Origin of the sequence: Algoriphagus taiwanensis, assembly GCF_036245645.1 — a bacterium.
GTDB lineage: Bacteria > Bacteroidota > Bacteroidia > Cytophagales > Cyclobacteriaceae > Algoriphagus > Algoriphagus taiwanensis.
Window position 1 is genome coordinate 1 of the sequence record NZ_BTPE01000012.1, and the last position, 56,094, is coordinate 56,094.

Below are 56,094 nucleotides of genomic sequence, written 5' to 3' on the forward strand. Positions count from 1 at the left end.
TTTCCCCACTTGATTGAGTCAAGAAACCCACAGGCCCAGCACCGCTTTTTTTGAAGTTTTCATGAAACAAAAAAACCTTATTGAAACTGGTTTCAATAAGGCCCTTGTAAATAATTTATTATCAGATGATTAGATGGTGTTTCACCAACTATTTTTGACCATTAGATCGATTTGAAAATTATATTCAAAAAAAGAGCTGACACTAAAGTCAGCTCTTTTGCTTTATAGCTTAGACTAAAGCCGATTCGTTGGCATATTCCTCCACAGGAATACAGCTACAAACCAGATTTCGGTCCCCATATGCAGAATCAATCCGACGGACAGTAGGCCAGAATTTATTCTCCTTCACATAGCTCAATGGGAATACTGCTTTTTCTCTTGAATAAGGAAGGTTCCAGTCACCTGCCAATACCATAGTGGCGGTATGAGGAGCATTTTTCAGTACGTTATTTTCTTTGTCTGCTTCTCCTCTTTCGATTTCTCGGATTTCCTCCCGGATAGATACCAATGCATCACAGAATTTGTCCAACTCAGCTTTGGTCTCAGATTCAGTTGGCTCGATCATCATCGTACCTGCCACAGGAAATGAAACCGTTGGAGCATGGAATCCATAATCCATCAATCGCTTGGCAATATCCTCTACTTCTACACCAAATTCCTTGAAGCTTCTGCAGTCGATAATCATTTCGTGCGCAGCACGTCCTTTAGTTCCGGTATAAAGGATTGGATAATGTCCGTCCAATCTTTCCTTGATGTAGTTAGCATTCAAAATTGCCATCTTGGTCGCGTTAGTCAACCCATCTCCCCCCATCATAGCGATGTAGGCATAAGAGATTGGCAAAATACTCGCACTTCCATAAGGAGCTGCTGAAATGGACGACACAGCTTGGGTTCCTCCTGTTTTTACCAATGGGTTTCCAGGTAGGAAAGGTGCCAAATGAGCTGCAACGCAGATCGGCCCCATACCCGGTCCACCTCCACCGTGAGGAATACAAAATGTCTTATGGAGATTCAGGTGACATACGTCTGCTCCGATTCTTCCCGGAGAGGTCAAACCCACCTGAGCATTCATATTGGCTCCGTCCATGTACACTTGACCTCCAAATTCATGAATCGTAGCACAGATTTCCTGAATGGCTTCCTCAAATACCCCGTGAGTGGAAGGGTAAGTTACCATCAAGGCTGAAAGGTCGTTTGCATGAGCAGCTGCCTTTTCCTTTAAGTCAGCTAAGTCGATATTTCCTTTCTCATCGCACTTCACCAAAACCACTTTCATGCCAGCCATCACAGCAGATGCAGGGTTAGTACCGTGAGCAGAAGTAGGAATCAAAGCTACATTTCTGTGGCCTTCCCCTCTGCTGATATGATAAGCACGGATCACCATCAGACCAGCATACTCACCCTGCGCTCCGGAATTAGGCTGCAAGGAGGTATCTGCAAAACCAGTGATCTCTGTCAACCAAGTTCTAAGATTGGTGAATAGCTCCTGATACCCTAATGTCTGATCCATTGGAGCAAATGGGTGAATCTGACCAAATTCAGGCCAGGTTACCGGAATCATTTCCGCAGTTGCATTCAACTTCATGGTACATGATCCCAAGGAAATCATGGAATGAACCAAGGAAAGATCTTTTGCCTCCAGTCTCTTGATGTATCTGAGCATTTCATGCTCGGAATGGAAGCTGTTAAATACTGGGTGAGTCAGATAATCCGACTTTCTACTCAGAGCTTCAGGAAGCTCCAAACTCAGGTTGCTGACCAATTCATCCAGATTTAGCGTATGCTTTCCTTCTTCGGTTGCAAAAATATTGACAATGGTCTTGACATCTTCCAAGGTCTTGGTTTCGTCAAAAGAAATGAAAACGGAATCGGATTCATATCTGAAGTTCATTTTCTCTCCCAATGCCAAACCTCTCACTCTTTCGAGGGCTACCTCATTCATCTTTACTTCGATGGTATCAAAGAAAGGCTGCTCACCTACTTGAAGTCCAACCTGCTTAAGAGCCTGAGCGGTAATTTTCGCCAAACCGTGAGTTCGTAAAGCAATATCCTTCAATCCTTTTGGCCCATGATAGACTGCGTAGAAGGAAGACATTACTGCCAATAGCACCTGTGCTGTGCAGATATTGGAAGTGGCTTTTTCTCTTTTGATATGCTGCTCTCTGGTCTGTAGAGCCATTCTATAGGCTTTGTTACCAGCCTTATCGATAGATACGCCGATGATTCTGCCTGGAATTTGTCTTTTGAATTCTTCCTTGGTAGCGAAAAATCCTGCGTGAGGACCTCCATAGCCCATGGGCACTCCAAAGCGCTGTGCAGATCCTACTACGACATCGGCTCCCATTTCACCCGGAGGGGTCAAAAGAGTCAAAGCCAAAAGGTCGGAAGCAAATGCTGTCAGGACTTTATTCTCTTTCGCAGCAGCTACAATTGCTGAGTAATCTCTTACTGCGCCATCCGCATCCGGATATTGGAAAAGAATTCCGTATAATTCAGGATCGGTGACATCCAATTGATCAATTGATCCAAAAACCAGCTCAATTCCGATCGGTTCTGCTCTTGTTTCAAGAAGTGCCTTAGTCTGAGGAAAAATCTTTTCGTCTACAAAAAATCGGTTAGCCGTCTTTTTCTCTCTTGGCTTCACTGCATGAAGCATGGTCATAGCCTCAGCCGCAGCTGTGCCTTCATCCAACAGAGAGGCATTGGCCAGTTCCATTCCTGTCAGTTCACTTACTACCGTCTGAAAATTGATCAGAGCTTCCAGTCTTCCCTGAGCGATTTCTGCCTGATAGGGAGTATAAGCGGTATACCATCCCGGATTTTCCAACACATTCCTCAAGATCACTCCCGGAACGAAGGTGTCATAATAACCCAGTCCGATAAAGGATTTGAACACTTTGTTTTTGGAGGCCAGCTTTTTGAAATCCCTCAGGAAGTCTGATTCTAGCTTGGCTTTAGGAAGGTCCAAAGGACGCTCCAACTGGATGGATTCAGGGACAGTCTGATTGATTAATTCCTCAAGGGATGAGGCCCCGATTTTTTCCAACATCTCTGCGATCTCTGCCTCGGTCGGGCCATTGTGTCTGCTCTCAAATTTGACAGCATTGGTAAGATTAATCTTCATAAAGAACGGTAGGATTTTTTCTATTTGGGTCTGGAAACTTCCTGATTTTATGGGTGCAAAGGTACCATTTCTTGAAAGAAAATGAATTTGGCTTTTGCTAAATATTTACATGGAAACCAGAGGAATTGATAAACGGTTTATTTGCCACTTAAAAAAATCAATAGCTTAGCAGCCTAAACTGAATTTTATGAAGAAAAAATGGTTTTTAAGTGCCAATCTGGCGCTTGCGATGGCCTTTTCGGCTTTTGGACAAAATCCCGTTCAGGTGAAATATGCCAATACAATCACCGAAGCAGACTTGAAAGAATACCTCACCTACCTTGCCTCTGATGAAATGAGAGGCCGGGATACAGGCTCCGAAGAAGGTAAAATCGCCGCTAACTATCTGGCTGATTTTTATAAAAACCTCGGATTAACAGGTCCTGCCGATGGTAGCTACTTTCAGTCAGTCCCATTGGTCAGCAATGCTTTCACCAAAGTGACCCTACAAATAGGTAAAAATAAATTGGTGGAAAATGAGGACTTCGTGTTCACCGGAGATGGAAATATGGCCAAAGCGGCGAAAGGAGAATTGGTATTCCTCGGCCTGGTGACTGACGAAAATCTCGCTAAAGTAGATGTCAAAGGAAAATTGGTAGGCCTCTGGGCTGTTGGAGTCAGAAGTAATGACTTGGTCAACAAAGTAATGGACGCGGGTGCAGCAGGCATCGTGATCGTGACCATGGAAGGACAAGCCAACTTTGACCGTATTGCCAACCGATACAAGACCTTGGCTGGCAGAGGCCGAATCGGTTTCGACCAGAAAATCAAGCAAAGACCGGTTTTTATGGTAAGCTCCGACAAGATGGCTGAGCTTTTTGCCACTCCAGTAGAAACCCTAAAAGAAGCTGCCAAATCCAATCCGGAATCTATCGCTTCACAAAAAGCAACCTATCAAGTCGTCAAAACCAAAACCCCGGTAGATGCAGTCAATGTGATGGGCTTCCTCGAAGGAACCGATAAAAAAGAGGAGGTTTTGGTAATATCTTCACACTACGACCACGTGGGTGTAAGCTCCACAGGAGAAGTTTTCAACGGTGCCGATGATGACGGTTCAGGGACCGTTTCCGTAATGGAAATTGCAGAGGCATTTGCTACTGCTGCCAAAGAGGGTAATAGACCTAGAAGAAGTATTTTGTTCCTTAATGTGACTGGTGAAGAAAAAGGCCTTTTGGGATCTCAGTACTATTCAGAAAATCCAATTTTCCCCATTGCCAACACGGTAAACAATATCAATATTGACATGGTTGGTCGGATTGATTACGAATACCAAAATGCAGAAAACAAGGACTATGTCTATGTGATTGGTTCGGAAATGCTTTCTTCTCACCTGAAGAAAATCAACGAATACAACAACATCACTTACACCAATCTGATCTTGGACTACCGCTATGATGCGGAGGACGATCCTAACCGATTCTACTATCGCTCAGACCACTACAACTTTGCGAAGTTTGATATCCCGGTCATCTTTTTCTTCAACGGGGTACACGATGACTACCATCAGGTGACGGACACTGTGGATAAGATCGAATTTCCTTTGATGACCAAAAGAGCCCAATTGATATTCCACACCGCTTGGGATTTGGCAAACAGAGAGCAGCGAACTCCGGTAGATGGAACAAATACTAGAACAGACAGATAAATCTGCAATTAGAAAAGGCCTTGAATTCCTAAATTCAAGGCCTTTTTTTATTTCCCCCTATTCTTCTGATTCTTAGTCTTAAGCTGATTTCGGTTAGGCTTTTTGCCATGTTTCTTTGCCTTTACTTTTTCACCTTTTCCGATATTCTTCTTCGGCTGAGCCTTTTTCTCATGGAAAGCTCCTTTGTAATCCGGATTGTCCCGCTGCTTGAGCTTATCCAGTTCACGCTCGTAGGCTTGCTTTTCCTCAAATGGAGTTGGAGGCACCTCCACCTTTTCAGGAATAGGGAACTCTTCCACTTTCATTCGGATGAGCTCCTCGATTTTTTCAAAGTGATAGGTCTCAGCAGGGTTGACAAAAGTGATCGCTTTCCCCTCATTTTCTGCACGGCCTGTTCGTCCTATTCGATGCACATAATCCTCATAGATCAATGGCACATCAAAATTGATCACATGAGATACTAAAGTCACATCCAATCCACGGGAAGCGACGTCTGTCGCAACCAAGATCCTAACATCTCCCGCCTTAAAATCCTCCATGGAATTGATTCGGGTGTTTTGCCCCTTATTGGCATGGATGACCCGGATTTCTCCGAAATTTTTCCGCTCAAGAAAAGAATACACGGCTTCCGCATTTTTACGGCTTCGTGTGAAAATCATCGCACGGCTGATTTCTTCATTTTCCAGCAGGTGAGCCAGCAGATTGATTTTGGTCTTAATGTTGGGCACAGTATACTTTACCTGAGCAATCGTCTCAGCTGTAGTTGCAGAAGGGGCAACCTCTACTCTTTCTGGAAACTCCAGAAATTCAGCTGCCAAATGCTCAATCCGTCCTGAGAAAGTTGCCGAAAACAAAAGATTTTGACGCTTGCTTGGAATCACTTCCAGAATTGCCCGAATCTGAGGCATAAACCCCATATCCATCATCTTGTCCGCCTCATCCAGCACCATGGTTTTCAACTCTTTGGGATGAATGATTCCTTTCCGGTAGATATCCATAAAACGACCCGGAGTAGAAATCAGAATGTCAGCACCCGCTTCGATCTGCTCAATCTGAGTTTTGGGACCGATTCCCCCATACAGGCTGACAATCCTCAAATCAGTATTTTTCCCCAATTGCCTAGCCACTTCCTCGATCTGCATGACCAGCTCACGGGTGGGCGCCAAGATCAAAGCTCTGGGATGCATACCTTGGGCATATTTCACCTTCATAAGTACCGGAAGGATATAGGCCGCGGTCTTTCCTGTACCGGTTTGAGCAATACCCAGCACATCGTGCCCGGCCAGTGCCAATGGAATTGCCTTTAGCTGAATCGGGGTGGGCTGGGTATATCCTTCCTCCGCTACTGCTTCAAGAAGTTGCTTATTCAGCTTAAATCCATCAAAGCCGGGAGTTTCATCGCTCATGGGTGTAGGGTTAGGTGATCAATAAAAATCCTAATCCGGGTATGAAGGGAAAAAGACTTTTGCATTTTGCCTCAAATATAGGCAAATAGGAAGGGATTACCCTCGATGCTCGGATATCTTAGCTAGTTTGAGCTTAGGGTTTAATTCGGCGGTTGAAGCAAAAGGCCATTTTTTTTGCATCCAGATCAGGACATTTGTTAAAAATGAACGTTTGGTGAACGATTTTGGACAAGTCCGACAAAAAGCTTTGAACCCAAAGGATATCGGGAATTAGATTTAACTTTTTTTAGAAATAAGACTCGAGCCGCTTGCGCCAAACAAAGTATCTACTTACTTTTGCACACCCAATGAGAAAAACCTCAAGGGGACAGATTACACGGTGATTGTAGCTCAGCTGGTTAGAGCGCTGGTTTGTGGCACCAGAGGTCGCCGGTTCGAACCCGGTCTTTCACCCAAACCCCTCAAATCGAGGGGTTTTGCTGTATATAGTGGAGTTGTTTTGGCACAAGATTTGACAACTCCAGAAGAAACTAAACCAATTTGAGATGTTTACTTTGTTCAAATCCTCTCCCAAATTCCCGGAAGTAAAGCCGGTGAACATCAAGCAGGTTCAAAATTATCTGCTCAAATTCGAGGAGTCTATCCGCAACTTTGAAGAGATCCAAAAAGAGAAGATTCACTCGCTACATTGATTAAAAAGAAGGTTATGGAAACATAACCTTTATTTTTTTGTCTTTAGTTTTTCTTATCCGATCAAACTTCTATTTTTAGCTTCTTACAATAATTCGCTATGAGTTATATCCATTTTGACAAGACCCAATTAGTCAACCTAAATTATTCTCTTGAAAGAGAGATCATTCGGACCAATCGCTCGGGAACCTATACCAGCACAACCATCATCGGCTGCAATACCCGAAAATATCATGGACTTTTGGTGGTCCCTCAACCACAAATTGACACCCAAAACCATGTTTTTTTATCTACGGTTCATGAGACAGTAATTCAGCATGGGGCTAGTTTTAATCTGGGAATCAGCAAATTCCCCGGCAATTATTCGCCGAGAGGGCATAAATACTTAGAAGATTTCGATTCCGAACCCATACCTAAACTCACCTATCGAGTGGGCGGAGTCGTTTTGCAAAAAGAGCTCATTTTGGATACCAACCGGGATCGTGTCATGATCCGATACACCTTGCTGGAAGCCCATTCACCTACTAAGATTAGAATTCAGCCATTTCTGGCTTTCAGAGGCTATCACTCCTTGATGAAGGCCAATGATGAAATTAACAAAACAGCAGAAAAAGTCCCTAACGGGCTGAAATTTCAGCTTTACCCTCAATACGACCCGCTTTTTCTCCAGCTTTCCAAAAAGAACACCTTCAGTTCTTCTCCGGACTGGTATTACAACATTGAATACATTCAGGAAAGGGAGCGAGGTTATGATTATCAAGAAGACCTTTTTGTTCCGGGATACTTTGAATTTGACATTACCAAAGGTGAGTCTGTCATTTTTTCAGCAGGGCTTACAGAAGCCGATCCCAAAACCCGCCAAAACGCCTTCGAAAAGGAAATCGCCAGACGAATTCCCCGAAACAACTTTGAAAACTGCTTAAAGAATGCCGCAGGGCAGTTTATCCGAAGAAGAAACGGAGAGGTGAGAATCATTGCCGGATATCCATGGTTTGGATGGTGGGGAAGGGACACCTTCATTGCCGCCCCGGGCCTGACCCTTACCATGGGAGACAAAGAGACCTTTCTGGAAATCATGGACACGATGTCCAAAGACCTGAAAGGACCGCTCTTCCCCAATATTGGAAGCGGAGACTATACCAATATGACATCCATGGATGCTCCTCTTTGGTTTTTCTGGTCATTGCAGCAATACATCTTCTTCACTGGAGACAAAAAGACAGTCAAATCCCGCTATCTGGACAAGCTTAGAGGGATCATCGAAGGATACAAAGCCGGAACCGAATTCAACATCCACATGCTGGAAAACGGCCTGATTTGGGGCGGCCAAGACGGGATCGCTCTGACTTGGATGGACGCGATCACTCCGGATGGGCCGGTCACCCCGAGAAAGGGCTGCCCAGTGGAGATTCAGGCGCTTTGGTACAATGCGCTCTGCTTCTATCATGAGCTATCTGGAGACAAAGATTATTTGACCCTGGCGGGAAAAGTGAAAGAATCCTTTGATCGGGAATTCTGGTCCTGGGATTACGGATACTTGGCTGACGTAGTAGATGGAGAAGAAAAGGACTGGTCTATCCGCCCCAACATGGTGTTTGCCACTTCACTTCCTTATACTATGCTAAGCGAAGAGAAAAACGATCAGATTCTGGAAATAGCCAAATCCAAACTTCTTACCCCTCGGGGTCTGCGCTCTCTTTCGCCTGACGATCCGGGATACAAAGGCTATTACTTTGGCAATCAGATCAGCCGTGACAACGCCTATCACAACGGAACCGTATGGGCTTGGCCACTCGGTCATTTTGTGGAAGGGTATATGAAGCTACATGGCAAGGCCTCCAAGCATTTCATTCAGAAAATAATCAAAAGCTTCGACGGGGTGATGACCCAGTACGGAGTAGGTACAGTGGCTGAGATTTACGATGGAGATGCACCCCATCGGCCAAAGGGATCTATTTCCCAAGCCTGGAGTATTGCGGAACTGCTTCGAATGATGGATTTAGTCAATAAAACGTAAGGGTACTATGAGAGTATTGATGTTCGGGTGGGAATTTCCCCCTCACATTTCTGGAGGATTAGGCACTGCCTGCTATGGCTTGGTCAAGGGTATGAACCACCATAATCAGGAAGTGATTTTTGTAGTGCCAAAATTATGGGGAGATGAGGAAAATCTGGCTGATTTCGTCAATGGAAGTGATATTTCCATCAATTACCGAGAGAAGAAATTCAAAAAAATCTGGAAAAACCTCACCTATCTGGAGGTAAGTAGCTTTTTGGTTCCCTATCTGGGGCCAGAGGAATATCAGAAATTCACTGACTATGCCATTCATGACAAAGTGGATGTGGACGAAAGTATTTTTACCAACAAGTATGAGTTCAGCGGAAAGTACGGAAAAAACCTAATGGAGGAAGTTTCTCGCTACGCCTTGGTTGGTGCTCAGATAGCAAGAGACCGAAGTGATTTCGATATTATTCACGCACACGATTGGCTGGCATTTCCGGCGGGAATCGCTGCCAAAGAAATCAGCGGAAAGCCACTTGTGGTCCATGTGCATGCTACTGAGTTTGATAGATCCGGTGAGTCGGTAAATAAACCGGTCTATGAAATAGAACGAGCCGGAATGCACGCCGCGGACCACGTACTGGCAGTAAGTGCATTGACCCGAAATATTGTCATCAAAAAATACGGAGTGCCTGCCCACAAAGTCTCCGTCCTTCACAATGCGGTTTTGGATGCCAGCATTATCAAATCGGCCTATCAGAAAAAAGTCCCTGAAAAAATTGTGACTTTCTTGGGTAGAATCACCTTCCAAAAAGGTCCTGAATATTTTGTGGAAGCTGCGAAAAAGGTAATTGACCGAGATCCCAATGTGCGCTTTGTGATGGCAGGTTCTGGAGATTTGCTCAATCGGATGATTCAGCGTGTGGCCGAACTTCGAATAGCCAACAAGTTCCATTTTACAGGCTTCCTGAAAGGGGACGACGTGGACCATATGTATGCCATTTCGGATGTTTATGTGATGCCTTCGGTATCCGAACCATTCGGTATCGCACCCTTAGAGGCCGTACGTCACAATACCCCGGTTATCATTTCCAAGCAGTCCGGAGTGGCCGAGGTCTTGAGAAATGCAATCAAAATCGACTTCTGGGATGTGGATGCGATGGCTGATGCGATTTTTGCCTTGCTTCATTATGAAGGAATCTCCAAGATGTTCAAAGAATTAGGCAGTGAAGAGCTCAAAAAGCTGAAATGGGAACACGTCGCCGCCAAATTGATTACTGTTTACGAAAAAACTATAGCCCAACAATCATGAGAACCGTCTGCTTTTATTTCCAGGTGCATCAGCCCTTCCGACTAAAGCCCTATCGCTTTTTTGATATAGGTGAGGATCATTACTACTGGGACGATTATCTGAACAAAAACGTAATCCGAAAGGCAGCACAGAGATGCTATTTGCCTATGAATGCCCTTTTGATGGATTTGATCCATCAGTATAATGGTAAATTCAAAGTGGCTTTTTCCATATCAGGAACATTCCTGGACCAAATGGAAGCTTATGCTCCGGATGTATTGGAAAGCTTCCAAAAACTGGTGGCCACCGGGCATGTAGAGCTACTGAATGAAACCTACACGCATGCATTGGCTGCCCTGAAAAGCAAAGACGAATTCACTGCTCTGGTAAAAAAGCATCAGGACAGAATAAAAGAACTATTCAACGGCTACACCCCGAAAGTATTCAGAAACACCGAGCTGATTTATTCAGATGAAATCGGTAAAATGGTTTACGAATTGGGCTACGAGGCTATTTTGACTGAAGGAGCAAAGCATATTTTGGGATGGAAAAGCCCAAATTACCTATACTCCAATGCATTGGAGCCCAATTTGAAAGTTTTGCTAAAGAACTTTCGCCTATCGGATGACATTGCCTTCCGCTTCAGCAACAAGACCTGGGCAGATTATCCTCTCACTACAGAGAAATTTGTCACTTGGCTCAATGCAATTCCAAAAGAAGAGCAAGTAGTCAATCTATTCATGGACTACGAGACATTTGGAGAGCATCAATGGGCAGATACGGGGATCTTTGAGTTTATGAGGCACTTGCCGGAGGCAATTTTCAGACATTCTGATTTCTCCTTCTCCACCCCATCGGAAGTGGTTCGCCAGTTGCCTGGAATAGGCAAAATATATGTACCCACTCCTATTTCATGGGCAGATGAAGAAAGAGATTTGACGGCTTGGCTAGGCAATGACCTGCAGGATGAAGCTTTCGACCGATTGTATGAAATCGAAAAAAAGGTCAAAGCCATCGATGACCCTGAATTGCAGCGGGACTGGGGCTACCTTCAGACTTCGGATCACTTCTACTACATGTGCACCAAGTTCTTTTCTGATGGATCTGTGCATCAGTACTTTAGCCCTTATGACACTCCATACGACGCATTTATTAACTACATGAATGTATTGAGTGATTTTGACTTGAGAGTAAAGGAAAGTAGTCAAGCCAAGAAGTAATGGCTAAAAAGGACAAAAAAGACTGTTCTCCATAGAGGTGAACAGTCTTTTTTTTTTCCCAATAATCAATATGGATTTATCAAATCGGAATAAAGTCTCCTTTTTTAGTAACTCTCTTTTTCCGAAGGAAAATCTCTGCTCTTCACATCTGAGATGTATTGCTGAAAGGCTTCCATCATGACTCCCTGGAGGTCTGCATACTGACGGAGAAATCTGGGCTTAAATTCCTGTGTGATTCCCAGCATGTCATGCATGACCAAGACTTGTCCATCCACATCAGGCCCAGCACCGATTCCAATCACAGGGATGGATAGAGATTCCGACACTTTTTTAGCCAATTTGGCGGGTATTTTCTCCAAAACTAGAGCAAAACAGCCACATTCTTCCAGGATTTTGGCGTCTTCGAGGAGCTTTTTGGCTTCGGCCTCTTCTTTAGCACGTACGGTATAGGTTCCGAATTTGTAGATGGATTGAGGAGTTAGCCCTAAGTGCCCCATCACCGGAACACCTGCACTCAGAATTCTCAAAACTGACTCTTTGATTTCTGAACCACCTTCCACTTTGACAGCATGAGCTCCGGATTCCTTCATGATCCGGATAGCAGACCTTAAGGCTTCTGAGCTATTCCCCTGATAGTTACCAAACGGAATATCCACCACGATAAAGGATCGCTTTACAGCACGAACTACAGCCGAAGCATGGTAAATCATCTGATCCAAAGTAATGGGCAAGGTAGTCTCATGGCCTGCCATGACATTGGAAGCGGAATCCCCAACCAAAATGATATCCATCCCGGCCGCATCGACGATTTTGGCCATGCTGAAATCATAGGCAGTAAGCATGGAGATTTTCTCTCCCCTTTGCTTCATTTCCTGAAGGGTATGAGTGGTGATTCGCTTGACAGAAGCTGAAGAATGAACAGACATGAATTAGTGAAGATGAACGGAATACTGATTTTCAGAAAAATCCACCTGAATGTGCTCGTTGAGTGTGGTGGCAAGCTCATACCCGGTATAATCAGGCCTCACGGGAAATAAACCATGGCTTCGGTTGACCAGCACGGCGATCTCCATCTTTTGGATCTCAAAATCCAAAAACGGCTTCATGGCATAAACCAAGGTCTTTCCCGTATTGAGCACATCATCGACCAGGATGATGGTCTTGCCTGATAATTCTATCTCAGGAGATATCTCAATTTCAGATTCGGCTACATGACTTTTATCCAACAAAACCTCAATGACTTCAATGGAAAGCGGAGAGATTTTCCCCAACTCCTCAGTCAGCAGGCGGGCCAATACCATCCCCATCCCAGAAATTCCTGCAAAGACCAAACCCGAAGAATGAATATTTCTTTCGAAGATCTGATAGGCCATTCGGGTGAGTTTTTGGCCGATTTGTTTATGATTGAGTACGATGCTCATGTGTTTTTCAAAATTGAAAAATAGACCAATTCTTTTTGGATTCAAAGAAGATCATCGATGAGTATCTTCTTCCTGGAGAATATTGAGGTAATTCTTGTACCGATACGGATGAATGTAGCCCTCCTCCAACTTTTGGCGAATGATACAACCCGGCTCATTCACATGCCGACAGTTGTTGTATTTGCATTGACCGAGGTATTCCCGCATTTCGGGAAAATAGTGCGAAAGCTCATGCTCTTCGATATCCAGAATCCCAAACTCTTTGATCCCAGGAGTATCAATCAAATCCCCTCCGCCCTCTAAGGCAAATAGCTCTGCAAAAGTCGTGGTATGGACTCCCTTGGCGCTGTAATCCGACACTTCCTTGGTCTCCTGCATGGCCTCGGGGACCAAAACATTGAGCAAGGTAGACTTCCCTACACCTGAGTGACCAGCGATCAGGGTGGATTTATCTCGGAGGAAGGGAGAAAATTTCTCCATCAGATCCTTATCCTTCAAAGCAGAAACTTCCAAAACAGGGTAGCCCAAAGGCTCATAAATCTCATGGATATCCTGAAGCCACTCCTCCTCATCTTCGCCCTCCAGTTGATCCATCTTATTGACTACAAGCAAAGCAGGGATCCTGAAACTCTCCGTACTGACCAAAAACCTGTCAATAAAGCCAAATGACGTTCGTGGGTTTTTCATAGTAATGACCAACAGAGCCTGGTCTATATTGCTGGCAATAATATGGCTGTGATGCTGCTTCCGGGTGGACTTTCGTATCACATAGTTTTCTCTCGGAAGGATTTCCCTGATCACCACAGAGTCCTGACCTGGTTCTTTTTCTATCTCTACCTTGTCTCCTACAGCGATAGGGTTGGTCAGCTTGAGATCTTTCTGTTTGAACTTCCCCTTTAGCCGGGCAGAAACAGGCCCGTTTTCCGTTTGCACGATATACCAGCTACCGGTAGACTTGATGACTCTGCCTTGGATCATAGTTCGGTCATTTCTTGAATTTTGGATACAATTTTTTTGGCAGCCCCTTGGTTGGATGTCACCCATGAATTCGCTGCTTCTTGTGCTTTTTTGTGAAAATCCGGTTCTTGAAGCTGAGCAAAAATCCACTTCAAATCCTCCGAACTATTTACCGAAAATCCACAACCCTGTTTTTCACTTTCCTCAGCTTCGGGAAACTTGGAGGCTTTGTTCACTATTCCGAATATCACCGGTACCCCAAAGCCCAAGGGCTCCAGAATATTATGCAAGCCTTTCCCAAAAGCCCCGCCTACGTAAGCCACCCAGGCAAATTGATAGAGAGAGGAAAGCATGCCAATATTGTCAATGAAGAGGACTTCATTGGTCATATGGGGATTCCATTGGGAATATTTGGATGAGTTTAGGATCAATTGCCCTGCCCATTGATCCATAGGTTCGGGACTGATGTCATGCGGTGCCACAATCCACCGGTAATCAGGCCATTCATTCATCAATGGAATCAACAAATTCATATCCTCTTCCCAAGCTGAGCCTACCACAACGACAGGCTTCACCCCGATCCACGCCGCCAATTCGGGAAAGGATTTGGGTTGGCTGGCATGAGAAGCTACCCGGTCAAACCGAGTATCGCCTGTCCTGCTGGCCTGCCGAATTCCATATTTCTCCAATAAGCTTACACTTTCTTCATTTTGGGTGAAAATCCAGCGCATTCCCTCTAGATTTTTCCTAAAAAAACTTCCAAATATGCCAAAATAGGATTGGTCCAAACGGAAATTTGCTGAAGCAAGGAAGTAGGGAATTCCTCTTTTCTTCAAAGCCTCCAAGTGAAAAAACCACAAATCGTATTTGATGAAAATAGCCAGTTTAGGATTAAGAATTCTCACAAATTCCTCCGCCCATTTTTTTCTATCTAAAGGTAAATAGGTAAGGAAATCCACACCAGGCTGACTTTTCTTGATACTGGGATCATACCCAGATGGACTAAAGAAGCTGACCACCACCGGTTGCAAAGGCCTTCTTCCCTTGATTTCTGAGATAATGGGCTTTGCCATTTCATATTCTCCCAAAGAAGCCGCATGCACCCAAATCACCGGATTGGGATTGGATTTTTTGAATTTTTTCAAATTTGAAAAAAGAGCATCCCTTCCCTGCAAAAAGTGCTTAAGTTTGGGCAAAAAAACTGCCGCCAAAGGGAGTAGGCCCGAAAAAAGCCAAATTACCGCTCCATAAATGGTCTTCATTTGGTAAAAGTAGATATTCCAAAAGATTAACCGGATTTTGGATCAAAGAAAAAGTAGCAGTAGAGAGACAAATAAATAGGATTCTTTTGGTGCAATTGCCTTTGAAATTCCCTATTTTCAATGCCTCCTTTGAAATAAACTCTCCAACCTAGCCAAAAGAGTAAAATGATTAGCGTACTGTTTGTTTGTCTTGGAAATATCTGCAGATCGCCTCTGGCAGAGGCAATTTTTGAGCATAAGATCAAGGTATTGGGTCTGAGCAGCCATTTTAAGTCAGACAGTGCGGGCACTTCGGACTACCATATTGGGGAATTGCCCGACGACCGGACCATCCGATGTGCACAAAATAATGGGCTGAAAATTTCCCACAGAGGCAGACAAGTCAACCGGACCGACTTTAGAGAATATGACTACATCCTTGCCATGGATGAAAGTAATCTCAACTCGCTCAATCAAATGAAAAAGCGGTTCAACTTCCCCAACAAGGAGATCTATTTGATGCGGGATTTTGTGGAAGGACACGAGGGGCTACCTGTACCTGATCCTTATTATGGAGGAGAGAAGGAATTTGAAGATATCTTCCAGATTCTGGACCAGTCCATTGATGGCTTTCTGGAAAAAGTAAAAGAGACCCATCAACTCTATGCTTGATCAGTACCAAATCTATGAACAAGTACTTTTTCAAGTTTTAGGGCCTTTGGCCCAGCTCAAGTCCGCCCAACTTATCGCTGCAGGAAATCACAATCAGGGCATTCAACTCAAAACCTCCGAAGGGGTATTTTTTCTCAAGCTAAATTTCGACCACGAAAGAGATGTCCTGTCCAAAGAAGCAGAAGGTCTTAGACTGCTGAGAAAATCTACCTTTTTGAAAATACCTCAGATTTATGGTTTTGGACGGGTAGAGGATTACAACTTCCTCCTGTCGGAATACATTCAGGGCTCTAGGCATCAGGTCGACTATTGGGAAGATTTGGGATTGGGACTGGCTCATCTCCATCTGAACAATAAAAAACAATTCGGACTGGAATCTGACAATTACATTGCCTCCCTTCCGCAAAAAAACCAATTCCATGATAATTGGGTAGACTTTTACATCGAGCAAAGGCTGGAACCCATGCTTGGCAAGGCTTATTTTGACCGATTGATTCCCTTGGATTTTCTCAAAAAATTCCAAGCTATTTACCCCAAGTTGGATATGCTTTTCCCAAAGGAAAAAGCCTCTCTGCTTCATGGAGACCTTTGGTCCGGCAATGTGATTTGCGGAAATGATGGAAAACCCTGCCTGATCGACCCTGCTATTTATTACGGACACCGGGAGATGGATTTGGCTTTTAGCAGGCTTTTTGGCGGATTTGACTCCCGCTTTTACGAAGCTTATGAGTCTGTTTTACCTTTGGAGCCCGATTTTGAAAGCAGAATGAGCCTTTACAACCTCTACCCTCTTTTGGTTCATCTCAATCTTTTTGGGACGGCTTATTTGCCAGGAATTGAAAAAATCATCAATCGATTCGGATCATGAGCTTTCAGATTAGGTCTTTTAAAGAAGAGGATTCATCAGCAATCCTAGAAATCATCAATGATTCGATCCTGAATACTTCTTTCAATTACGACTACTTTCCCAAGACTTTGGAGGACATCCGGGATATGTTTTTAGAAAAAATACGCGATGGAATACCTGTATTGGTTTGCGAATCAGAAAAGCAGGTCTGTGGATACGCTACTTTTGGAAAGTTCCGAGCCAAACCCGGCTACAGCAAAACCATCGAACACTCCATCTATTTCAAAGCAGGAACTCAAGGCAGAGGAATGGGTACTGCCTTGCTCAGGCAACTGATCGAGCTGGCCAGAAAGCAAGGCTACCACGTCATGATTGCAGGGATGGATTCCGAAAATCACGGTAGCTATCGCTTTCATGAAAGACTCGGATTTCGGGAGGTCGGAAGATTTCCGGAAGTCGCCTTTAAGTTTGGGAAATGGTTGAATCTGGTTTTTATGCAACTCGACCTAAATCCCGAACCCAATCCCCGCTGATCAAATCAAGCTGATTCTTGCTCCGGTCCGTACTGCCTCATAGATCGCATCGACGATGACCAAGTCTCGGAGCCCCTCCCCTCCATCTACCGGCACCACTGGGGATTTCCCATCCAAAATGATCGCCGCCATCTCGTCCATCTGGGTAGTCTGATGAGTGATATGCTCGGCCTCAATCGGTCCCTGATTGGTTTTGGCTTGGATAGGACCATAACCGGTCGATGGCTGCATTTCTGCAAAACCTTTGGTGCCGTTGAGGAAAAACTTATCCAGATTATTCATGGAATAGGTAGAAAGACAGGAGGCTACAGCACCGGAGGGAAAACCCATCTGAAAAGTAATCGTCTCATCCACTCCTTGCTTAAACTTAACCGGGTCCGTCTTGACTTCCTGAGCAGTCACCCAAATGGGTTCCTCTCCCAGCATATATCTGGCTCCATTGATGGAATAAATTCCAATATCCATCATAGCACCTCCTCCTGCCAAGGCCTTATTCAGCCTCCACTGCTTAGGATCACCGATCATGAATCCGCTCAGTCCCTGAAAAAAGAGAGTTTTTCCAAAATCACCGGCTCGCTGTCTGCGAATCACCTCCAGCGTCTTAGCTTCAAAGTGCATCCGGTATCCCACCAGCAAATGAACTCCTGCATCCTGACAAGCTTGGATCATTTCCCTTCCCTCTTCAGCATTGAGAGCCATGGGTTTTTCACAAATCACGTGCTTGCCTGCACGAGCCACGCCAATGGAATGCGGTTTATGAAGAGAATTGGTTGTGATCACATAGACCGCATCGATATCCGGGTTGTCCTTGATCTGATGGTAATTTTCGTAGTTGTAGCAGTTTTTGGCTGGAATGCCGTATTTCTGTTGCCAAGCTTCGATTTTGGAAGGGGTGCCACTGATGACGCCTACGAGCTTAGCCCTTTTGCAATCCTTCATCGCTTCGGCCACGCGAGTCCCGTAGCTGCCCAATCCCATAATAGCCACTCTCAGGACTTTTTCTTCCTGCTTTTTAGGGGATGAGGAAAAGGATGAAGCAAAAGGCAAGGATACAGCTAAAGTGGATAAGCTGGCTTTTTCGATAAATTCTCTTCTGGTGGTCATGAGGGCAGTGTTTGATAGATGCTGAATTTAGGAAACTTAGCTCAGATAGTCGATTTTCTTCTGACGGCCTGAAAGGTATTTCTTGTAGACTGCTCCAGCAAAACTTCATAGCCATCCAACAAAGCAGGGATTTCTTCCGGTTTTTGATGCAATACCGTCAGCAATTCAAGTCCCTCATTGTAGCGGATTTCGAAAGTACTTTTCAGGGCCGCCAAGAGCTGTTCCAATTTAAATACCTGCGCATCAATTACCACTGATACACTGATCGCAGAGAGTTGAAGCATATTGACCCTGAGCTTTAGTTTTTTGAGTTGCTCGTAAATCTGATGAATATGTCCTTCCTCAATAAAAGTGTAATCCGTGACTTTGAAACTGATCAACACCTGATTCTTTTTGAGCACCAAGGTAGGAATCGATTGGGATGGAGCATCTTGGTGGATTTTTGTTCCCGGGGCATCAGGCTCCAGAAAAGATTTGACAAACAGGGGGATCCCTGCATTAGCCAAGGGCTTGATCGTCTTGGGATGAATCACAGAGGCTCCAAAGTAGGTCATTTCAGCTGCCTCAGGATAGGCTAATTCCTCGAATTTTTGGGTATTTGGAAAAAGCTTGGGATCTGCATTGAGCACTCCCGGGACATCCTTCCAAATGGTCACAGATGAAGCATCCAAACTCGTAGCCAAAATGGCAGCTGTAAAATCCGAGCCTTCTCTTCCCAAAGTAGTCGGTCTACCTTTTGGATCAGAACCGATAAATCCTTGGGTCAAAATGGGAAACTGCTTCAAAACCGGAATCCATTGAGCTCGGGTTTGAATTCTGGTCTTTTCCCAGTTGATTTTGGCAAAGCGAAAGTCAGAATCAGTATGAATCACCTCGCGCGCATCCTTCCAAACCACCACTTGCCCCTGAAGACAGAGATATTCTGCCACAATTCGGGAAGAAATCAACTCTCCATATCCTACAATCCGATCATAGAACTCGTCATAGTTTTGCTGGGTAAGCGGTCTTTCGAGATCTTTTTCAAGCTTAATGAAAAGGTTTTCCAAAAGAGTAAAAACCGGATGCTCTTCGGGGAAAGTTTCTTGACAGATTTTTAGATGAAAGCCCTTCAAAATTGAACAATTTTGAGAAAAGTCTTCATTCCCCATTTTTTTCCAGATAATCTCTTCCAAAGAATTAGTGGTCTTTCCCATAGCTGATACTACAATCACGAGCTGATTCCGCAATCGATTACGCAAAATTTTTGATAAGTTTTCAATTGCAGAACTATCTTTGACCGAAGCACCACCAAATTTGTAAATGAAGTTTTTTGCCATGAAGAATATTATCTAATTTTCGAAAATGCAAACCCAAATATTGTACTTTTCCAAGAATGAAAATTTTACCATATCAGCCGGATCAAAGCAATCTGGCCTACTCCGTAGGAATCACCCTAGACCGATTCATCAAGCTCAAGCAAAGTGACTTTCCTTTTGCCTCCGGTGAGCTTTCACAACTCCTTCGGGATATTGCGCTTGCAGCCAAGATTGTCAACAGGGAGACCAATCGTGCAGGCTTGGCTAATATCGGAGGAGCTTTTGGACAAACCAACGTTCAGGGTGAAGAGCAGCAGAAGCTTGATGTCATTGCTAACATCCGGTTTATGCGGGCCCTTAGTAAAGGTGGCGAAGTTTGTGCCATAGTTTCCGAAGAAGAGGATGCTGTGATTGATTTGAAGAATAATTCAGGAAAATATGTGGTTGCCATTGACCCCTTGGACGGCAGCTCCAATATCGATGTGAATATCAGCATAGGGACCATATTTTCTATCTACCGAAGGAAAACCCCTGTCGGAAGTCCTATCACTGAGGCGGATATCATGCAGCCCGGAAATCAGCAGGTGGCAGCAGGCTATGTCCTCTATGGCAGCTCAACCATGCTGGTGTACACGACCGGCTGTGGCATCAATGGGTTTACCTATGAAAATAGCCTCGGGGAATTTTTTCTTTCTCACCCGGACATGCAAGCTCCAGAGGATGGGAAAATCTATTCCATCAATGAAGGTCTGGAGTTGGAATGGGACCCGGCAATCAAAACCTACATCAGACAGTGCAAAGCCGAAAAGCTCCAGTCACGATACATTGGAAGTTTGGTAGCCGACTTTCACAGAAATTTACTCAAGGGAGGCATCTACCTCTATCCTTCCACCCAAAAGAACCCCAGTGGAAAACTCAGACTACTCTACGAAGCCAATGCATTGGCACTCCTTATCGAGCAGGCCGGCGGCGCTGCTACTGACGGATATAGAAGAATTCTGGATATTCAACCTGAAAGTCTTCATCAACGAACCCCACTCATCATCGGGTCCAAGTCAATGGTAGAACAAGTCCAAAACCTCATCCAAGCATCTTCCAAGGAAAAAGAGATTCTTGTCCGTTGAGCAAAATTTAATTCTCTTTCCCGATCCAAAATCTTAATTTGCAAGCATAAAACTTTCGAAAATATGCTCAATAAAAAATCTTATTTACCTATTAGCATCTTATCGGGCCTTCTTTTCATCGGTTTTGCTTGCGCCCCAAAGCAGGCTGCCGAAGAGCCGATCGATGAAACCTATGCCACTCAGACTGACAAACTCCTGATCAAGGTGGACACGCTCTATACTGAGCTGGAAAATCCTTGGGGAATGACATGGCTACCCGACGGGAAAATGCTGATTACTGAGAGAAAAGGAGAAATTCTGGTTTTTCAGGATGATGCTTTTACCGGACAAAAAATCCAAGGTCTACCCCCAGTTCATGAGGTCAATCAGGCTGGTCTCCTGGATATTGCCATTCATCCAAAGTATGAGGAAAACGGCTGGATTTATATCGCCTACGCCAAGCATTTTGAGGACAGCACAGGGGCGACCACGATCATGAGGTTCAAGTTGGATGGAAATAACGCCATCAATCAGGAAGAACTAATCGTAGCCGGTCCATCTTGGAAAGGCGGTCGTCACTTTGGTAGCCGAATCGTATTTGATAATGACGGATATCTCTATTTCTCCAACGGAGACAAAGGAAACATCCCGATGAATGCGCAAAACCTTAACAATGCGCACGGGAAAATCCACCGAATCAAAGATGACGGTACTATTCCAACAGATAATCCATTCACTGATTCTTTGGGGAATATCAGTTCAATTTGGACCTATGGAAACCGAAATCCACAAGGCATGGTCTATGACAAAGTCAACAACAGAATCTGGGAAGTAGAACATGGCCCCATGGGTGGAGATGAACTCAATCTCATCGAAAAAGGTAAAAACTACGGTTGGCCAGTAATCACCTACGGTCAAAACTATGATGGCACGCCAATTACCGACATCACGGAGAAGGAGGGAATGGAACAGCCGATACATTATTGGGTTCCATCTATTGCAACTTGCGGCATGACCCTCGTGACCTCTGATAAGTATCCAGCCTGGAAAGGAAATATTCTGGTAGCTGCACTGGCTAAGCAGCATATTGCCCGAGTAGAAATGAATGGTACCACCTATGTAGGTGAGGAGAAACTACTTCAGGATATAGGACGAGTTCGTCAAGTGTCTGAAAGTCCTGATGGATATATCTATGCCATCACAGAGGCTACTGGTCTTTTGATCAAACTGCTTCCAATCAGGTAATTCTAATTCAAGTCAAGCAAGGCCTTTTGGAGATTTCAAAAGGCCTTTTTTTTACTTTTTCACATAAAATCCCCTTCTGTTCAAACTGCTTTTACTTTCCCTTCGTTTATCCTTTGGAAGCAAAGACAAAGCGTATGAATAGGATGAAAACGTATTTGATGGGAATTTTGACTTTTGTTCTTTTTTCAACAGCCACTGCATGCGGGCCTGCAGAATCTGAAACTCAACCCGCTCCTCTTCCAAATTTTGATTTTTCTACCCAAACAGAGAAAATGACCGTGAAGGTAGACACCTTGTATTCCGGATTTCAAAATCCATGGGGAATGACTTGGCTGGCAGATGGTAGAATGCTCGTCACAGAGCGAAAAGGGGAAATTCTGATTTTCAAGGACGATAAGTTTACCGGAGAAAAAGTCACAGGATTACCGGCCATCTATGCCTCAGGCCAAGCAGGACTTTTGGATATCACCACGCATCCCGATCATGCCCAAAATGGCTGGATTTACATTGCCTATGCTAAGCCTGTAGGAAATGGAGGAGCGACCACCATTGCAAGATTCAAACTCAATGGAAACGCTATTACCGACCTAGAAGAGCTAATCGTCACCACTCCCGGTTGGAATGGAGGCACACACTACGGCAGTCGGATTGTTTTTGACAGGGAAAATTACCTCTATTTCAGCAACGGTGAGCGAGGAAGCCAAAACAATGCTCAGGACCTAAAAAACTCACATGGAAAAATTCATAGAATTCACGATGATGGCCGAATTCCAGCAGATAACCCATTTTTAAACACGCCGGGAGCTATCCCATCCATTTGGACCTACGGCAACAGAAACCCTCAGGGCTTGTATTTTGATTTGGAAAACAACCGACTTTGGGAAGTGGAACATGGTCCTCGGGGAGGAGATGAATTGAATCTTCTGGAAAAAGGGAAAAATTATGGCTGGCCGGTGATTACTTATGGGATCAATTACAACGGAACTCCGATTACGGATATCACCGAAAAAGAAGGGATGGAGCAGCCAGTCAAATATTGGACTCCTTCCATAGCCACCTGCGGAATGACTAGGGTAACTTCTGATAAATATCCAGCGTGGAAAGGGAATTTTTTGGTAGCTGCCTTGGCAGGAACCCATATCGCCCGAGTAGAAATGAACGGAACGAGAGCTACCGGAGAAGAAAAACTTTTCCCGGGAATAGGCCGGGTGAGACAAGTAGCCCAAAGTCCGGATGGATATATCTATGCAGTCATGGAAGGACCAGGGTTACTGGTAAAACTTTTACCGGCTGCATAAGGAAAAAGGAGGGAATTACCCTCCTTTTTTTTTCAATTTAAGCTGCTCAATATCCAATAAGTCCTTTGGTCTTGCAGCTCTTCTTTTGCTTTCCAATAAATCTTCAAAAGACAAAACCCTCCATTTTCTCAAGATTTTATCTCCTATAGTAACTAGCTCAGAAGTAGCATAGGCTTCGTCAAATGTTTTTCCAATTTCAAACCGAGTGATTAATTCAAGGTCTAAATCATCTGGAGAAAATTTTACCGAAATGTTTTTAGTTCTCTCTTTTATTTCATCAGGAAACTCATCGATCTCAAACCCCATTTCCCGAAAAGACAATGCTAATTTGTCAAGATTATTTTCATCAGCTTTTATCCAAAAATCGACATCTGCAGAATGTCTTTGGTAACCATGGAAATTAACCGCACCACCTCCAATGAGGATCATTTTTACATCATATTTATTAGCTAGCTCAATAAACTGGGCGATGGTCTCTTTCCAAATCTGACTCATTTTTTTCTCTCCAAAATAAAATTGCCTTTAGTTCGCTCTTCAAAAGTTAGTTTGGAAGGAAAAAGCCGATTCACCCTTCGGCTTAGTTCCAAAAAAGCCATCAATCGCTCTTCCGGCTTTAAAGCTAAAAATTCTTCTTCTCGAATTTTATTACTCTCATCCTTAGTAAGATAGCGGATTTCCATAGTATAAAATACGTCAAATTCTCACACAAAGTCCACATCCACACTAAATGGGTACTTCATCAGGAATTGTAATGCTTCTTCGATTTGTAAATCCCCAAAAAGAACCCGATAGAGATTTTCGGTAATAGGAGCTCTAAGACCTGCCGTTTTTATGAATGCATTGATGATTCGGATGGTATTGATTCCTTCCGCTATTTCTTCCATGGAGTTAAGAATCTGAGAAAGCGGTTCCCCTTTTGCCAATCGATAGCCGACTGTAAAGTTTCGGGAATGAACCGAATTGCAGGTAGTGACCAAATCTCCTACACCTGCCAAACCAATAACCGACTGGACGCTTCCTCCCAAGGCTTTGCTGAGATGTACCATTTCCACCATACCTCGTGAAATAAGCAATCCTTTGGCATTTTCACCTAGACCTAGACCGGCAAGGGCTCCTGCAGCTATCGCGATGATATTTTTTAAAACTCCACTTAACTCCACCCCGATGATATCTGAATTCCCATACACTTGAAATCGCTCAGAGCGCAAGAGTCTTTGTCCTTCCAGAATCACCTCATTGTAATGACTGGCAATCACGGTGGCGGCAGGCTGCTCAAGAATCAGCTCAGTCGAAATATTAGGTCCTGCCAGACAACCTACTCTCACAGCAACTGTCTCTTGGAGAATTACCTCACTCATGGTCAAAATTTGCTCTCGCTTGAGCTTCTCCAGATTTTCCAGGGTTTGTCCCTCTTCCAGGTTCAAAGCCAAACCTTTCGTACCGTGAATAATCAGATGATAAGGATACAGGAAAGGGGCGAACCTTCGAATCACCTCAAAATAGGCCCCTGAAGGCACCATAAAAAAAAGAATATTGCATCTGCTGCAAATTTCCTCCGGATCAAAAGTGGCCAGAATTTCCGGATGCACCTTTCTTCCTGAGGTAGAATGAGTCTCATTAATCTCTCGCACCACTTCTTCTTTGCGGGCGTAGACCAAGACAGGATTTTTCTCCGCCAGCATATTGGCAATGGCAGTGCCGAAACTACCCATTCCGATCACACCGATCATTTTGGTATCAGAAGAGCTTTTCGAGGGCATATCCGTGAAGTCTGTTGTGATAGAAATATAGCAAGCTCATGTCTTGGGTGACGATGTCTCCATCCTTATTGGTCAATAGGGGTCTTTTGGCATGATACATTCCCACATTGTCCAAACCATGGGTAATAATCTCATCCATTGGTCTGTACATATGGGGAGCAACCCCGATTTTCCCCTTTTCCTTCAATTCCATGATATTACCCAAAACCAGCTGACAGGATTTTTTGAATTCGGCATATGGAATCACGATATCTTCCTCAGGCAATCGAATCAGATCAAACAGGTCCAATTTGCTGTTTTGAGCTTTGATCATTTCAAAGGCTACAAAAGCCACCAAATGGGAGCTAAAAACCCGATTGATTTTGTGAAATTCCTCCACAATGCGTTTGCCAAGCATGTGGGTATATTCCTCTTCCCGCTGATGATCTACAGTTACCTTTCCATCAGAAATGAAATAGTCTTGGGTGTTGATGATACGACCTCTTTTGTCCAAGCTGTTTCCTTCCTCATCCACATAATTGCCCAGAACATCCATGGCTTTCCCAATAGAAACTGAGATGTCGGAACCTTTGGTGAAAAACTTCACCAGAAACTTGGATATTTTGTAGGAGGTAGAAAACTCATCGTTTTCCTTGTAATAGCGCTCCTGTCCGGTGATACTCAAGTAATCACTGATCAAACTTGGCGCCTCCAGCACAAAATGGTAATTGATCGTCACCGGGACAATGAAGATCTTTCCTGAGACATCGGTATGGCCATTTTGATAATTGGTCCGCTGAGCTTCCAAAGCTGTGCTGAGTAGACCCAGCTTGAGTTTGGACTCGATCATTCCACTTCTTGAGCGCGTGCCTCCTGGGAAAAAAAGACTATGACACCCAAATTGAATGGCTTCTTTGGAATAGGTCTTCAGCGTCTCCAGATAAAGCAGATTTTTCTTCCTCCGGTCCACCTTGTAGGCCCCAAGGGCATTCATGAAATAGGCAAAAATGGAAATATTAAACAGATTGAGCCCGGCCCCATAAATGAAGGGGGGCATACCCAGAACTGAAATAATCCATCCGATCAGAATAGAGTCCAAATTGGAAAAGTGGGTAGGCACCATCACGATGGTTCCTTTGGTGGCCAAATCCCGAATTTGGTCTGTCTGTCCGGTAATCTGAATTTTATCCTGCAGAGTGTATTGGTTGCTGAAAATGGACCGAAATCCCTTCACCCGTGCTGCATTGAGCAGTCTGGAGAAGCCAAAAGTGACTACACTCCGAGTAAATTTGTAATGGGAAGCTTTAAAATTGGAGGCTATTTCATTGGAATATCTTGAGGTAATCTTATGAAGTACCCCTTTGTAAGCATCCAGTTTGGCAATTTTCGATTTCTTCGATTCGGAGTTGATTTGAAGTAGCGAGTGCTTTACTTCATTCCAAAAGGAATACTCATCATCCGGATCCACTACCCATGGATTTTGCTTGATACGGAGTTTTTCCCGGTAAAGTGTCGTCTCCAATTCTTCCTTTAAAATCTCCGGATTTTTCCCCGTTAATTCCAATACTCTTGACTCTGCTCGCTCGGCTACTCGCTGAACAAATTCCTTCCGCTCTCGGGCAAGCTTGACCACAGGCCATTCCGCCTGCTTGGGCAGAATAGGATCGTAGCGATGTTTGATATAGTTCTCCTCCAAGGGAAATGCTGGTTTAAAAGGAAAGCGCTCAAAGATAAAGAAAAGGCTTTACCCAAACGAACCGTTGGGGTAAAGCTGATATCAGCTTTTGGAGCGGACAAAAATACAGACAACTGCAGAGGTCAAAATCCCCATAAATGCTGCGAAAATAGAGGACTGGAAGATGTAGTTTTTTAAAGAGAAATAAGCCTTGGCCCCCTCCTCATCCATATGTCCCTGCTGGACGGACAGGTCAATGATGTTTGGGAAATATTCCGGAGAGATATAAGTATGAGTAATGTATTGACTGAGTGGGGTAAGAACCACCACCACGACAGTCACAACGATCCCTGAAATCAACCCCTGGACATAAGTCATTTTCCCCTGGTAGTCATTTTTCTTTTTGTCTATGAGTGCCAAAACATAAATCAGAATGGCTATAGGAGCATATAACAAGGTGTACGTAGCATGCTTTTCCAAATGGACATCGTGCCAGCCCAGGCTTTTTTCCAAAATCATCCAGATCAAACCGGATAAAATGAACAATAAGCCCCATTTGATTTCAATTCGAATCTTATTCATAGTGCAGGTGGGTTTGGGTGGATAAAACTCTTCACTTACAAATTACAAAAAATGCCTGAACGATTTGCTCTTCTGTTTGTTTGAATTGGAGATACCAATTAAACCCTTGTAGGAGCCGGAATCCGTGTTATTTTTACGGCACCTTTCCCCAATGAAACCAGACCTCAAACAAATCCAAGTCCCCATCGAAACCGAAATGGCTCAGTTCGAGCACAAGTTTCGGGACTTTATGAAAAGCAAGGTCAAGCTGCTTGATCATATCACAAACTACATCGTGAAGAGAAAAGGCAAGCAGATGAGACCCATGTTTGTTTTTCTGACGGCGGGGGTGTGTGGGGAGATCAACGAATCCACCCATCGGGGTGCCGCACTCATCGAATTGCTTCATACAGCAACTTTGGTTCATGATGACGTGGTGGATGATGCCAACTACCGAAGGGGATTTTTCTCGGTCAATGCACTTTGGAAAAACAAGATCGCTGTTTTGGTGGGGGATTATCTGCTCTCCAGAGGCTTGCTTCTGAGTGTGGATAATGGGGATTTTCACCTCCTAAGAATTGTCTCCAATGCAGTCAAAGAAATGTCCGAAGGAGAGCTTTTACAAAGCTATAAAGCCCGAAAGCTCGATGTGGATGAGGAAGTGTACTATGAAATTATCCGCCAAAAAACCGCCAGTCTGATTGCCTCTTGTTGCTCAGTAGGAGCCTCCAGCGTGGGAAGTGAGCAAAATTTCATCGAAAAAATGCGTCTGTTTGGGGAAAAAGTTGGGATGGCATTTCAAATCAAAGATGATCTTTTTGACTACGGCGAAGATGAAATCGGCAAACCTGTGGGCATAGATATGAAGGAGAAAAAGATGACGCTGCCGTTGATCTATGCCTTGAGAAATACCGATTGGCTGACCAAAAAGAAGATCATTTATCTCATACGAAATCGATCAGAAGACAAAAAAGCAGTCAATGAAGTCATTGATTTTGTCAAGAAGAGTGGAGGATTGGACTATGCAAAAGGCAGAATGAATGCATTTTATCAGGAAGCCTTGGAGATTTTGAGTGAATTTCCCGATTCGACCTATAAAACCTCACTTCGAGACTTGGTGAGTTATACGATTGAGAGGAAAAAATAATTCAGGTCATTTTTAAATCTCCTTCATAAATTTTTTCTCCTTTAAAAAAGTATATACTTTTATCATATACTTTATCGATATGAAGACCCTTTCCCTAAAACTTGATGATGCGGTTTTTGATGAAACCGAAAAAGTTCTTGAGCAAATGAAAATCTCAAGAAATAGGTATATCAATGAAGCGCTAGATTTTTTTAATAAAGTGCAGAAAAGGAAACTTCTAGCAGAAACATTGGCTGCTGAATCCAAGCTTGTGGGTGTGGATTCTATGGAGGTTTTGAAGGAATTTGACCAACTTGAGGAAAATGAATGGTAAAAAATTTGAGGTCTGGTTGGCTGATTTAGACCCAAGATTTGGAACTGAACCTGGCAAAACACGACCAGTTTTGGTTGTTCAATCTGACCTCCTTAACTCAATTCATCCCAGTACCTTGGTTTGTCCAATTACTACCAATGTCCAGTTGGAAAGCAAAATCCTGAGAGTTCATCTGTCTGCAGGTGAGTCGAATCTCAAACAAAATTGTGACATTATGATTGACCAAGTCCGAGCGATTGATAATCGGAGGTTAATCAAGAAGATCGGAACCCTTCCCAAAGAATTACAGAAAAAAGTCAATGAGAATCTTAAGATCGTATTAGACTTGGAAGATTAAGTCAAGTGTTTTGATACCTAAAAGTAAAACCGGATTTGCGATGTGCCCCCAAAAAGTCAGACACTTATTGGGGGCGAGTTCATTGATCCGGCTTTTGCATTATTTCATGGGATTGATGGTCTGGATTTTTCCATCTGGAAGATGAGTCAACTCTGCCATTTTGATATTTCTAAGCGGGGTATCTCCAGATAGCTCCGTATCATGATAAAAGAGGTACCATTTCCCCTCAAACTCCACGATGGAATGATGATTCGTCCAGCCTTCCACCGGCTCAAGTACATTGCCTTGATAGGTGAAGGGGCCATAGGGATTGTCACCTATCGCATAAGCGATAAAATGCGTGTCTCCTGTGGAATAGGACAAATAGTACTTTCCATTGTACTTGTGCATCCAGGCAGCTTCGAAAAACCGTCGATTAGTATCTCCAGCTTTGATCGGCTCACCGCTTTCATCCAAAATCAGGACTTCCTTTGGCCTCTCAGCCAACTCAGTCATGGAGTCTGAAAGCTTGGCGATGTAAGGCATCAAAGCCTTTTGGTCAGGTGCTGGAATTCCGTCTGTTGGGCCTTTTCGTCCTTCGACCAGTTTTTGATCTTCATACCACTGAAGCTGTCCGCCCCAGATTCCTCCCCAAAGAAGGTAATACTCGGCCCCATCCTGAAAAGCGGAGGGGTCCATGCTGAAAGTTCCCGCGATGGGTTCCGGTTCGGCAGTGAATGGTCCTTCGGGGCGATCTGAGACCGCCACCCCGATTTTGAAGATATCCTGCTTGTCCTTGGCAGGGAAATAGAGGTAATATTTTCCGTCTTTTTCAGCAGCATCCGGAGCCCAGAGCTGACGACCAGCCCAAGGCACATCTTCCAATTTCAGCGCAACTCCATGATCGGTAACCGTTCCTCCTGGACTTTCCATAGAAAAAACATGGTAATCCTTCATGTCAAAATGGGAACCCATATCGTCTTGGGCCACATCGGATTCGATGTCATGCGAAGGATAAATGAAGATTTTGCCCTCAAAAACATGAGCAGATGGATCGGCAGTATAGATATGCTTTACCAATGGAGCATGAGCAAATTTGGTAGCGGTGGTGTCGGCTTTGGGGACCTCTGTGGTCTCCTTTGGCTGGGTACAGGCGATTCCTGCAAAGATCAGCAAACTGAGGTAAGGGATTGATTGACGCATGGTTAGATTAGGTTTGAAATAGAGGTTGAAAATAGTGAAGGAAGAAGCTTTTTCTAAATTTTCTTCACCAAGAGAATCAAAAACAGAGATTACACGTATATTGGAGATAAATATACGTGTAATGAAGACCAAACTAACTTTGACGATCGAAAAATCAGTGATCGAAAAGGCAAAGGAATTTGCTGGAAATTCTGGAAAAAGCCTTTCAGAAATGGTCGAGCGATTTTTGGAGAAAGAAATTTCTGAGGCAGAATTGCAGCAAGCAAATATTCCAGAAGAGTTTAAAGGGCTTTTTGGTTCGGTCAACTTACCTGCGGAACTAAATGAAAAAGAGGCAATTCGTGAAATTTTAAGCCAAAAACACGCTGAATGAAAAAATATTTTTTAGACACCAATATCCTATTGGACTTTTTGGGCAATCGGCATCCATTTGGAAAATATGCTTTGGAAATCCTCAACAAATCCCGTCTCAAAAAATGGGAACTTTGGACATCGGAAAATTCGATTTTGACCAGTTATTACATCATTTCAAAGGAAATCGGAGACGTTGAAAGTAGAAACAAAATCAGCCGATTGATCAATTTTTTGGAAATACAACCGACTCAAAAAGTGCATATTCAACAAGCCTTAGGATCAGATTTTAAAGACTTGGAAGATGGAGTTCAGCATTTTTGTGCTTCTAGTATCCCCGGACTTGAAGGAATCATCACACGAAACAAAAAAGACTTCAAGCCTAGCCAAATCCCTGTTATTGAGCCTTGGGAGTTGGTTTGAATGAATTTTGATAGTATCATTTGATGCTATCACACCTAGATTTCAATCCAACCTTTCCAAATACCCCTTAAACTCGGCAAAGCTTTTCCCGATCGGGATCACCTTTTTTTCACCTTCCAGAAAAGCGGCCAAACGATCAGGCAAAATCAATTTTTCACCCAATGCTTCCTCCACTACGTCCCGGAATTTGCCAGGGTGGGCAGTTTCTAAAAAGACCCCGATACAGCCCGAATGCTCGGCCATAAAATCTTTCAAGCCCAAGTATCCCACTGCCCCATGCGGATCGAGGGTGTAGCCTTTGGGTTGGACGGACTGAATTGCCTCGACGGTTTGTTCGTCCGAGTAGAAATAACCTTTCACCTTCTCACGGAACAGCTCCTCATCTCCTCCATAAAGCGCTTGAAGCCTCGGGAAATTACTAGGATTCCCTACATCCATGGAGTTAGACACAGTCGGAATCGAGGGCTTTGCTTGGAAGGGGGAGCCATGTAAATATTCCGGAACTACCTTGTTTACATTTGTAGCTGCCACAAAGCGATCGATTGGCAAACCCATTTGTTGGGCTAAAATTCCAGCTCCGATATTTCCAAAATTCCCACTGGGAACTGCGAAAACGACCTTTTTGCCATTCTTTGGCAATCGGGAATAGGCATAGAAATAATACAGACACTGAGGAATCCAGCGGGCAATGTTAATCGAATTGGCAGAGGTCAACAGAAGTTTTTGATTCAATTCCGGATCCAAAAAAGCCCGTTTCACTAGCGTTTGACAGTCATCAAAAACCCCATCTACTTCCAATGCCGTGATATTTTGACCGAGTGTGGTAAACTGCTTTTCCTGAAGCGGACTGACTTTTCCCTTCGGAAAAAGGATAATTACCTCCACTCCTTCCACTCCCAAAAAACCATTGGCTACCGCACTCCCTGTATCCCCAGAAGTAGCCACAAGCACTCGGACTTTTTGGCTTTTTTCGCCCACCAACATACTCATCAGTTTGGAGCAAAATCTCGCTCCAAAGTCCTTGAAAGCCAAGGTTGGCCCATGAAACAGCTCCAAACTATACACATCTTCCTCCACTTTCACGATTGGCGCATCGAAAGTCAGCGTATGATCCACGAGTTCATGAATCTGCTTTTCACTCAAATCTTCCGAAAACAAAGCTCCGATCACGGCATATCCGATTTCACGAAAACTCATTTCAGGTAGCCTTTCGATCAGTTCCTTTGGCAAAACCGGAATTCGCTCTGGCATGTACAGGCCATTGTCTGGAGCTAGCCCCTTGATGACAGCCTCGGAAAGGGATACTTTTTGATTGGGATTGTTGGTGCTGTAGTACTGCATGGCTTGGGTTATTCTAGAACAAATGCTCCTTGGGTATTGATGGCAGAGTGATAGGCATCCACACCGAGTCCGATGGAATCGTACACTTGCTGAGCCGCATCGATGATGGATTGGACGTTGCCTTCTCCCTTGGAAAGGGCAAAAAGCGTGGGACCTGAACCCGAAATCCCCATTCCGAGCGCTCCGGCAGTTTTTACAGCTTCTTTTACTTCATAGAAACCGGGAATCAAGGTAGCTCGATAAGGCTCAGCAATCACATCTCGTAAGGACCTTCCAATCAATTCAAAATCTCCTTGAAACAAGCCCGCGATCAATCCGGCTACATTTCCTGACTGAATCGTGGAATGTTTTAAAGACACATGGTCTCTCAAAACCGACCTGGAATCAGAGGTTTTCAGCTCAAAATGGGGATGGAGCAAGGTACAATGTAATCCTTCAGGCACAGGAAGCTTGATTACATCGAGGGGATGATAATCCCGAATCAGCACAAAACCTCCAAGCAAACTAGGAGCGACATTGTCTGCGTGTCCTGCCCCACAAGCGACTTTTTCCGCTGCCATAGCAAAAGGCAGCAACTGCTTTTTCTCAAAAGGCTCACCCAAAAGGCGATTAGCGGCTACCAAAGCAGCTACTGCACTGGCAGCGCTAGAACCCATGCCGGACCCGAGAGGAAGACCTTTTTCAAGGTAAATTTCCATTCCGACCTCTTTTCCGAGTTCGTCCAGCATGGCCTGAATGGCCACCGCGCAAGTGTTCTTCTCCGCTTCGAGAGGCAATCGGCCTCCATCTCCGGCGATCGAAACCACCTGAAGCCCGGGTTCTTTTCTCTCCCTCACTTCCACCACATCACCCATCGCATCGATGGCAAATCCGAGAATATCGAATCCGCAAGACACGTTGGCAACGGTGGCCGGGGCAAAAGCTCTGACCGCCTTCATTACTCTCGGGTATAGTTACCGATACGAATCACGTCTGCAAATACTCCGGCGGCAGTCACATCTGCTCCGGCACCCGGTCCGCGAATGATCATCGGACGGTCATGGTAACGATCCGTCGTCAAGAGAATCATATTGTCACTTCCTTTCAAACTGGAGAATGGATGAGACTCCGGCAAAGATTTCAAGCCTACTTTGGCCTTTCCGTCTTCCAATGTGGCCATGAACCGAAGTTTCTCTCCCTTCGCTTTGGCATCAGAAAGAAGCTTGGCAAAATGAGCGTCATGTCCTTTCAGCTTTTCAAAAAACTCATCCACAGTTTTGGCGTGCTGACAGTCAGCCGGCACCATGCTCTGGATGGTGATATCTTCAAACTCAAGTTCCTGCTCCGCTTCACGCCCTAGAATCAGGATTTTTCTAGCCACATCCATGCCGCTCAAGTCATCTCGAGGATCCGGCTCGGTGTAGCCTTTTTCTTTGGCAACTTTCACCACTTCGGAGAATGGCGCTCCGTTTTCAAGTTCAGAGAAAATAAAATTCATCGAGCCACTAAGCACGGCCTCGATACGGATCACTTTGTCACCTGAGAGCATCAAATCCTGCAAGGTATTGATGACCGGAAGACCTGCCGCCACGTTGGTTTCGTAAAGGAATTTGACTCCGCGACGCTTTGCAATCCGCTTGAGCGCACGATAATTGTCCATGGATGAGGAGTTTGCCTTTTTGTTTGGTGTTACGATAGCCACTTTGGCCTCCAAAATCCGGGCATAAGTATCCGCCACATCCTGACTTGCAGTGCAATCCACAAAGACTGAGTTGGAGAAGTTCATCTCTTCCATCTGAGTGATAAACTTGTCCAAATCCATAGGTTGATCTTTATCACTCAACTCATGGGGATGCTTGAGATCAAAACCATCCTCATGGAAAGCCATATATCGGCTGTTAGCTAATCCGTGAATCTGCACATCAAGCTCATTGTCTTTCAAAAGCTTGTGTTGCTGATGAGCGATCATTTTCATCAAAGCTTTTCCGATTAATCCTGTGCCCACCAAGAAGACGTGTAGCACTTTGTTTTCAGAAAGGAAAAAGGCCTCATGCAAAGCGTTGAGAGCCTTTTGAAGGTCAGGCTGAGGAATCACAGCCGAGATATTCAATTCCGAACTTCCCTGAGCGATGGCGGCCACGTTGATGTTATTTTGCCCCAAAGCACGAAACATACGACCGGAAGCTCCCGGGTTTTGCTTCATATTTTCACCCACTACCGCAACAGTAGCCAAGCCATGAAGTAAGGAAACGTGATCCATTTCCCCGGATTTGATTTCGTAGAAAAATTCCTTTTCGATCGCTTCCTTGGCCAAGTAAGACTCCTGAGTTTTGATGGCCAAACAGATGCTATGCTCTGAGGAAGCCTGAGAAATCAACACGATGTTGACTTTGGCTTCTGCCAAAGCTTTAAAAACCCTACTGACTGTAGCTCCTCCCTCGATCAATCCTGCCCCCTGCACCGTCACGATGGAGATATTGGACATGGAACTGATTCCTTTGATCAAAGCACCATGGCTTACTTCTCCATTGATGAGGGTTCCCGGATTTTCGGGTTCGAAGGTGTTTTTGATGTAAATCGGGATGTTTTTCTTCATCGCCGGCTGCATAGTCGCCGGGAAAATCACTTTGGCACCAAAGTGCGAAAGCTCCATGGCCTCGTTGTAGCTCAGCTGAGGAATGGTAAATGCGGTATAAACCAACTTCGGATCAGAGGTCAAAACCCCAGAAACATCAGTCCAAATCTCCAAATCCTCCGCATCCAATGCTCCCGCAAAAATGGCTGCAGTATAGTCCGACCCTGACCTTCCAAGCGTAGTGGTCTCTCCTTTGGCAGTAGATGCGATAAATCCGGTAATGATTTTTACTCCGGGATTTTTGGAAAAATAATCCCGGATCAGCTGATTGGTCTCTTCGTAATCCACCCGAGCCTGACCAAATCGGTCATTGGTTCGAATGACATCCCGCGCATCGACAAACTGGGTTTTGATCCCTTTGCCAGCCATAGCTTCTGCCAAAATAAAAGCAGAAAGCCTCTCCCCAAAGCTGGCTACATAGTCCAGTGTCCGTGCAGAATTTTCCTTGATCAGGAAAATCCCATGAAACAAATCCTCCAATTCCTTGAAGCGAACTTTGACATAAGTCATCACCGTGGACTGATTTTGCACCGCAATGAGTTGTCGGACGATATCGAGATGCTTCTCTTCGAGCGTCTGAAGCATGTCCCAATAAGCCTGATCGCCTTCTCTAGCCAGTCTGGCAATGGTCAAAAGTGTCTCCGTCACTCCACCAAAGGCAGAAAAAACGACGGCTATTTCATGCTGCTTGAGCTTGCTTTGCAGAATGGCAAAGACTTTTTGGATGTTTTCAGGATTGGCTACGGACGAACCTCCAAACTTGATGATTTTCATAGGAAAAGGGATTGCTGGAAACTTGGATTTGGCCTAAAATGGCCTTGGGGGCGGGTACTCAAAGATCATAACGGGTCACCCCGTAATCATCGTAGTCATCATACCTGTATTGGTAATAAAAAACGCAGCAGCCATTTCGCTGTTCTCGAAGGAGCAAAAAAAGGATGTATGTGAAGCTGCAAATACCATATGCCGGTGAATTGACTTGACAAGTCTACAGCGAAAAAACGGTTTGGCCAAAAGAATCGAAAAACAAAGTCGATTTTTCTGCATTTTTTACATAAAATATCATAAAAAAGTAATCATTTGATAAAACAAACAAAGATTATTGGCCAAAAAGGCAAATGAGAATTCAGAAAATTTTCACTAATTTTTGTCCTAACCTAAACAGAAAGCCATGAAAACAATCCGAATTTTTCTTCTGGGAATTATTATTCTATCCTTTGGAGGGTGTGGAAGCAGTAGCTCTTTGAATCCGCTAAGTTTACTAACTGGCAATTCTTGGGCATTAAACACCCTACTTGGCCAAGGCCTTGATCTCAGTAAATTTTCGCAGGGGGTTCCCAGCCTCAGCTTTTTGGAGGGAGGAAGACTGGCAGGTTTTGCCGGCTGCAATAACTTTTCCGGAGGCTTTTCTCTGGAGGGAACAGAATTGAAGCTTGACCCCGGAGCAATGACCAAAAAAGCCTGTCCTGGCAATGGAGAGGACGAATTTATGGCTGCATTGAGTCAGGTTAAAAACTTCAAAGTCGGTAAAGACCAGCTCACCCTGCTCGATGGAGCAAAGGAACTGATGAGCTTTGTGCCTAAAGAAGATTAACTGAAATCAGAATAGCTCCTCGATCCGTTGGGTTTTGCCTCTAAAATCCACCGGATCGAGTTTTTTCTTTCCGATCAATATTGATCCCAGTGGGGAGTTTTTACTCATCAAAAAGACACCAATTTCCTCCGTATTGATCTTACCTATACTGACTGCAAGCATAAACCAATCCGAGCCCAATTTGACCAGGGCTCCTTCTTGTACAGTGGGAGGTGTTTCTTTGATTGAAAAGAGCCGATATAGCTCATCCAGATCATTCTTGTTTTGCTGGATTTGTTTTTCAAGTGAGTTGAGGTCTTGGGTAATCATCTCCCGGCTGGTCTCGTACTTGTCACCGGCGCTGTTTTTTTCTTCCTCAAGAATGCTTTCAATAATCTTAGCCCGCTCTTCGGAGAGCAGCTCACTTTTGGTTTTCAGAGATGCGATCGCAGCCTGATAGACCTTCATTTTCAGTTCGTTCATACAATCAGTCGCAATTCTCCTTGCGACGGGTGTCTATGATATATACGATTTTCCAACCTTCGGCTTTTTTGACCAGCTGAAAGGAATTGACTCCGCAGTGGCTAAAATTACCATTGACATAGAAGCGGTAGGGAGTCCATGCAGAAGCCATAGTGCCATCCACCTTAATCTGATAATCGAGAATTTGTTCATCCAGAGTAGTGGTTTCAGGAGTAGTGGCGATTCTTTTCACAAAATCAGCTACAGAATTACTTCCCACTTCGCTGCCTTCGGGCTTTGCAATCACCGTCTGCATCAGTGCATCCTCTGAAAATGCCATGGCCACTTGGTCTGCATTTTTGGATTTCATTCCCTCAAATAGGCTTCGGATGACCTGCTCCACCTGCTGTTCTTCTGTTTGGGAAAAAGATGCAAAATGGATCAGTACCACAAAAAACAGGCTTAGGATTATTCTTTTTTTCATTGGGTTAAACTCCTCCGTAAAGTTTGAATGTCATTTGGCGCAAAGATGGAGTATTTACAGCATAATGCATCGCTTCTGCGATATCGGCAGGATTCACCCACTTGGAAAAATCCGAATCCGGCATAGCTTCCCGATTGGCCGGAGTATCGATGATACTCGGTACAAAAACATGCGTACGAATGTCCGTTCCTTTCACCTCTTCGGCGAGGATTTCAGAAAGGGAGATGACTATCTTTTTACTCAGGGAATAAGCCAAAGTTCCTTTGGCATCTGCCGGCTGCAAAGCAGGTCTTGCTCCTACAAACAGGAAGGTTCCATTTTGCTGTTTTTTCATTAAGGGAAGAAATCCTTTGACTATATTAAAAGCACTCAAAAAATTGAGATGAAACATATCCAATAAATCCTTTTGGGTAGTTTCTTCAATAGATCCCATCGCAAATCCTCCCACGATCATCGCCACAGCATCCAATTCTCCGTACTGCATCTGGTACTCTTTGACAAATTCGGAGACGGAGTTCTCATCCGTCACATCTACTTCATAGGTGTAATCGGATTCTTCTGATTCTTCTCCACTGTTTGGCCGTAGCAACCCAATCACCTGATATCCTTCTCTTTTGAATTTTTCTACCACTGCGGACCCCAAGGATCCCCCCGCACCGGTTACAAGTATATTTCTCATTTATGAATCAATCAGTTCTATATTTGCTAAAAATAGCCTTTATTTTTCTTTTGACGCATGAATAAACTCAAATCCACCATTCGGATTCGCGAAAATACCCGAAGAAGAAACTTCGCCATCAAGCTGGTTCTTCTGATCATTTTTGAGATTCTCTACGAATCTGAGCGTCCTTTGGGTCCTGTTTTCGAGCAATTTGTAATCCTTGGCTATGTCTTCCGGGCTGTAATTTTCGGATTGAGTTCCAACTTGATTATCTCCTTAGGCAGATTTATCACACTTAGCCTATATCTCCGTCACAGGGAAGAAGCCAAGGTGCAGCCAAACTTTGTGTTGGGCATAGACCGGATAGCCACATTGCTCAATGTGCTCGCTCTTTTGATCTCGGTGATGTTGGCATTTGGAATCCGTCCATTGGAATTTCTGACCAGTATCACTATCGTGGCTGCGGCCATTGCTCTTTTGACCAAAGACTATATTACCAATATCGTCAACGGCCTGATCATGATGTTTTCGGATCAATTGGAAATCGGAGACAAGGTTCAAATCGGGAGACATACCGGATTTATCCGGGATATTACGCTGATCAATCTTGTTCTGAAAAATGACTCGGGGGAAATCGTACTCATTCCGAATAGTATGGCTCTCTCTTCGGATGTGACCAACTATTCCAAAAACAACACGCATCAGGTCATTTTCGACTTTGAACTCTCCAATCAACCTCATCTGGACTTGAATTCCCTGGAAAATGAACTCAGCCAACCTTTGAAATCCCACCCAGAATTGGTCATCTCGGAAGGTGCCAATCTTCATATCCTCGAGAGGAAATCTGAGACTCTACTTCTTCGTTTCCAGTTTCCCTTGAAGTCTTCCGAAAGATCTGCTGAGCCGCAATTGATCAAAAAAATCGATCAAACCCTTCTAAAATGGAATCATGAGCGCAGACAAAACCAATTACTTTGATCTCGTCTACCAAGTCGTGAGAGAAATCCCAAAAGGAAGAGTGACAAGCTATGGAGCCATCGCCAACTATCTGGGACTGAAAAGCGGAGCAAGGATGGTAGGCTATGCTATGAATGCTGCCCATACCCAACCCGATATCCCAGCTCAAAGGGTGGTCAACCGGCAAGGACTCCTGACCGGGAAGCATCACTTTGGCAGCCCAACCCGAATGCAGGAATTATTGGAAGCCGACGGCGTGGGAGTAGAAAATGATCAGGTACAGGATTTTGAGAAAATATTCTGGGACCCCGAAAAGGAGTTGGGGTTTTAATTTTTCCTTCGGAAAAGAAATAGTCCCAAAAACATCAAGGCTCCGTTTAAAATTAAAGCTTCAAAGCCGAATTTGTAGCCCCAAAGCCATTTTTCTGAATTGGAACTGATGACAAAGGTCAATACTGGAGCTGCCACAGCCAGGTAAGGCACCCATTTGTCCTGAACTTTCATTTTTGTAAACAGCCCAAAACTATACAGCCCCAAAAGCGGACCGTAGGTATAGCCTGCAATGATAAAAACCGAATTGATCACACTTTGATCATTGAGCCAATAAAAGGCTAAAACCAACAGAAACATCAATCCTGTGAATGCGATGTGGACTTTTTTACGGATACCCACCCTTTTCTCAGGTGCATATTTTCTCTCAATCTCGAGGAAGTCTATGCAAAACGAAGTGGTCAAAGCTGTCAAGGTAGAGTCAGCACTGGAATAGGCCGCTGCTGTGATCCCAAGGACAAAGACGACTCCGGCCAAGGCTGAAAACTCCTGAGTTGCCAGAAAGGGGAAAAGCTCATCAGTTTTGGTTGGAATGGCGATACCCTTGGTCTCTGCATAGAGGTATAGGAGGATTCCCAAGGAAAGGAAAAGTAGATTGACAACAACCAGGATAATGGTGAACCAAAACATGTTTTTCTGAGCGTCTCCGATAGTTCGGCAAGTCAGGTTTTTTTGCATCATATCCTGATCAAGCCCAGTCATTACGATGGTAATGAAAGCACCGGAAATGAACTGCTTAAAGAAATTGGTTCCTGCTTTCCAATCCCAGTTAAAAACCGCAGATCGCTTATCCTCTGATACGGCAGAAAAATAATCTCCCAAACTTTTCAATTCCAGATCATTGCCAATCATGACTATGGTGATGACCACAGCCAGCAGCATAAAGAGGGTCTGAAGGGTGTCAGTCCATACCACAGTTTTGATACCTCCCCTGTGAGTATAAAGCCAAATCAAGCCTACGGTAATCAAAACAGAGACCCAAAAAGGAATCCCCAATGCATCAAAAAGAATCAACTGGAGGACACTTGCCACCAAATAGACACGCAAGGACGAACCTAAAGCTCTGGAAAGGATGAAGAAAAAAGCCCCTGTTTTATAGGACCAAAAGCCAAACCGATCCTCCAAATAGGAATAAATAGAAACCAGATTGAGCCGATAATAAAGAGGAAGAAGAACTTTGGCAATGGTAAAGTACCCCAGTGTATATCCCAAAACAACCTGGAAATAAAAGAAGTTAGTATTACCCACCTCCCCTGGCACAGATATGAAAGTCACCCCTGAAAGAGAGGCTCCAATCATCCCAAATGCAACCAGAAACCAAGGAGATTGCCTGTCACCTGTGAAAAAAGTATCGGCTGTAACTTTCCGGGAAGTGAAATAGGATATTAAAAAAAGAAGGAGAAAATAGGCCGAAATGACCCCTAAAACTAATTGGTAATTCATAAAGCTGGTTATCTACCTCGCTAAGTTGTCTAATATTCTTAATTTTGCAAAATGAACAGATTTGCCCATCCCTTACCTGAACTGGAAGAAGTAGAAATCCTTCTGGAAGAGCTGTTGGATCAGGAGGACTCAGACCTGGTTGTTTTTAATGATGACGTCAATACTTTTGATCATGTCACCCAAATATTGATCAAAGTATGCAAGCACACTCCCGAGCAAGCTGAGCAGTGCACCTTGATCATTCATTACAAAGGAAAATGTGCCGTAAAAAAAGGCTCGAAAATTGAGCTTAAGCCTATGTGTGAGGCCATACTTGACGCAGGAATACAGGCAGCCATCCTTTAATTTCCAAACCCTTTGAACTTCCCCTCCAAACTCATTGAAGATGCAGTGACCGAAATTTCCAGACTCCCTGGAATCGGAAAGAAAACTGCACTCCGGCTTGCCCTCCATTTGCTAAAGCAAAACGAAGCGGTTACAGAAGCTTTGGCACTGGCACTTTCCCGCATGAGAGAAGAAGTGAAGTACTGCAATACCTGCCACAACATTTCTGATCAGGAAGAGTGCAGTATTTGTCTCAGCCATCGGAGGGATCGAAGCATCATCTGTGTGGTAGAGGATATCAGAGACGTTTTAGCCATAGAAAACACCAATCAGTATTCAGGGCTTTTCCATGTTTTGGGCGGCGTGATATCTCCAATTCAAGGAATAGGACCTGATGATCTAAAGATCGAAAGCCTCACCAGAAGAGTGGAAGAGGGAGAAGTAAAAGAGGTAATTCTGGCCCTTTCTGCCACTATGGAGGGCGACACTACTTCCTTTTACCTAAGTAAAAGACTTAAAGAGTCGGGAGTAAAAGTGAGCACCATAGCCCGAGGCATCCCGGTAGGAGGAGAATTGGAATTTACGGACGAAGTGACGCTAGGGAGGAGTATTCTTACCCGAATAAATTATTCTCAGGAATAAAGAAATTATTTGCTTAAAACCAATCTCAGTCTATCTTTGCACCTCGAATTGGGGGATTACTCAGTTGGCTAGAGCGTCCTGAAGGCATTCGGGAAGGCCAGCGGGTCGAAACCTGAAAATAAAATGGGGAATTAGCTCAGTTGGCTAGAGCGTCCCGAAGGAATTCGGGAAGGCCAGCGGGTCGAATCCTGAAAATAAAATGGGGAATTAGCTCAGTTGGCTAGAGCGCTACACTGGCAGTGTAGAGGTCATCGGTTCGAATCCGTTATTCTCCACCCAAAGGCTTGCAGATTCTGCGGGCCTTTTTTATTTTTCTTTTATGTACTTTGTCTACATCCTTTTCAGCACCAAAACCAATAAATATTACATCGGTTCGACGGATTCACCAGAATCCCGGTTAAAACATCACAATGCTGGAGCGACTCCCTCTACGAAATCTGGGGCTCCTTTTTGGGAAATCAAATATTTGGAAAAATTAGCTGATCGTTCCATCGCTTTAAAAAGGGAGCTCGAGATCAAAAAGAAAAAAAGCCGAAAATACTTGGAGTATTTGATCAGCTCAGTTGGCTAGTGCGTCCCGCTAGCTAGCGGGAAGGTCATCGGTTCGTCCCGAAAGCATTCGGGACTCCACCCAAAGGCTTGCAGATTCTGCGGGCCTTTTTTATTTTTCTTTTATGTACTTTGTCTACATTCTTTTTAGCCCCAAAACCAATAAATATTACATCGGTTCGACGGATTCACCAGAATCCCGGTTAAAACATCACAATGCTGGAGCGACTCCCTCTACGAAATCTGAGGCTCCTTTTTGGGAAATCAAATATTTGGAAAAATTAGCTGATCGTTCCATCGCTTTAAAAAGGGAGCTCGAGATCAAAAAGAAAAAAAGCCGAAAGTATATCGAGTTTTTAATTGGCTCAGTTGGCTAGTGACTCCCTCTAGCTAGAGGGAAGGTTTATGGAAATATTAGACCGAACCAAAGGTCATTGGGTACAATAAAGAGTTTTTTTGCTTCCACACTTTTGTTAGCTTGGAATAGCAATTCGGATATCATGAAATTCAAGCAGTTTTTGTTTCTCTCCGCTTTTTGGCTTTCAATTACTTCCTGCTCCTGCGAACCTGAACAAATCGCCCATTATGCTTTTAAAGGAATGGAAATGATGATGGGTGAAGGGTTTATGCCATCCGAGGAAATCCGTGCTTTAGGGGATTTTCAAGACATGAATGTGGCACTTCAGCAGTCCAGTGAAACGGGTTCGGCTATTGTATTAAAATTGGCAAACGGAGATCCCAGACTGCTGGGTTCACAGCGAGAAATCTTGGCCAGAAAATGCGCTGAACTTTACTTAAATGGCTTCAAAAAAGGCAGAGAGTATGACACCATACAGGTTCAGTTTATCCAAACTGATCCCCGCAATCCCGAAAACGTAGCAATAGAAGAGTACGAATTTCAGGTAAAAGACTTTGGTTTACAGGATTCCTGAACCGTCTTCTACTTCCTCAATCGCCCTTGCCAGAAAATCATTGAATGGCTTCATCCTACGGAAACCATCCAAAGCAAAGGTTAAAAAAGCTCCGGATTCTACTGCCTTGTCCGAAATTGGGTGAGAAACTGTAAAGCTTTTCAGCTTAAGGTATTCGATGTAAGGGTGATCTGATTCGTAGTCGCGTGGACTGGTTTTTAGCTTTTCCCCTTCAATCCCGGAAAATAACTTTTTGAATTCCGGATCATTTTCAATCTGCTCCAGTTCTGCCCCACTGTAATCAATTTCTTTTCGGATTTTTTTCAGTGTATCTGCTTCCGGCATCCAGATTCCTCCAGCCAGAAAGGAATTTCCGGGCTGAATCTGCAGATAATACCCCGGACCTGATGATTTTTTCCCGCCTGGGGAGAAATAGGCTCCGAAGTTGGTCTTATACGGATCTTTGTTTGAAGAAAATCGGATATCCCTATTCTGTCGGAAGACGCAATCTTTTGGCTTGAAGGCCGAGAGGGCCGGCTCAATTTCAGTCATGTCTTTAAGCAAAACCTCCACATCTTCCAGGAATCTAGCCCTTGTATCGGTATACCATTTTTTGTTGGCATCCATCCAGTCTTTGTGGTTGTTTTGGGCTAGGGCAGATAGAAATTCGAGATAGGGGCGCATAGGAAGTAAGAATTTTGAAAGCTAAAGGTAGAAAATCTGTGATTGTAGAATTAACTCAGCTGGGGTGATGGAGGTTTTCTAGATTTGGAATAGATGAACTTTTCGGTAAATTACACGTGTTAAATTTCAAAAATCCACACGTGTAATGAATACGAAATTAACCTTGACACTCGAAAAAGAGGTAATCGAAAAAGCTAAAGAATTTGCAGCCCGACAGGGACAAAGTCTTTCTTTCCTAGTGGAAAATTACTTCAAGCTACTCACCTTTGAGCAAAAAGAAGAACCCAAGAAAAAAGAAAGAAAGCCACTTCCAGAAAGCTTTTTAAAGTTGAAAGGCTGCCTAAAGCATGAAGGAGAGTTCAATTACAAGGAGGAACTGACCAAGGCTTTGGAGGAAAAATATGGACTCTAGTTACTTTTTAGATTCGGATGTCATTCTTGATTTTCTCCTGGATAGAGATCCTTTTAATTTTTCAGCTGATGAAATTTTTGAAATGGCAGTTAATAAGGAAATCCAGATTTATTTTTCTTCTCTGACAGTAGCAAATGTTCATTATCTCCTCCGGAAACAATATGGAAATGAGGGGGCCTTGGATAAGATTACTGAACTTATATGGTTTTGTAAAGTCCTGCCAGTATCCGAAAAAGAAATTTTCTCAGCCATTAAGAGTGGATTCTCCGATTTCGAGGATGCTATCCAACACTTCACAGCAATCCAAAAACCTGAAATAAAAGGAATTATCACAAGGAACTCTTCCGACTACAAGAAGTATCAAATTCCGGTTTTTACACCTGAGGTTTTTATTTCTACTTTCGGATAAAGGCTGTTTCTCGAGGTTTTTATTTCTTCCAAGATTTTTAATCGAAATAAAAACAAAATAATCATCAAACTTTATTGAATTGATTTCCATTTCATTACTATGGATTTTGATTAAATTAATTTGAAAATAGGGCTCACATGACAACAAAGTTGATTTTAGATATCAATGACAAACTCGCCGAGAAAGCAAAAAAATATGCTGAAAAACGAGGAGAAAGCCTTTCGACTGTAATTGAATCTCTATTAAATCAAATTCCCGACTCTACAGAATCAATGGAGAAAAAGCCAAAAATCAAGAATCCAACACTTGTAAAAAAGATCCTAGAAGGGAAGGAACCCCTAGCTTCGGGGTTGGAAAATTTAGTGGGTATTTTGAAGGACATGACGGATGAAGAAGTTGAAAATGTCCGTTGGGAATACTTAAAAGAAAAGCATGGTCTCTGAGTATTTTTTGGATTCTGACATCATTTTAGATTTGTTAATGGACAGAAAACCATTCTCTGAAGATTCTAAGGTTATATTTCAACTTTCAGGTGCTGGTCAAATCCACATTTATTGTAGCTCAATAATTGTTACCAACGTATTTTACATCATCCGAAAGACTTTTGGAAAACAAAAAGCAGTTGAAAGTGTGGGCAGCTTACTAAATTTTTGTGGGATCCTAGCTGTTGGAGAAAAGGAAATCCGAAATGCATATCAAAGTGATTTTTCAGATTTTGAAGATTCAATACAATACCATGTAGCCACTGCAAAACCGGAAATTCAAGCCATAATTACAAGAAATAAAAAGGACTACATTCTTTCAAAAATCCCTGTAATTAGTCCAGAAGAATTTTTGGCCTTTTTCAAATAAAATCCACCAAGGTTTCCAGCTTCATTCCTCGACTGCCTTTGATCAGAATGAGGTAATCTTCGAGTTTACTGTCTTCCAGCCAATTTCTAAAAGAAAACGGATCAGGGAAATAGAGCGCCTTTGGAGCTTTTTCCAATGCAGAAACAATCAACTTTCCGGTAAAGCACACCTTATCAATCGGATATTCGCTGACAATTTCACCCAGCTTTCGGTGCTCTTCCTCGGCATGCTCCCCTAACTCAAACATGTCCCCGAGGATGATCATTTTGTGTTTTTTCCCGGTCATCTGACCAAAAGTCCGAATAGCCACTTCCATGCTGGAAGGATTGGCGTTGTATGCATCTAGAATAATCAGGTTGCTCCGCTTCTCGATGAGTTGGGAACGCATGTTTTCGGGCTTGTAATTGACAATTCCCTCAACCGCTTTTTCCATGGACACACCAAAAAACTTCCCTATAGTCAACGCATTGGCAATATTGCCAAAGTTGTAGGCACCAATCAACGAAGTCAAATGCTCTCCATCAACCCCTTCGACAGAGAATTTTACAAATGGATTAGCTTCGAGAAAAGTCACCTCACAAAAATCCCCTTTGGCAGGATAAAGCACCGGGGTTTCGAATCGCTTGATCATATTGGACAGGATCGAATCTTGGGTGTTGATAAATACCGTTCCCTTATTTTCTCTCAAGTGCTGATACAGTTCTGTTTTGGTTTTGAGTACACCTTCGGGCCCGCCCATGCCTTCCAAGTGGGCTTTTCCTATATTGGTGATAAACCCATGGGTAGGTTCGGCGATATCGCAAAGCTCTTTGATATCACCTTGCTTATTGGCACCCATTTCGATGATCGCGATTTCGTGCTCGGGTTTCAGTCTGAGCAAAGTCAGCGGAACACCAATGTGATTATTCAGATTGCCGATGGTGGCTAGGGTATTGAATTTTTGCTTCAAAACCGCGTGCAAGAGCTCCTTGGAGGTGGTTTTCCCGTTTGACCCTGTCAAACCAATAACAGGAATGCTGAATTTTCTGCGATGATAAGTAGCCAGATTTTGCAAGGTTGTCAAGACATCCTCACAGATAAAGTACCGCTCATCGTCCTCCACGAAATATTTCACCTCATCGATCACCACGGCCAAAGCTCCCATTTCCAGGGCCTTGGTCGCAAACTCATTCGCATTGAAATTGGGGCCCTTCAGCGCAAAAAATAAATTACCTGAATCGATTTTTCGGGTATCGGTGCTTACTCCGGTACTTTTCAGAAAGAGTTGGTAAAGAATATCGAGGTTCATTTTTCCGGGAAATTTGCCACAAAATAAAGCAAAGGATACATCTTTGTGGTAGCTCACACGTTTTATTTTGCAGTTTGCTAATTCCCGTTTCCCATGCGAAAATTCCTTTCCTTAGTCTTCATTTTTCTTTCTTGGGAAGGTTTGGCACAGCAGGTTTTTCAGTTTGACCAGGAAAAAAAAATCCAAATTTCCGGTCAAGAAGTCCCAATTCCATTTTCTCAGGGAATCAATTCGGCCCAAATTCAAACTATTGACCTAACGGGAGATGGAGCAGAGGAATGGGTGATCTGGGACATCAATTCCCGTCAACTTCAGGTTTTTGAGAAAAGCGGGGAAAACTTCAATCTACGACCCGAGTTCGCATACTTTTTCCCTGCAGATATTAGCGGATTCTTTGTTTTGGCAGATTATGATCGAGATGGGAAAAAGGATTTGTTTACCTCCACTCCTCTTGGCATCAAGGCCTACCGCAATACTTCCACTGGAAACCAGATTTCGTGGTCGGTTGCCCAAAACTTCCTTCGACTCGAGGGAGCCAATAATATCCCAGCCAACAATCTTGACACGCCTCTTCTACAAGACGTAGACGGAGACGGGGACTTGGATTTGGTAATTTTCAACTTTGCTGTAGGTGACTTTCTGGAGTTTTACCAGAATACCTCTGTCGAGCGAAAAGGAAGCCCGGATATCGATGGCTTCGCTTTTCCAATCCGGCATTGGGGTAATTTTGAATTTTGCGCCTGCGAACAGATCAGTTTTGGGCAAACTTGTGATGGGAGGCCACTTGATTTTGGAAGTAGAATGGAAGAAATCTCCCGAATTTTGCATGCCGGCGGGCATAGTATTTTGTACAGGGACTTCACTGGGGACGATATTCCCGATTTGCTCTTAGGTCGGGATGAGTGCAATACCTTATATTTTCTTCCCAATTCGGGAACTTCTGCAAACCCCAGATTCACCACGTTTTCAACTCAGGTTCCGGAATTTGGAGATTTTCCCGTTTTTCCCCGATTTCATGTTGGACAATTTATTGAAGATGATATTATCGTAAGCCTCAATACCAACGAGACCTCCGCTCCTTTTGGCATCGACTTCGCCAACTCGGTAGTGAGGCTGGAGAAAAATACAGGAGTGATCAGCCCGATTCTACAGGATCAACTTTTTGATTTGGGAGAAAATGTCAGACCCTATTTCAAAGGAAATGTCTTTGCCGGAGAACTCTGGCTGACTGCCAATGTAAAATCAGCTGAAGCTGTCAAAGGTCAAGCGTATCGACTAAGCTATTCCGGAGATCAGTTTGAACTGTTGAATGAAGATTACCTAGGATTGTCCGATCTAAATCTGCTTGAAATTCAACTTATTGAATACGGAAGTACACAAAACCAATCCTATCTTTTGATCTCTGGTGTACGAACCAATAATGGAGTTCCTTCTCAGGTTATACTTCGGAGTCAAGGAGCAAGTTGGACTGATTTTTCACTATCAGGCTTAAGCCTTCGGGTAGGAGATCAACTCACTTTTTTCCCTTATCAGGGAAAAGACCAACTGCTTGTCGCTGTGCAAAATGGAAGCCTGACGCTCTACGAAGTAGATTTGGAAGCCCGAACGGCGACGTTGAAAACAGCCAATTTCCTGGGTTATCAGGACAATCCTGCCAATCGAAATCTGAGTGTGGCAGTCCGGATTCAGGATCAACCTGACCTATACACCGTGGATCAAACAGGACGGGTTTTTCTGGTCAAGGACATGATGAACTCGGAGGTCCGGGAGGAAGTCTTGGTCAAAATCGGAGATCAAAATCTGCCTTTCCGACTGGGAAGAAATACCTGGATTTCGGTGGTCAATCCGGCATTTAATGAAAACGTAGACCTAATTTTGGGAAGCAGAGGTGGAGGAATTACCTATCTGAAATCCATAAAATCCGATTCTCCATCCGACGGTGAGCTCTTGGTTAAAGTCTATCCCAATCCGACCAATGGACCATTTAAATTGATTTCCAATACCGAAGTAAAAGGGCGTTTGATCAATTCTTTGGGACAAATCCTGATAGAGGAAATCCAAATTCCCGCCAACCGGGAAGTAGAAATCCAAGCCCAAACCCTTCAGCCGGGACTTTACTTTTTGCAACTGGAAACAGAAGATCGGAAAGTGGTGGTGAAGAAGGTAATGGTGAGGTGATTTTTCTTTCCCACAGACCTGCTTGCAGCAGGCAAGTTTTCACTGATTAAAAGCACAGATGGACACAGATTTTGAAGAGTTTTTCTTGCCCAACAAGAAAAATTCAGGACGAGAAGATCATTCCTGGATTCGCCTTTTTAAATCCATTCTGGAATGTAAAAACCGGATTATTTGGATAGTAGTGTCATCCGATTTTCGGTAAAAAATCAAATGCTCTCCCGATTTGTAACCAAAAATTTCTGAATTGATTTCGGGGTAATTTTTTCCCATATGAGGGTTATTAGCCAATTCTTGACAATCAAAAAGTAGGCTCAAATAATATTTATCAGCTTGATTCTCTGACCAAGTTTGGAAAGTGTATTCCCAAATGTCTGATAAGTCATCAATAGCTTTTTGGGACAAAAGATAGTTAGCCATTCCTCTTTTTTGCTTTCAGTGATTCCAGATGTTTTTGGGGATCAAAGTCCTCTACAATACCGCTTTCCATTCCTTCTTGAATGGCGTTCTTCAATGCTAAAACCTTGTTTTCCTCCTCTTCCAGCAATCGCAAGCCTGCACGAATGACCTCGCTGGCACTCGAATATCTTCCCTCCGATACTTTATTGTCCACGAAACTTTCAAAATAATCCCCTAAAGAAACTGAAGTATTACGTCCCATAATTTTTCCTTTTTTTATAAAATTACCAATTTTTGGTAATTAATCATTTTTCAGATTTCTGAATTTTAGCTTTCTACCTTTCCAACAATCCCATTTGCCCACCTCCTCCAAAAGCTCTAGCTTAGGACATAGAATAAACAACCCATGAAAAACATTTCCTTTTTAATTCTTTCCCTGATTTTCCTATGGTCCTGTACTTCAGGCCCGGAAAATCCTGCCGATTCGGTTTACCTCAATGGAACCATCTACACAGTAGATGAAACCAATCCCAAAGTAGAAGCCGTGGCTGTAAAAGACGGTTTGATCCTTGCTGTGGGCACCACTGAAGAAATCCAAGCCTATGTTGGCGAGTCTACCGAAGTAATCGACCTGCAGGGTAAAACCATGACTCCGGGCTTTATCGAATCCCACGCTCACCTGATGGGTATTGGGTACAACAAGCTGGAACTCGACCTGATGTACGTCAAAACCTATGACGAACTAGTCGAAAAAGTAGCCGAGGCGGTTGCCAAAGCCAAACCCGGAGACTGGATTACCGGTCGGGGATGGCATCAGGACAAGTGGATCGAAAAGCCTGATAAAATGGTAAAAGGCTTCCAGACCAACGAGCCTTTGAATGAGGTGTCCCCCGACAATCCCGTATTCCTTCGTCACGCTTCCGGTCACGCTTCTTTTGCCAATGCCAAAGCTTTGGAACTCGCCGGAATCGCCAACCTAAAAGGAGAGAGACCGGGAGAAGTCGAAGGCGGAGAAATCATCACCGACGAATTAGGCAATCCTACCGGAGTTTTGACTGAAAGAGCCTCCAATCTTGTGGCTCGATTGGTCCCTGAGGAAACTCCCGAGCGAGCCGAGGAGGCCTTGACCTTGGCCTTACAGGAACTGGTAGAGAAAGGTATTACTTCATTCCATGATGCGGGTTCCGGTCAGGATGTTATCGACTTGGTTCAAAAATTTAAAAATGAAGGCAAACTCACCGTTCGCCAATACATCATGCTCACCGGTCGTCAGCCGGAGCTTTTGGAAGAGTGGTACAAAAAAGGCCCGATGATCGACTCAGACCACATGCTCACTGTACGATCGATCAAGTTGAATTGCGACGGAGCATTGGGGCCTAGGGGTGCTTGGCTGCTGGAAGACTATGCAGACCGACCGGGACATCGAGGCCATGAAACTTTGCCAATGTCAGTAGTGACTGAAGTATCCGAAAAGGCTCTTCCGCTTGGTTTTCAGGTTTGCTCCCATGCTATCGGGGACCGAGCGAATCAGGAGATTTTGGATCGGTATGAGGCGGCTTTCGCCAAGTTTCCAGATGCCACAGACCATAGATTCCGCATCGAGCATGCCCAGCATTTGCATCCGGATGATATTCCAAGATTTGGAGATTTGGGTGTGATTGCGGCCATGCAGGCGATTCACTTGAGTTCGGATCGCCCTTGGGCCATCGACCGATTGGGTGAAAAACGCATCATTGACGGAGCGTATGTATGGCAGAAGCTATTCCAAACAGGTGCAAGAATCTGTAATGGAACCGATGCACCTGTGGAGCCTGTAGATCCGATTCCTTCTTTTTATGCCTCCGTGACTCGCAAGACTTTGGAAGGACTTCCGGAAGGAGGCTATGAGGGTGATCAAAAAATGACCCGAGAGCAGGCCCTGAAGTCCTACACATTGGATGGTGCCTATGCCGAATTTGAGGAAAATTTCAAAGGCTCAATCGAGGTTGGAAAAGCGGCTGACTTCACCGTTTTTGATCAAAATATTATGGAAGTACCAGAAGATGAAATCCTGAAAACTCAGGTTGCCATGACCGTGATGGGGGGAAAAGTGGTTTTCAAAAAGTAGAATTCTGAAGTAAAAAGTCAAAAAAGACCTTCCAAGTTTCGTAAAACTGGAAGGTCCTTTTTATAGAGCTTATCTTTCATTCCAAGATTTCAATCCAATCTGTCGCATACCCAAGAAGAAAATGGTATTACTTCAGTATGGGTAAGATTCAACTAGACCATGGAAGCAATTTTCGCTCTCAAAGTGACATTTTTTATCATTTTGTATCTATGAAAAATACATTTTTATTATTATTGTCTTTTTCAAGACTTCATTTTCTAATTTTGAAGTATGAAAGAGATCTTAAAAGATATTCTCGCTGAAAATTCAACCCGGCAACTCAGGAAAGAATTGGTGCAAAGAGATACCAAGCTGTTTGTGGACTTACCCAAAATGCAAGCAGTTCTCGGACCTCGTAGGGTGGGGAAAACTTCGGCCATGAACCTGTATATGCAGGAGCTTTCAAAATCCAAAGGACTGAATTCCTCACATCTGATCTATTTCAACTTTGAAGACGAACGTATCCACTTTACTCCTAATCAGCTTGATCTAATCCTTCAGTCCTGGAGAGAGTTGCATCCTGAGGTGGATTTTGAGGACTGCTACTTTTTCTTCGATGAAGTCCAAGCCGCTCCGGGATGGGAAAAATTTCTCAATCGGATCAGCGAGACATACACCAAAAAAATCTGCTTTACAGGCAGCAATAGCCGACTCCTGCATACTGAAGTCAATACGGTGCTTCGGGGAAGGAGTATTGCACTGGAGCTTTTGCCACTTTCTTTTCAGGAATTTTGCAGGTTTTACAAGCATCAGCCTGTGACTTACGGTCCGGAGAAAAGCACCACGGAAGCCTATTTCAAAAAGTATCTTTTTCAGGGTGGATATCCGGAACTTACCGGCTTAACAGAGCCCGGCCTCCACGTCTCTTATCTTCAGGAATACTACAATACGATGCTCCTTAGAGACATCATTGAGTACCATCAGCTCTCCAATTTCTACTATTTAAGATCGCTTTTTCGTCTGGCCGCAGGTAGCGTTGGACAGGCCGTATCGGTAAGAAGGTACTTCAATCAGCTCAAATCCATGGGCTATTCCGTAGGATTAAACTCTCTATATGAGGTTCTAAATCACGCCGAGGATGCTTATCTCTTCAAACGGATCGGTCGATTTGACCACTCTCCAGGAAAGTCAGAAAAGTCCGACAAAAAGACATATTGGATCGATAATGGACTTTTGAATGCCTTGGTTGGCATCCAACCTGAACGTAACGGGGTGTTGTTGGAAAACCTGGTGTTTCAGCACCTTTATCGACGCTACGGCTCGATCTATGAGCAAAGGATATTTTACTACTCGGATCAATCTCACGAATGTGATTTTGTGGTTTTAAAAGAAAATGAAGACCCTCTCCCCATTCAGGTCACCTGGTCTATGGAGCAACTGCATACCAGAGATCGGGAAATCAAAGGTGTCCTAAAAACCTGCGCTTACGCAAAAGTAAAAAAAGGACTCATTCTCACTCTTGAAGAATCCTTAACCTTGGAATTTGATGGGGTGAAAATCGAGGTCATGCCTGTATGGAGATGGCTACTCGAGCAGGACAACCAAAGGTCATAAATCCAATCAGACTAAAACTTCTCAATCCCCACAAAATACAAATCAAATCCCCCTAAACCCCCGGGCCGATTGGAAGAAAAAATCATCAGGCGATTGGTAAAATCATAATACTCAAATACAATAGGCCTAAACTCGTCCGAGGCTGAATTGATACTCGGTCCAAAGTTGACCGGCTCAGTCCAGCCATTGGCTGTTTTTTGGGAATAGTACAGGTCAAAGCCTCCATATCCTCCGGGACGATCTGAGGCGAAAACCAGCAGGTCCCCATAGACAAAGGGCATGTGATCATTGGAGGAGGTATTAATGGAGAGCTTTCGGGTTGTCTTCGGCGTATCAGACTCCAAAAACTGAAGCAAGACCTGTCCTGTGGGAATTTCTACCTCATAGATATCAAACTGTCCATCTTTATCAGAGGTGAAGATCACCGCTTCAGGCTTTCCATTCTGTACAGGATCAGCCCCTTTGCGGAAATTTAGCCCATAAAAACTGGGGTACATCTCATTGAAGCCTTCACCCAAGATGGAAACCGGATGATTTTCTGACCTGTAATCAAAAGGACCCGTTTTCTCAAACTCATTGAAGAATATCTTGGTCTCTGTACCGCAGGTCCTTGAAAAAAGTCGGTAAAAAACCCCATCTGAAAACCCGGCAGAATAAGGCCCCCGCTCCTCACAGTCGGAATTCATCTCAAAAAGCTGATTTCTGATCACATCATTCTGCCCGACAACTGAACCGACGTCAAAAGAAAAAGTACCCGTTTCCTTGCTTTGGAATAGGCCGATTGCCCTGGCATCCAAATCAAAATTTTCTCCCTTTGTCGGGGCATTGGTCGAAAAAATCAAGGTTTCCCCGGCCTGAAAATAGTCCGAGACAAAGTCCGAATTCATTTCATCGTATTGAGTATTCAGATCCAATAAATTGACTGGTTTCTCATACGGGAAAGTCCCGACTTTCAGGTTGAATTTTTCACGACATCCCAGAAAAATAAAAGGCAATAGAAAAAATAGCTTAGACTTCATGATGTACATTTTTTCCAATGAGTTTAGTCAAAGAACGAATTCCAACCCCACAAATGCTACAGAATTGCAAAAAATAATTGCCATAGATCCCAAACCTACCTTCCCCTCCAAAAAAATCCCCTATTTTCCCTTTCAAATTGATTTACTCATGAGAAAACCCCTACTCATTCTTTGGCTTTTTGCCCTGATGGTTCAGGTCGCTTTTGCCCAAGAAGCACCCAAACCCATGTCCTGGAAGGATGTGGCCACCTGGAAGTCCATGCCCGGAAATGGCTTCAAACTTTCCCCCGACGGGAAATGGGCCGCGTATGTACTTACCGGACTGGAAGCAGATGGAGAGCTGATTCTGAGAAACAGTTCGGATACCACCGGACAAAAATCTTTCCCCATCGGAAATACGAATTCCGGGAATTTTGAATTCAGCGATAACAGCCAATGGCTGGCTTTCCGGGAATTCCCCAAGTTTGCCGAGAAGCAGGCTAATGAAAAAGCCAAAGGCAAACCGCTCAAAGACAAGGTGCACTTGATCAAACTGGGCACGGACGACAAAAAAACCTTTGAAGGCGTCAGCAGCTACAGTTTCAACGGAAAGGCTACTACCCACCTGATTCTGAACCTTCCCAAAGACGGGAACGGAGATGGCAAAGGTTCCGACCTGTTGATCTACCACTTGGCCACCGGAAAATCCCAAAATCTCGGCAATGTCCGCGAGCATGCAGTAAACAAAGCCGGAACCCACCTCGCCTATACTGTGGATGCCGCAAATTCTCAGGGAAATGGACTTTACCTGTTGACTTTGGCGACCAATTCCATTCAGGTTTTGGATTCTGACGAAGCAGGCTATCAGAGTCTAAACTGGACGGAAAAAGGAGATGCTTTTGCCGCCCTGAAGATGAAAAAAGACAAGAAGTACAAGCAAGATCAGGGAATTTTATTGGGGGTGAAAAACCTCTCCAATCCTGAAGTCGTCCTTTACGAGCCTGCCAAAGACAGCACTGGTTTTGATCAGAAATACACCATCAGCCCCAATCGCCGACCCATGTGGTCTGAAGATTTGACCCGATTGTTTTACGGTATTCATCCTTTGGTTTTGGCAGAAAAAGAAAAGCCTAAAAAAGAGGTGAATGAAGATTCTGTGAAAACAGCTGAAGCAGAAAACTTGGCTAAAATCATGGCTGACACCACCATCAAATCCATATCCGACCTGCAAAAAGCCATTGGAAAACTCAACACCGGAAAGTCAGAGGACAAAAAATCAAGCGATGCAAAAAAGCCGGAAATGACCATCTGGCACTGGAATGACGCTCGCCTTCAAAGCCGTCAGCAAGTGATGGAAAACATGGACAAAAACTACAGCTTCTGGGCCATGTACGATGTCGCTTCCAAAAAACACATCGCCCTGCAGGACAGCAGCATGCGGGATTTGAATCTTTTGCCACAGGAGCATTTTGCCTTGGGCTCAGATATTCAGGCCTATGAGCTTCAGGGCAATCTGGACGGGCAGGCTTATCGGGATTACTATCTGGTGGACTTGAAGACCGGAACCAAATCCACGCTCTTTGAGAAGTTTTACCAACCTTCTTTCGCCTCTATGCCTCGGCCTTCTACGGATGGAAAAAAGCTCCTTTATGGAAAAGATGGGCATTTTTATGTGTATGATATCCTAGCAAAAACCCATACCAATATCACGGAAAACCTTCCAGTGACCTTTGTCGATGTGGAAGATGACCACAACGTGGAAAAGCCCATGCAAAATCCTTTGGGATGGAGCTCCGACAGTCAGTATGTCCTGCTGAGGGATGGATGGGATATCTGGCAGATTCCCATGGGTGGAAAAGAGACTGCGGTCAACTTGACCCAAAACGGAAGAGCTCAGAAGATTCGGTATCAATATCGATTTGGATTGGATCCTGAGGAAAAAGGCATAGATCTCCGCAAGGCTGCCTACCTCCGCATGTATGGAGAAAACACCAAGAAGAGTGGAATCGCCCAGCTTGCACCTGC

Annotated in this window: 57 protein-coding genes and 2 tRNA genes (1 of these 59 only partly in view); 34 read left to right on the forward strand and 25 right to left on the reverse strand. The window is 44.0% G+C overall.

What is annotated here, in order from left to right:
- Positions 1–229 precede the first annotated feature (229 nt).
- The gene (gcvP, locus tag AAA938_RS15430) at positions 230–3,124 is read right to left on the reverse strand and encodes an aminomethyl-transferring glycine dehydrogenase (RefSeq protein ID WP_338229646.1); all 2,895 of its coding nucleotides are present in this window, start codon (positions 3,122–3,124) and stop codon (positions 230–232) included.
- Positions 3,125–3,311: 187 nt separating this feature from the next.
- On the opposite strand from gcvP, the gene AAA938_RS15435 reads away from it, so the two are divergent.
- Positions 3,312–4,808, forward strand: coding sequence for a M28 family metallopeptidase (locus AAA938_RS15435; protein ID WP_338229647.1), 1,497 nt, complete (start codon positions 3,312–3,314; stop codon positions 4,806–4,808).
- A gap of 47 nt (positions 4,809–4,855) precedes the next feature.
- Here the strand turns inward: AAA938_RS15435 and AAA938_RS15440 are convergent, their stop codons facing one another.
- Complete coding sequence (locus AAA938_RS15440) at positions 4,856–6,214, reverse strand: DEAD/DEAH box helicase (protein WP_338229649.1); 1,359 nt, start codon at positions 6,212–6,214, stop codon at positions 4,856–4,858.
- A gap of 378 nt (positions 6,215–6,592) precedes the next feature.
- On the opposite strand from AAA938_RS15440, the gene AAA938_RS15445 reads away from it, so the two are divergent.
- The 5 genes from AAA938_RS15445 (at position 6,593) to AAA938_RS15465 (ending at position 11,417) form a co-directional block, all read left to right on the forward strand.
- Positions 6,593–6,668: transfer RNA gene (locus AAA938_RS15445), tRNA-His, on the forward strand.
- 91 nt (positions 6,669–6,759) lie between these two features.
- Complete coding sequence (locus tag AAA938_RS15450) at positions 6,760–6,906, forward strand: hypothetical protein (RefSeq protein WP_338222046.1); 147 nt, start codon at positions 6,760–6,762, stop codon at positions 6,904–6,906.
- A gap of 98 nt (positions 6,907–7,004) precedes the next feature.
- Positions 7,005–8,921 (forward strand): amylo-alpha-1,6-glucosidase, encoded by a 1,917-nt coding sequence (locus AAA938_RS15455; RefSeq protein WP_338229650.1) that lies wholly within the window; start codon positions 7,005–7,007, stop codon positions 8,919–8,921.
- A gap of 7 nt (positions 8,922–8,928) precedes the next feature.
- On the forward strand, positions 8,929–10,218 hold the full coding sequence (locus AAA938_RS15460; RefSeq protein WP_338229652.1) for a glycosyltransferase family 4 protein: 1,290 nt from the start codon (positions 8,929–8,931) through the stop codon (positions 10,216–10,218).
- A complete protein-coding gene (locus tag AAA938_RS15465; RefSeq protein WP_338229654.1) occupies positions 10,215–11,417 on the forward strand; it encodes a glycoside hydrolase family 57 protein in 1,203 nt (400 codons plus the stop codon). The genes AAA938_RS15460 and AAA938_RS15465 overlap by 4 nt, the downstream gene beginning before the upstream one ends.
- Positions 11,418–11,521: 104 nt before the next feature.
- Here the strand turns inward: AAA938_RS15465 and panB are convergent, their stop codons facing one another.
- From panB to AAA938_RS15485, 4 genes are read right to left on the reverse strand one after another with little or no spacing between them, the layout of a single operon-like run.
- Complete coding sequence (panB, locus tag AAA938_RS15470; RefSeq protein ID WP_338229656.1) at positions 11,522–12,343, reverse strand: 3-methyl-2-oxobutanoate hydroxymethyltransferase; 822 nt, start codon at positions 12,341–12,343, stop codon at positions 11,522–11,524.
- Between the two features lie 3 nt (positions 12,344–12,346).
- Entirely contained in the window at positions 12,347–12,838 is a 492-nt protein-coding gene (locus tag AAA938_RS15475; RefSeq protein ID WP_338229657.1) for a phosphoribosyltransferase family protein, read from the reverse strand.
- A 51-nt stretch (positions 12,839–12,889) separates the two neighbouring features.
- On the reverse strand, positions 12,890–13,813 hold the full coding sequence (gene rsgA / locus AAA938_RS15480; RefSeq protein ID WP_338229793.1) for a ribosome small subunit-dependent GTPase A: 924 nt from the start codon (positions 13,811–13,813) through the stop codon (positions 12,890–12,892).
- On the reverse strand, positions 13,813–14,940 hold the full coding sequence (locus AAA938_RS15485; RefSeq protein ID WP_338229659.1) for a 3-deoxy-D-manno-octulosonic acid transferase: 1,128 nt from the start codon (positions 14,938–14,940) through the stop codon (positions 13,813–13,815). Before AAA938_RS15485 ends, rsgA begins: the two co-directional genes overlap by 1 nt.
- Positions 14,941–15,222: 282 nt before the next feature.
- On the opposite strand from AAA938_RS15485, the gene AAA938_RS15490 reads away from it, so the two are divergent.
- Genes AAA938_RS15490 through AAA938_RS15500 form a run of 3 tightly spaced genes read left to right on the forward strand, consistent with a single transcriptional unit; the run spans position 15,223 to position 17,088 of the window.
- Entirely contained in the window at positions 15,223–15,708 is a 486-nt protein-coding gene (locus AAA938_RS15490; protein WP_338229660.1) for a low molecular weight protein-tyrosine-phosphatase, read from the forward strand.
- On the forward strand, positions 15,701–16,576 hold the full coding sequence (locus AAA938_RS15495) for a fructosamine kinase family protein (RefSeq protein ID WP_338229661.1): 876 nt from the start codon (positions 15,701–15,703) through the stop codon (positions 16,574–16,576). The genes AAA938_RS15490 and AAA938_RS15495 overlap by 8 nt, the downstream gene beginning before the upstream one ends.
- A complete protein-coding gene (locus tag AAA938_RS15500) occupies positions 16,573–17,088 on the forward strand; it encodes a GNAT family N-acetyltransferase (protein WP_338229662.1) in 516 nt (171 codons plus the stop codon). The genes AAA938_RS15495 and AAA938_RS15500 overlap by 4 nt, the downstream gene beginning before the upstream one ends.
- Here the strand turns inward: AAA938_RS15500 and AAA938_RS15505 are convergent, their stop codons facing one another.
- Positions 17,089–18,192 carry a Gfo/Idh/MocA family protein gene (locus AAA938_RS15505; RefSeq protein WP_338229663.1) on the reverse strand — a complete coding sequence of 368 codons (1,104 nt, stop codon included), beginning with the start codon at positions 18,190–18,192 and terminating at the stop codon, positions 17,089–17,091. It abuts the gene before it with no gap.
- 41 nt (positions 18,193–18,233) lie between these two features.
- Positions 18,234–19,508 carry an aspartate kinase gene (locus AAA938_RS15510; RefSeq protein WP_338229664.1) on the reverse strand — a complete coding sequence of 425 codons (1,275 nt, stop codon included), beginning with the start codon at positions 19,506–19,508 and terminating at the stop codon, positions 18,234–18,236.
- Between the two features lie 56 nt (positions 19,509–19,564).
- Between AAA938_RS15510 and fbp the strand changes: the two genes are divergently transcribed.
- From fbp to AAA938_RS15525, 3 genes are all read left to right on the forward strand, one after another.
- Positions 19,565–20,611: a class 1 fructose-bisphosphatase gene (gene fbp / locus AAA938_RS15515; RefSeq protein ID WP_338229665.1), complete on the forward strand. Its 1,047-nt coding sequence runs from the start codon at positions 19,565–19,567 to the stop codon at positions 20,609–20,611.
- 63 nt (positions 20,612–20,674) lie between these two features.
- Positions 20,675–21,835 carry a PQQ-dependent sugar dehydrogenase gene (locus AAA938_RS15520; RefSeq protein WP_338229666.1) on the forward strand — a complete coding sequence of 387 codons (1,161 nt, stop codon included), beginning with the start codon at positions 20,675–20,677 and terminating at the stop codon, positions 21,833–21,835.
- Between the two features lie 143 nt (positions 21,836–21,978).
- Positions 21,979–23,133 (forward strand): PQQ-dependent sugar dehydrogenase, encoded by a 1,155-nt coding sequence (locus AAA938_RS15525; RefSeq protein WP_338229667.1) that lies wholly within the window; start codon positions 21,979–21,981, stop codon positions 23,131–23,133.
- Between the two features lie 15 nt (positions 23,134–23,148).
- Here AAA938_RS15525 and AAA938_RS15530 read toward each other — a convergent pair whose 3' ends face one another.
- From AAA938_RS15530 to AAA938_RS15545, 4 genes are all read right to left on the reverse strand, one after another.
- The gene (locus tag AAA938_RS15530) at positions 23,149–23,628 is read right to left on the reverse strand and encodes a hypothetical protein (protein WP_338229668.1); all 480 of its coding nucleotides are present in this window, start codon (positions 23,626–23,628) and stop codon (positions 23,149–23,151) included.
- Positions 23,629–23,834: 206 nt separating this feature from the next.
- The gene (locus AAA938_RS15535) at positions 23,835–24,893 is read right to left on the reverse strand and encodes an NAD(P)H-dependent glycerol-3-phosphate dehydrogenase (protein ID WP_338229669.1); all 1,059 of its coding nucleotides are present in this window, start codon (positions 24,891–24,893) and stop codon (positions 23,835–23,837) included.
- Positions 24,871–26,568, reverse strand: a complete 1,698-nt coding sequence (locus tag AAA938_RS15540; protein ID WP_338229670.1) for a 1-acyl-sn-glycerol-3-phosphate acyltransferase — start codon at positions 26,566–26,568, stop codon at positions 24,871–24,873. The genes AAA938_RS15535 and AAA938_RS15540 overlap by 23 nt, the downstream gene beginning before the upstream one ends.
- Before the next feature lie 81 nt (positions 26,569–26,649).
- A complete protein-coding gene (locus AAA938_RS15545) occupies positions 26,650–27,129 on the reverse strand; it encodes a DUF4199 domain-containing protein (RefSeq protein WP_338229671.1) in 480 nt (159 codons plus the stop codon).
- Positions 27,130–27,280: 151 nt separating this feature from the next.
- Between AAA938_RS15545 and AAA938_RS15550 the strand changes: the two genes are divergently transcribed.
- From AAA938_RS15550 to AAA938_RS15560, 3 genes are all read left to right on the forward strand, one after another.
- On the forward strand, positions 27,281–28,255 hold the full coding sequence (locus AAA938_RS15550; RefSeq protein WP_338229672.1) for a polyprenyl synthetase family protein: 975 nt from the start codon (positions 27,281–27,283) through the stop codon (positions 28,253–28,255).
- Positions 28,256–28,334: 79 nt separating this feature from the next.
- Positions 28,335–28,568: a hypothetical protein gene (locus AAA938_RS15555; protein WP_338229673.1), complete on the forward strand. Its 234-nt coding sequence runs from the start codon at positions 28,335–28,337 to the stop codon at positions 28,566–28,568.
- Positions 28,558–28,905, forward strand: coding sequence for a type II toxin-antitoxin system PemK/MazF family toxin (locus AAA938_RS15560; RefSeq protein WP_338229674.1), 348 nt, complete (start codon positions 28,558–28,560; stop codon positions 28,903–28,905). Before AAA938_RS15555 ends, AAA938_RS15560 begins: the two co-directional genes overlap by 11 nt.
- A gap of 99 nt (positions 28,906–29,004) precedes the next feature.
- On the opposite strand, the gene AAA938_RS15565 is transcribed toward AAA938_RS15560, so the two are convergent.
- Positions 29,005–30,087: a glycoside hydrolase family 43 protein gene (locus tag AAA938_RS15565; protein WP_338229675.1), complete on the reverse strand. Its 1,083-nt coding sequence runs from the start codon at positions 30,085–30,087 to the stop codon at positions 29,005–29,007.
- Positions 30,088–30,121: 34 nt separating this feature from the next.
- On the opposite strand from AAA938_RS15565, the gene AAA938_RS15570 reads away from it, so the two are divergent.
- Positions 30,122–30,460 (forward strand): DUF6364 family protein, encoded by a 339-nt coding sequence (locus tag AAA938_RS15570; protein ID WP_338229676.1) that lies wholly within the window; start codon positions 30,122–30,124, stop codon positions 30,458–30,460.
- Positions 30,457–30,861, forward strand: coding sequence for a type II toxin-antitoxin system VapC family toxin (locus AAA938_RS15575; RefSeq protein WP_338229677.1), 405 nt, complete (start codon positions 30,457–30,459; stop codon positions 30,859–30,861). The genes AAA938_RS15570 and AAA938_RS15575 overlap by 4 nt, the downstream gene beginning before the upstream one ends.
- 42 nt (positions 30,862–30,903) lie before the next feature.
- On the opposite strand, the gene thrC is transcribed toward AAA938_RS15575, so the two are convergent.
- The 3 genes from thrC to thrA are packed head-to-tail and all read right to left on the reverse strand — an operon-like array spanning position 30,904 to position 35,590.
- A complete protein-coding gene (gene thrC, locus AAA938_RS15580) occupies positions 30,904–32,202 on the reverse strand; it encodes a threonine synthase (RefSeq protein ID WP_338229678.1) in 1,299 nt (432 codons plus the stop codon).
- Between the two features lie 8 nt (positions 32,203–32,210).
- Positions 32,211–33,140 carry a homoserine kinase gene (locus tag AAA938_RS15585; protein ID WP_338229679.1) on the reverse strand — a complete coding sequence of 310 codons (930 nt, stop codon included), beginning with the start codon at positions 33,138–33,140 and terminating at the stop codon, positions 32,211–32,213.
- Positions 33,140–35,590 (reverse strand): bifunctional aspartate kinase/homoserine dehydrogenase I, encoded by a 2,451-nt coding sequence (thrA, locus tag AAA938_RS15590; protein ID WP_338229680.1) that lies wholly within the window; start codon positions 35,588–35,590, stop codon positions 33,140–33,142. The genes AAA938_RS15585 and thrA overlap by 1 nt, the downstream gene beginning before the upstream one ends.
- 397 nt (positions 35,591–35,987) lie before the next feature.
- Here thrA and AAA938_RS15595 point away from each other — a divergent pair, with 397 nt between their 5' ends.
- Complete coding sequence (locus tag AAA938_RS15595) at positions 35,988–36,410, forward strand: META domain-containing protein (protein WP_338229681.1); 423 nt, start codon at positions 35,988–35,990, stop codon at positions 36,408–36,410.
- A 6-nt stretch (positions 36,411–36,416) separates the two neighbouring features.
- Here the strand turns inward: AAA938_RS15595 and AAA938_RS15600 are convergent, their stop codons facing one another.
- From AAA938_RS15600 to AAA938_RS15610, 3 genes are read right to left on the reverse strand one after another with little or no spacing between them, the layout of a single operon-like run.
- The gene (locus tag AAA938_RS15600; protein WP_338229682.1) at positions 36,417–36,872 is read right to left on the reverse strand and encodes a hypothetical protein; all 456 of its coding nucleotides are present in this window, start codon (positions 36,870–36,872) and stop codon (positions 36,417–36,419) included.
- Between the two features lie 4 nt (positions 36,873–36,876).
- The gene (locus AAA938_RS15605; protein WP_338229683.1) at positions 36,877–37,335 is read right to left on the reverse strand and encodes a nuclear transport factor 2 family protein; all 459 of its coding nucleotides are present in this window, start codon (positions 37,333–37,335) and stop codon (positions 36,877–36,879) included.
- Positions 37,336–37,339: 4 nt separating this feature from the next.
- Positions 37,340–38,014, reverse strand: a complete 675-nt coding sequence (locus tag AAA938_RS15610) for an SDR family NAD(P)-dependent oxidoreductase (RefSeq protein ID WP_338229684.1) — start codon at positions 38,012–38,014, stop codon at positions 37,340–37,342.
- 57 nt (positions 38,015–38,071) lie between these two features.
- Here AAA938_RS15610 and AAA938_RS15615 point away from each other — a divergent pair, with 57 nt between their 5' ends.
- Together AAA938_RS15615 and AAA938_RS15620 are read left to right on the forward strand one after the other, a co-directional pair.
- Complete coding sequence (locus tag AAA938_RS15615) at positions 38,072–38,974, forward strand: mechanosensitive ion channel family protein (protein ID WP_338229685.1); 903 nt, start codon at positions 38,072–38,074, stop codon at positions 38,972–38,974.
- The gene (locus AAA938_RS15620) at positions 38,946–39,284 is read left to right on the forward strand and encodes an MGMT family protein (protein ID WP_338229686.1); all 339 of its coding nucleotides are present in this window, start codon (positions 38,946–38,948) and stop codon (positions 39,282–39,284) included. Before AAA938_RS15615 ends, AAA938_RS15620 begins: the two co-directional genes overlap by 29 nt.
- Here the strand turns inward: AAA938_RS15620 and AAA938_RS15625 are convergent.
- Entirely contained in the window at positions 39,281–40,726 is a 1,446-nt protein-coding gene (locus AAA938_RS15625; protein ID WP_338229688.1) for a sodium:solute symporter, read from the reverse strand. The two genes, AAA938_RS15620 and AAA938_RS15625, sit on opposite strands and share 4 nt — an antisense overlap.
- A 51-nt stretch (positions 40,727–40,777) precedes the next feature.
- On the opposite strand from AAA938_RS15625, the gene AAA938_RS15630 reads away from it, so the two are divergent.
- The 6 genes from AAA938_RS15630 (at position 40,778) to AAA938_RS15655 (ending at position 43,173) form a co-directional block, all read left to right on the forward strand.
- Positions 40,778–41,071 (forward strand): ATP-dependent Clp protease adaptor ClpS, encoded by a 294-nt coding sequence (locus AAA938_RS15630; protein WP_338229689.1) that lies wholly within the window; start codon positions 40,778–40,780, stop codon positions 41,069–41,071.
- 12 nt (positions 41,072–41,083) lie between these two features.
- The gene (recR, locus tag AAA938_RS15635) at positions 41,084–41,692 is read left to right on the forward strand and encodes a recombination mediator RecR (protein ID WP_338229690.1); all 609 of its coding nucleotides are present in this window, start codon (positions 41,084–41,086) and stop codon (positions 41,690–41,692) included.
- A 201-nt stretch (positions 41,693–41,893) separates the two neighbouring features.
- Positions 41,894–41,967, forward strand: a tRNA-Ala gene (locus AAA938_RS15640).
- 44 nt (positions 41,968–42,011) lie between these two features.
- Entirely contained in the window at positions 42,012–42,263 is a 252-nt protein-coding gene (locus AAA938_RS15645) for a GIY-YIG nuclease family protein (RefSeq protein WP_338229691.1), read from the forward strand.
- 103 nt (positions 42,264–42,366) lie between these two features.
- Positions 42,367–42,618, forward strand: coding sequence for a GIY-YIG nuclease family protein (locus tag AAA938_RS15650; RefSeq protein ID WP_338229692.1), 252 nt, complete (start codon positions 42,367–42,369; stop codon positions 42,616–42,618).
- Positions 42,619–42,741: 123 nt separating this feature from the next.
- On the forward strand, positions 42,742–43,173 hold the full coding sequence (locus AAA938_RS15655) for a hypothetical protein (RefSeq protein ID WP_338229693.1): 432 nt from the start codon (positions 42,742–42,744) through the stop codon (positions 43,171–43,173).
- On the opposite strand, the gene AAA938_RS15660 is transcribed toward AAA938_RS15655, so the two are convergent.
- The gene (locus AAA938_RS15660; RefSeq protein WP_338229694.1) at positions 43,159–43,836 is read right to left on the reverse strand and encodes a DUF2461 domain-containing protein; all 678 of its coding nucleotides are present in this window, start codon (positions 43,834–43,836) and stop codon (positions 43,159–43,161) included. The genes AAA938_RS15655 and AAA938_RS15660 overlap by 15 nt on opposite strands.
- 145 nt (positions 43,837–43,981) lie before the next feature.
- On the opposite strand from AAA938_RS15660, the gene AAA938_RS15665 reads away from it, so the two are divergent.
- The 4 genes from AAA938_RS15665 to AAA938_RS15675 all read left to right on the forward strand — a co-directional run bounded on the left by AAA938_RS15665 (position 43,982) and on the right by AAA938_RS15675 (position 45,509).
- Positions 43,982–44,248: a DUF6364 family protein gene (locus tag AAA938_RS15665; RefSeq protein ID WP_338229695.1), complete on the forward strand. Its 267-nt coding sequence runs from the start codon at positions 43,982–43,984 to the stop codon at positions 44,246–44,248.
- Positions 44,238–44,657, forward strand: a complete 420-nt coding sequence (locus tag AAA938_RS20310; RefSeq protein WP_420915746.1) for a type II toxin-antitoxin system VapC family toxin — start codon at positions 44,238–44,240, stop codon at positions 44,655–44,657. The genes AAA938_RS15665 and AAA938_RS20310 overlap by 11 nt, the downstream gene beginning before the upstream one ends.
- Before the next feature lie 137 nt (positions 44,658–44,794).
- Entirely contained in the window at positions 44,795–45,100 is a 306-nt protein-coding gene (locus AAA938_RS15670; protein WP_338229696.1) for a DUF6364 family protein, read from the forward strand.
- Positions 45,090–45,509: a PIN domain-containing protein gene (locus tag AAA938_RS15675; protein ID WP_338229697.1), complete on the forward strand. Its 420-nt coding sequence runs from the start codon at positions 45,090–45,092 to the stop codon at positions 45,507–45,509. Before AAA938_RS15670 ends, AAA938_RS15675 begins: the two co-directional genes overlap by 11 nt.
- Here the strand turns inward: AAA938_RS15675 and AAA938_RS15680 are convergent.
- Complete coding sequence (locus AAA938_RS15680) at positions 45,502–46,797, reverse strand: UDP-N-acetylmuramoyl-tripeptide--D-alanyl-D-alanine ligase (RefSeq protein ID WP_338229698.1); 1,296 nt, start codon at positions 46,795–46,797, stop codon at positions 45,502–45,504. The genes AAA938_RS15675 and AAA938_RS15680 overlap by 8 nt on opposite strands.
- Positions 46,798–46,890: 93 nt before the next feature.
- Here AAA938_RS15680 and AAA938_RS15685 point away from each other — a divergent pair, with 93 nt between their 5' ends.
- Positions 46,891–48,975, forward strand: a complete 2,085-nt coding sequence (locus tag AAA938_RS15685) for a T9SS type A sorting domain-containing protein (RefSeq protein WP_338229699.1) — start codon at positions 46,891–46,893, stop codon at positions 48,973–48,975.
- A gap of 117 nt (positions 48,976–49,092) precedes the next feature.
- Here AAA938_RS15685 and AAA938_RS15690 read toward each other — a convergent pair whose 3' ends face one another.
- Entirely contained in the window at positions 49,093–49,392 is a 300-nt protein-coding gene (locus AAA938_RS15690) for a type II toxin-antitoxin system RelE/ParE family toxin (protein WP_338229700.1), read from the reverse strand.
- Entirely contained in the window at positions 49,385–49,633 is a 249-nt protein-coding gene (locus AAA938_RS15695; RefSeq protein WP_338229701.1) for a type II toxin-antitoxin system ParD family antitoxin, read from the reverse strand. Before AAA938_RS15695 ends, AAA938_RS15690 begins: the two co-directional genes overlap by 8 nt.
- 144 nt (positions 49,634–49,777) lie before the next feature.
- Here AAA938_RS15695 and AAA938_RS15700 point away from each other — a divergent pair, with 144 nt between their 5' ends.
- Both AAA938_RS15700 and AAA938_RS15705 read left to right on the forward strand, forming a co-directional pair.
- Entirely contained in the window at positions 49,778–51,478 is a 1,701-nt protein-coding gene (locus AAA938_RS15700; RefSeq protein ID WP_338229702.1) for an amidohydrolase, read from the forward strand.
- A gap of 270 nt (positions 51,479–51,748) precedes the next feature.
- Positions 51,749–53,071 (forward strand): ATP-binding protein, encoded by a 1,323-nt coding sequence (locus AAA938_RS15705; RefSeq protein ID WP_338229703.1) that lies wholly within the window; start codon positions 51,749–51,751, stop codon positions 53,069–53,071.
- Between the two features lie 11 nt (positions 53,072–53,082).
- On the opposite strand, the gene AAA938_RS15710 is transcribed toward AAA938_RS15705, so the two are convergent.
- Positions 53,083–54,090, reverse strand: a complete 1,008-nt coding sequence (locus tag AAA938_RS15710) for a TolB family protein (protein ID WP_338229704.1) — start codon at positions 54,088–54,090, stop codon at positions 53,083–53,085.
- 148 nt (positions 54,091–54,238) lie between these two features.
- Between AAA938_RS15710 and AAA938_RS15715 the strand changes: the two genes are divergently transcribed.
- Positions 54,239–56,094 carry the 5' portion of a prolyl oligopeptidase family serine peptidase gene (locus tag AAA938_RS15715; protein ID WP_338229705.1) on the forward strand. It continues 1,072 nt past the right edge of the window, so the window shows 1,856 of its 2,928 coding nt (coding positions 1–1,856); its start codon is at positions 54,239–54,241; the stop codon falls past the right edge of the window.

What these genes read in the sequence shown, in the direction of transcription:
- AAA938_RS15490 (WP_338229660.1), top strand. Translation starts at nt 15,223, where the DNA reads ATGATTAGCGTACTGTTTGTTTGTCTTGGAAATATCTGCAGATCGCCT.
- AAA938_RS15575 (WP_338229677.1), top strand. Translation starts at nt 30,457, where the DNA reads ATGAAAAAATATTTTTTAGACACCAATATCCTATTGGACTTTTTGGGC.
- thrA (WP_338229680.1), bottom strand. Translation starts at nt 35,590, where the DNA reads ATGAAAATCATCAAGTTTGGAGGTTCGTCCGTAGCCAATCCTGAAAAC.
- AAA938_RS15465 (WP_338229654.1), top strand. Translation starts at nt 10,215, where the DNA reads ATGAGAACCGTCTGCTTTTATTTCCAGGTGCATCAGCCCTTCCGACTA.
- AAA938_RS15560 (WP_338229674.1), top strand. Translation starts at nt 28,558, where the DNA reads ATGAATGGTAAAAAATTTGAGGTCTGGTTGGCTGATTTAGACCCAAGA.
- AAA938_RS15565 (WP_338229675.1), bottom strand. Translation starts at nt 30,087, where the DNA reads ATGCGTCAATCAATCCCTTACCTCAGTTTGCTGATCTTTGCAGGAATC.
- AAA938_RS15495 (WP_338229661.1), top strand. Translation starts at nt 15,701, where the DNA reads ATGCTTGATCAGTACCAAATCTATGAACAAGTACTTTTTCAAGTTTTA.
- AAA938_RS15525 (WP_338229667.1), top strand. Translation starts at nt 21,979, where the DNA reads ATGAAAACGTATTTGATGGGAATTTTGACTTTTGTTCTTTTTTCAACA.
- AAA938_RS15710 (WP_338229704.1), bottom strand. Translation starts at nt 54,090, where the DNA reads ATGAAGTCTAAGCTATTTTTTCTATTGCCTTTTATTTTTCTGGGATGT.
- AAA938_RS15695 (WP_338229701.1), bottom strand. Translation starts at nt 49,633, where the DNA reads ATGGGACGTAATACTTCAGTTTCTTTAGGGGATTATTTTGAAAGTTTC.
- fbp (WP_338229665.1), top strand. Translation starts at nt 19,565, where the DNA reads ATGAAAATTTTACCATATCAGCCGGATCAAAGCAATCTGGCCTACTCC.
- AAA938_RS15500 (WP_338229662.1), top strand. Translation starts at nt 16,573, where the DNA reads ATGAGCTTTCAGATTAGGTCTTTTAAAGAAGAGGATTCATCAGCAATC.
- panB (WP_338229656.1), bottom strand. Translation starts at nt 12,343, where the DNA reads ATGTCTGTTCATTCTTCAGCTTCTGTCAAGCGAATCACCACTCATACC.
- AAA938_RS15655 (WP_338229693.1), top strand. Translation starts at nt 42,742, where the DNA reads ATGAAATTCAAGCAGTTTTTGTTTCTCTCCGCTTTTTGGCTTTCAATT.
- AAA938_RS15675 (WP_338229697.1), top strand. Translation starts at nt 45,090, where the DNA reads ATGGTCTCTGAGTATTTTTTGGATTCTGACATCATTTTAGATTTGTTA.
- AAA938_RS15530 (WP_338229668.1), bottom strand. Translation starts at nt 23,628, where the DNA reads ATGAGTCAGATTTGGAAAGAGACCATCGCCCAGTTTATTGAGCTAGCT.
- AAA938_RS15520 (WP_338229666.1), top strand. Translation starts at nt 20,675, where the DNA reads ATGCTCAATAAAAAATCTTATTTACCTATTAGCATCTTATCGGGCCTT.
- AAA938_RS15450 (WP_338222046.1), top strand. Translation starts at nt 6,760, where the DNA reads ATGTTTACTTTGTTCAAATCCTCTCCCAAATTCCCGGAAGTAAAGCCG.
- AAA938_RS15550 (WP_338229672.1), top strand. Translation starts at nt 27,281, where the DNA reads ATGAAACCAGACCTCAAACAAATCCAAGTCCCCATCGAAACCGAAATG.
- AAA938_RS15435 (WP_338229647.1), top strand. Translation starts at nt 3,312, where the DNA reads ATGAAGAAAAAATGGTTTTTAAGTGCCAATCTGGCGCTTGCGATGGCC.
- AAA938_RS15600 (WP_338229682.1), bottom strand. Translation starts at nt 36,872, where the DNA reads ATGAACGAACTGAAAATGAAGGTCTATCAGGCTGCGATCGCATCTCTG.
- AAA938_RS15460 (WP_338229652.1), top strand. Translation starts at nt 8,929, where the DNA reads ATGAGAGTATTGATGTTCGGGTGGGAATTTCCCCCTCACATTTCTGGA.
- AAA938_RS15705 (WP_338229703.1), top strand. Translation starts at nt 51,749, where the DNA reads ATGAAAGAGATCTTAAAAGATATTCTCGCTGAAAATTCAACCCGGCAA.
- thrC (WP_338229678.1), bottom strand. Translation starts at nt 32,202, where the DNA reads ATGCAGTACTACAGCACCAACAATCCCAATCAAAAAGTATCCCTTTCC.
- AAA938_RS15620 (WP_338229686.1), top strand. Translation starts at nt 38,946, where the DNA reads ATGAGCGCAGACAAAACCAATTACTTTGATCTCGTCTACCAAGTCGTG.
- AAA938_RS15680 (WP_338229698.1), bottom strand. Translation starts at nt 46,797, where the DNA reads ATGAACCTCGATATTCTTTACCAACTCTTTCTGAAAAGTACCGGAGTA.
- AAA938_RS15605 (WP_338229683.1), bottom strand. Translation starts at nt 37,335, where the DNA reads ATGAAAAAAAGAATAATCCTAAGCCTGTTTTTTGTGGTACTGATCCAT.
- AAA938_RS15690 (WP_338229700.1), bottom strand. Translation starts at nt 49,392, where the DNA reads ATGGCTAACTATCTTTTGTCCCAAAAAGCTATTGATGACTTATCAGAC.
- gcvP (WP_338229646.1), bottom strand. Translation starts at nt 3,124, where the DNA reads ATGAAGATTAATCTTACCAATGCTGTCAAATTTGAGAGCAGACACAAT.
- AAA938_RS15585 (WP_338229679.1), bottom strand. Translation starts at nt 33,140, where the DNA reads ATGAAGGCGGTCAGAGCTTTTGCCCCGGCCACCGTTGCCAACGTGTCT.
- AAA938_RS15505 (WP_338229663.1), bottom strand. Translation starts at nt 18,192, where the DNA reads ATGACCACCAGAAGAGAATTTATCGAAAAAGCCAGCTTATCCACTTTA.
- AAA938_RS15630 (WP_338229689.1), top strand. Translation starts at nt 40,778, where the DNA reads ATGAACAGATTTGCCCATCCCTTACCTGAACTGGAAGAAGTAGAAATC.
- AAA938_RS15700 (WP_338229702.1), top strand. Translation starts at nt 49,778, where the DNA reads ATGAAAAACATTTCCTTTTTAATTCTTTCCCTGATTTTCCTATGGTCC.
- AAA938_RS15510 (WP_338229664.1), bottom strand. Translation starts at nt 19,508, where the DNA reads ATGGCAAAAAACTTCATTTACAAATTTGGTGGTGCTTCGGTCAAAGAT.
- AAA938_RS15645 (WP_338229691.1), top strand. Translation starts at nt 42,012, where the DNA reads ATGTACTTTGTCTACATCCTTTTCAGCACCAAAACCAATAAATATTAC.
- AAA938_RS15660 (WP_338229694.1), bottom strand. Translation starts at nt 43,836, where the DNA reads ATGCGCCCCTATCTCGAATTTCTATCTGCCCTAGCCCAAAACAACCAC.
- AAA938_RS15615 (WP_338229685.1), top strand. Translation starts at nt 38,072, where the DNA reads ATGAATAAACTCAAATCCACCATTCGGATTCGCGAAAATACCCGAAGA.
- AAA938_RS15670 (WP_338229696.1), top strand. Translation starts at nt 44,795, where the DNA reads ATGACAACAAAGTTGATTTTAGATATCAATGACAAACTCGCCGAGAAA.
- AAA938_RS15595 (WP_338229681.1), top strand. Translation starts at nt 35,988, where the DNA reads ATGAAAACAATCCGAATTTTTCTTCTGGGAATTATTATTCTATCCTTT.
- AAA938_RS15625 (WP_338229688.1), bottom strand. Translation starts at nt 40,726, where the DNA reads ATGAATTACCAATTAGTTTTAGGGGTCATTTCGGCCTATTTTCTCCTT.
- AAA938_RS15475 (WP_338229657.1), bottom strand. Translation starts at nt 12,838, where the DNA reads ATGAGCATCGTACTCAATCATAAACAAATCGGCCAAAAACTCACCCGA.
- AAA938_RS15650 (WP_338229692.1), top strand. Translation starts at nt 42,367, where the DNA reads ATGTACTTTGTCTACATTCTTTTTAGCCCCAAAACCAATAAATATTAC.
- AAA938_RS15665 (WP_338229695.1), top strand. Translation starts at nt 43,982, where the DNA reads ATGAATACGAAATTAACCTTGACACTCGAAAAAGAGGTAATCGAAAAA.
- AAA938_RS15545 (WP_338229671.1), bottom strand. Translation starts at nt 27,129, where the DNA reads ATGAATAAGATTCGAATTGAAATCAAATGGGGCTTATTGTTCATTTTA.
- AAA938_RS20310 (WP_420915746.1), top strand. Translation starts at nt 44,238, where the DNA reads ATGGACTCTAGTTACTTTTTAGATTCGGATGTCATTCTTGATTTTCTC.
- AAA938_RS15455 (WP_338229650.1), top strand. Translation starts at nt 7,005, where the DNA reads ATGAGTTATATCCATTTTGACAAGACCCAATTAGTCAACCTAAATTAT.
- AAA938_RS15555 (WP_338229673.1), top strand. Translation starts at nt 28,335, where the DNA reads ATGAAGACCCTTTCCCTAAAACTTGATGATGCGGTTTTTGATGAAACC.
- AAA938_RS15440 (WP_338229649.1), bottom strand. Translation starts at nt 6,214, where the DNA reads ATGAGCGATGAAACTCCCGGCTTTGATGGATTTAAGCTGAATAAGCAA.
- AAA938_RS15610 (WP_338229684.1), bottom strand. Translation starts at nt 38,014, where the DNA reads ATGAGAAATATACTTGTAACCGGTGCGGGGGGATCCTTGGGGTCCGCA.
- AAA938_RS15685 (WP_338229699.1), top strand. Translation starts at nt 46,891, where the DNA reads ATGCGAAAATTCCTTTCCTTAGTCTTCATTTTTCTTTCTTGGGAAGGT.
- AAA938_RS15535 (WP_338229669.1), bottom strand. Translation starts at nt 24,893, where the DNA reads ATGCCCTCGAAAAGCTCTTCTGATACCAAAATGATCGGTGTGATCGGA.